This is a genomic window from Belliella buryatensis, assembly GCF_900188245.1.
GTDB lineage: Bacteria > Bacteroidota > Bacteroidia > Cytophagales > Cyclobacteriaceae > Belliella > Belliella buryatensis.
Genome location: NZ_FZOK01000012.1, coordinates 1 through 57,671 on the forward strand (window position 1 = coordinate 1; position 57,671 = coordinate 57,671).

The 57,671-nt window shown below is 39.4% G+C and carries 47 protein-coding genes and 1 tRNA gene; 15 read left to right on the top strand and 33 right to left on the bottom strand.

Annotation, left to right across the window (positions count from 1 at the left end; genetic code table 11):
• The 9 genes from CHB66_RS12555 to CHB66_RS12595 form a co-directional block, all read right to left on the bottom strand.
• The coding region (locus CHB66_RS12555) for an MBG domain-containing protein (RefSeq protein WP_089241482.1) at window positions 1-10,045 on the bottom strand (10,045 nt) is incomplete at its 3' end.
• Between the two features lie 1,252 nt (window positions 10,046-11,297).
• Window positions 11,298-11,708, bottom strand: a complete 411-nt coding sequence (locus tag CHB66_RS12560; protein ID WP_089241484.1) for a hypothetical protein — start codon at window positions 11,706-11,708, stop codon at window positions 11,298-11,300.
• A 152-nt stretch (window positions 11,709-11,860) separates the two neighbouring features.
• Window positions 11,861-12,034 (bottom strand): histone H1, encoded by a 174-nt coding sequence (locus tag CHB66_RS12565; RefSeq protein WP_089241720.1) that lies wholly within the window; start codon window positions 12,032-12,034, stop codon window positions 11,861-11,863.
• Window positions 12,035-12,546: 512 nt separating this feature from the next.
• Window positions 12,547-14,190 (bottom strand): tetratricopeptide repeat protein, encoded by a 1,644-nt coding sequence (locus tag CHB66_RS12570; RefSeq protein WP_089241486.1) that lies wholly within the window; start codon window positions 14,188-14,190, stop codon window positions 12,547-12,549.
• A gap of 195 nt (window positions 14,191-14,385) precedes the next feature.
• Window positions 14,386-14,667, bottom strand: coding sequence for a hypothetical protein (locus CHB66_RS12575; RefSeq protein ID WP_141107401.1), 282 nt, complete (start codon window positions 14,665-14,667; stop codon window positions 14,386-14,388).
• A 98-nt stretch (window positions 14,668-14,765) separates the two neighbouring features.
• Complete coding sequence (locus tag CHB66_RS12580; protein WP_089241490.1) at window positions 14,766-15,269, bottom strand: bactofilin family protein; 504 nt, start codon at window positions 15,267-15,269, stop codon at window positions 14,766-14,768.
• A 21-nt stretch (window positions 15,270-15,290) separates the two neighbouring features.
• A complete protein-coding gene (locus CHB66_RS12585; RefSeq protein ID WP_089241492.1) occupies window positions 15,291-16,331 on the bottom strand; it encodes a ParM/StbA family protein in 1,041 nt (346 codons plus the stop codon).
• Between the two features lie 270 nt (window positions 16,332-16,601).
• On the bottom strand, window positions 16,602-16,775 hold the full coding sequence (locus tag CHB66_RS12590; RefSeq protein WP_089241494.1) for a histone H1: 174 nt from the start codon (window positions 16,773-16,775) through the stop codon (window positions 16,602-16,604).
• A 40-nt stretch (window positions 16,776-16,815) separates the two neighbouring features.
• Complete coding sequence (locus CHB66_RS12595; RefSeq protein WP_089241496.1) at window positions 16,816-17,235, bottom strand: helix-turn-helix transcriptional regulator; 420 nt, start codon at window positions 17,233-17,235, stop codon at window positions 16,816-16,818.
• 507 nt (window positions 17,236-17,742) lie between these two features.
• Between CHB66_RS12595 and CHB66_RS12600 the strand changes: the two genes are divergently transcribed.
• Genes CHB66_RS12600 through CHB66_RS12615 form a run of 4 tightly spaced genes read left to right on the top strand, consistent with a single transcriptional unit; the run spans window position 17,743 to window position 19,417 of the window.
• Entirely contained in the window at window positions 17,743-18,339 is a 597-nt protein-coding gene (locus CHB66_RS12600) for a YdcF family protein (protein WP_170932491.1), read from the top strand.
• Between the two features lie 3 nt (window positions 18,340-18,342).
• The gene (locus CHB66_RS12605) at window positions 18,343-18,522 is read left to right on the top strand and encodes a hypothetical protein (protein WP_089241500.1); all 180 of its coding nucleotides are present in this window, start codon (window positions 18,343-18,345) and stop codon (window positions 18,520-18,522) included.
• A gap of 19 nt (window positions 18,523-18,541) precedes the next feature.
• Window positions 18,542-19,045, top strand: a complete 504-nt coding sequence (locus tag CHB66_RS12610) for a hypothetical protein (RefSeq protein ID WP_089241502.1) — start codon at window positions 18,542-18,544, stop codon at window positions 19,043-19,045.
• A gap of 6 nt (window positions 19,046-19,051) precedes the next feature.
• Window positions 19,052-19,417 (top strand): DUF3703 domain-containing protein, encoded by a 366-nt coding sequence (locus tag CHB66_RS12615; protein WP_089241504.1) that lies wholly within the window; start codon window positions 19,052-19,054, stop codon window positions 19,415-19,417.
• 396 nt (window positions 19,418-19,813) lie between these two features.
• Here CHB66_RS12615 and CHB66_RS12620 read toward each other — a convergent pair whose 3' ends face one another.
• From CHB66_RS12620 to CHB66_RS12645, 6 genes are all read right to left on the bottom strand, one after another.
• Window positions 19,814-23,395, bottom strand: a complete 3,582-nt coding sequence (locus tag CHB66_RS12620) for a M1 family aminopeptidase (RefSeq protein ID WP_089241506.1) — start codon at window positions 23,393-23,395, stop codon at window positions 19,814-19,816.
• An 11-nt stretch (window positions 23,396-23,406) separates the two neighbouring features.
• A complete protein-coding gene (locus tag CHB66_RS12625) occupies window positions 23,407-24,279 on the bottom strand; it encodes an ABC transporter ATP-binding protein (RefSeq protein WP_089241508.1) in 873 nt (290 codons plus the stop codon).
• 122 nt (window positions 24,280-24,401) lie between these two features.
• Entirely contained in the window at window positions 24,402-25,604 is a 1,203-nt protein-coding gene (locus CHB66_RS12630; protein ID WP_089241510.1) for a retropepsin-like aspartic protease, read from the bottom strand.
• A gap of 215 nt (window positions 25,605-25,819) precedes the next feature.
• Window positions 25,820-26,422, bottom strand: a complete 603-nt coding sequence (locus tag CHB66_RS12635) for a hypothetical protein (RefSeq protein WP_089241512.1) — start codon at window positions 26,420-26,422, stop codon at window positions 25,820-25,822.
• The gene (locus CHB66_RS12640; RefSeq protein ID WP_089241514.1) at window positions 26,409-26,900 is read right to left on the bottom strand and encodes an RNA polymerase sigma factor; all 492 of its coding nucleotides are present in this window, start codon (window positions 26,898-26,900) and stop codon (window positions 26,409-26,411) included. Before CHB66_RS12640 ends, CHB66_RS12635 begins: the two co-directional genes overlap by 14 nt.
• A 10-nt stretch (window positions 26,901-26,910) precedes the next feature.
• Window positions 26,911-27,762: a TraB/GumN family protein gene (locus CHB66_RS12645; RefSeq protein WP_089241516.1), complete on the bottom strand. Its 852-nt coding sequence runs from the start codon at window positions 27,760-27,762 to the stop codon at window positions 26,911-26,913.
• A 138-nt stretch (window positions 27,763-27,900) separates the two neighbouring features.
• Between CHB66_RS12645 and CHB66_RS12650 the strand changes: the two genes are divergently transcribed.
• Window positions 27,901-28,290, top strand: a complete 390-nt coding sequence (locus tag CHB66_RS12650) for a helix-turn-helix domain-containing protein (RefSeq protein ID WP_170932492.1) — start codon at window positions 27,901-27,903, stop codon at window positions 28,288-28,290.
• Window positions 28,291-28,409: 119 nt separating this feature from the next.
• The gene (locus CHB66_RS12655; RefSeq protein WP_170932493.1) at window positions 28,410-29,819 is read left to right on the top strand and encodes a CotH kinase family protein; all 1,410 of its coding nucleotides are present in this window, start codon (window positions 28,410-28,412) and stop codon (window positions 29,817-29,819) included.
• A gap of 220 nt (window positions 29,820-30,039) precedes the next feature.
• Here the strand turns inward: CHB66_RS12655 and CHB66_RS12660 are convergent.
• The 8 genes from CHB66_RS12660 to CHB66_RS12695 all read right to left on the bottom strand — a co-directional run bounded on the left by CHB66_RS12660 (window position 30,040) and on the right by CHB66_RS12695 (window position 36,944).
• A tRNA-Ser gene (locus CHB66_RS12660) sits at window positions 30,040-30,126 on the bottom strand.
• A gap of 378 nt (window positions 30,127-30,504) precedes the next feature.
• Entirely contained in the window at window positions 30,505-31,584 is a 1,080-nt protein-coding gene (locus tag CHB66_RS12665) for an asparaginase (protein ID WP_089241522.1), read from the bottom strand.
• Window positions 31,581-32,360, bottom strand: a complete 780-nt coding sequence (locus CHB66_RS12670) for a TatD family hydrolase (RefSeq protein ID WP_089241524.1) — start codon at window positions 32,358-32,360, stop codon at window positions 31,581-31,583. Before CHB66_RS12670 ends, CHB66_RS12665 begins: the two co-directional genes overlap by 4 nt.
• A 147-nt stretch (window positions 32,361-32,507) precedes the next feature.
• On the bottom strand, window positions 32,508-33,620 hold the full coding sequence (locus CHB66_RS12675) for a glycosyltransferase (RefSeq protein ID WP_089241526.1): 1,113 nt from the start codon (window positions 33,618-33,620) through the stop codon (window positions 32,508-32,510).
• On the bottom strand, window positions 33,620-34,246 hold the full coding sequence (locus CHB66_RS12680) for a polysaccharide deacetylase family protein (RefSeq protein ID WP_089241528.1): 627 nt from the start codon (window positions 34,244-34,246) through the stop codon (window positions 33,620-33,622). Before CHB66_RS12680 ends, CHB66_RS12675 begins: the two co-directional genes overlap by 1 nt.
• 2 nt (window positions 34,247-34,248) lie before the next feature.
• Window positions 34,249-35,460, bottom strand: a complete 1,212-nt coding sequence (locus CHB66_RS12685) for a PP2C family protein-serine/threonine phosphatase (protein ID WP_089241530.1) — start codon at window positions 35,458-35,460, stop codon at window positions 34,249-34,251.
• Window positions 35,461-35,469: 9 nt separating this feature from the next.
• Window positions 35,470-35,721, bottom strand: coding sequence for a hypothetical protein (locus tag CHB66_RS12690; protein ID WP_089241532.1), 252 nt, complete (start codon window positions 35,719-35,721; stop codon window positions 35,470-35,472).
• 119 nt (window positions 35,722-35,840) lie between these two features.
• Window positions 35,841-36,944, bottom strand: coding sequence for a glycosyltransferase (locus CHB66_RS12695; protein WP_089241533.1), 1,104 nt, complete (start codon window positions 36,942-36,944; stop codon window positions 35,841-35,843).
• Window positions 36,945-36,965: 21 nt separating this feature from the next.
• On the opposite strand from CHB66_RS12695, the gene ruvC reads away from it, so the two are divergent.
• On the top strand, window positions 36,966-37,544 hold the full coding sequence (ruvC, locus tag CHB66_RS12700) for a crossover junction endodeoxyribonuclease RuvC (protein ID WP_089241535.1): 579 nt from the start codon (window positions 36,966-36,968) through the stop codon (window positions 37,542-37,544).
• Window positions 37,545-37,720: 176 nt separating this feature from the next.
• Here ruvC and CHB66_RS12705 read toward each other — a convergent pair whose 3' ends face one another.
• The 7 genes from CHB66_RS12705 to CHB66_RS12735 all read right to left on the bottom strand — a co-directional run bounded on the left by CHB66_RS12705 (window position 37,721) and on the right by CHB66_RS12735 (window position 45,234).
• Window positions 37,721-38,323 (bottom strand): porin family protein, encoded by a 603-nt coding sequence (locus tag CHB66_RS12705; RefSeq protein WP_089241537.1) that lies wholly within the window; start codon window positions 38,321-38,323, stop codon window positions 37,721-37,723.
• Window positions 38,324-38,428: 105 nt separating this feature from the next.
• Window positions 38,429-39,502 carry an alanine racemase gene (locus tag CHB66_RS12710; protein ID WP_089241539.1) on the bottom strand — a complete coding sequence of 358 codons (1,074 nt, stop codon included), beginning with the start codon at window positions 39,500-39,502 and terminating at the stop codon, window positions 38,429-38,431.
• Window positions 39,503-39,708: 206 nt separating this feature from the next.
• A complete protein-coding gene (locus CHB66_RS12715) occupies window positions 39,709-40,149 on the bottom strand; it encodes a GNAT family N-acetyltransferase (RefSeq protein ID WP_089241722.1) in 441 nt (146 codons plus the stop codon).
• A gap of 10 nt (window positions 40,150-40,159) precedes the next feature.
• The gene (locus CHB66_RS12720; RefSeq protein ID WP_089241541.1) at window positions 40,160-41,584 is read right to left on the bottom strand and encodes a sodium:solute symporter family protein; all 1,425 of its coding nucleotides are present in this window, start codon (window positions 41,582-41,584) and stop codon (window positions 40,160-40,162) included.
• A gap of 208 nt (window positions 41,585-41,792) precedes the next feature.
• On the bottom strand, window positions 41,793-42,542 hold the full coding sequence (locus CHB66_RS12725; protein WP_089241543.1) for a succinate dehydrogenase/fumarate reductase iron-sulfur subunit: 750 nt from the start codon (window positions 42,540-42,542) through the stop codon (window positions 41,793-41,795).
• Window positions 42,543-42,570: 28 nt separating this feature from the next.
• Window positions 42,571-44,505 (bottom strand): fumarate reductase/succinate dehydrogenase flavoprotein subunit, encoded by a 1,935-nt coding sequence (locus tag CHB66_RS12730; protein WP_089241545.1) that lies wholly within the window; start codon window positions 44,503-44,505, stop codon window positions 42,571-42,573.
• A 48-nt stretch (window positions 44,506-44,553) separates the two neighbouring features.
• Window positions 44,554-45,234 carry a succinate dehydrogenase cytochrome b subunit gene (locus CHB66_RS12735; RefSeq protein ID WP_089241547.1) on the bottom strand — a complete coding sequence of 227 codons (681 nt, stop codon included), beginning with the start codon at window positions 45,232-45,234 and terminating at the stop codon, window positions 44,554-44,556.
• A gap of 259 nt (window positions 45,235-45,493) precedes the next feature.
• Here CHB66_RS12735 and CHB66_RS12740 point away from each other — a divergent pair, with 259 nt between their 5' ends.
• The 4 genes from CHB66_RS12740 (at window position 45,494) to fabD (ending at window position 50,314) form a co-directional block, all read left to right on the top strand.
• Complete coding sequence (locus CHB66_RS12740; protein WP_089241549.1) at window positions 45,494-48,271, top strand: T9SS type B sorting domain-containing protein; 2,778 nt, start codon at window positions 45,494-45,496, stop codon at window positions 48,269-48,271.
• Window positions 48,268-48,678, top strand: a complete 411-nt coding sequence (locus CHB66_RS12745) for a thiol-disulfide oxidoreductase DCC family protein (protein WP_089241551.1) — start codon at window positions 48,268-48,270, stop codon at window positions 48,676-48,678. The genes CHB66_RS12740 and CHB66_RS12745 overlap by 4 nt, the downstream gene beginning before the upstream one ends.
• Window positions 48,679-48,724: 46 nt before the next feature.
• Window positions 48,725-49,354, top strand: a complete 630-nt coding sequence (locus tag CHB66_RS12750; protein ID WP_089241725.1) for a carbonic anhydrase — start codon at window positions 48,725-48,727, stop codon at window positions 49,352-49,354.
• Between the two features lie 84 nt (window positions 49,355-49,438).
• Window positions 49,439-50,314 (top strand): ACP S-malonyltransferase, encoded by an 876-nt coding sequence (gene fabD, locus CHB66_RS12755; protein ID WP_089241553.1) that lies wholly within the window; start codon window positions 49,439-49,441, stop codon window positions 50,312-50,314.
• 17 nt (window positions 50,315-50,331) lie between these two features.
• On the opposite strand, the gene folK is transcribed toward fabD, so the two are convergent.
• Window positions 50,332-50,856 (bottom strand): 2-amino-4-hydroxy-6-hydroxymethyldihydropteridine diphosphokinase, encoded by a 525-nt coding sequence (folK, locus tag CHB66_RS12760; protein ID WP_245812729.1) that lies wholly within the window; start codon window positions 50,854-50,856, stop codon window positions 50,332-50,334.
• A 42-nt stretch (window positions 50,857-50,898) separates the two neighbouring features.
• On the opposite strand from folK, the gene sppA reads away from it, so the two are divergent.
• Window positions 50,899-52,659, top strand: a complete 1,761-nt coding sequence (gene sppA, locus CHB66_RS12765; RefSeq protein WP_089241555.1) for a signal peptide peptidase SppA — start codon at window positions 50,899-50,901, stop codon at window positions 52,657-52,659.
• A 264-nt stretch (window positions 52,660-52,923) separates the two neighbouring features.
• On the opposite strand, the gene CHB66_RS12770 is transcribed toward sppA, so the two are convergent.
• Window positions 52,924-53,811: a flavin reductase family protein gene (locus tag CHB66_RS12770; RefSeq protein WP_089241557.1), complete on the bottom strand. Its 888-nt coding sequence runs from the start codon at window positions 53,809-53,811 to the stop codon at window positions 52,924-52,926.
• Between the two features lie 129 nt (window positions 53,812-53,940).
• Window positions 53,941-55,308 (bottom strand): pyridoxal-phosphate dependent enzyme, encoded by a 1,368-nt coding sequence (locus CHB66_RS12775; RefSeq protein WP_089241559.1) that lies wholly within the window; start codon window positions 55,306-55,308, stop codon window positions 53,941-53,943.
• Window positions 55,309-55,575: 267 nt separating this feature from the next.
• On the opposite strand from CHB66_RS12775, the gene CHB66_RS12780 reads away from it, so the two are divergent.
• The 3 genes from CHB66_RS12780 to CHB66_RS12790 all read left to right on the top strand — a co-directional run bounded on the left by CHB66_RS12780 (window position 55,576) and on the right by CHB66_RS12790 (window position 57,565).
• Complete coding sequence (locus CHB66_RS12780) at window positions 55,576-55,899, top strand: hypothetical protein (RefSeq protein WP_089241561.1); 324 nt, start codon at window positions 55,576-55,578, stop codon at window positions 55,897-55,899.
• Window positions 55,900-55,979: 80 nt separating this feature from the next.
• Window positions 55,980-57,023 (top strand): BF3164 family lipoprotein, encoded by a 1,044-nt coding sequence (locus CHB66_RS12785; RefSeq protein WP_089241563.1) that lies wholly within the window; start codon window positions 55,980-55,982, stop codon window positions 57,021-57,023.
• Window positions 57,020-57,565 carry a hypothetical protein gene (locus tag CHB66_RS12790; protein ID WP_089241565.1) on the top strand — a complete coding sequence of 182 codons (546 nt, stop codon included), beginning with the start codon at window positions 57,020-57,022 and terminating at the stop codon, window positions 57,563-57,565. The genes CHB66_RS12785 and CHB66_RS12790 overlap by 4 nt, the downstream gene beginning before the upstream one ends.
• Window positions 57,566-57,671: the final 106 nt, after the last annotated feature.

Sequence of the window (57,671 nt, forward strand, 5' to 3'; positions counted from 1 at the left end):
AAGTCTGGCTCAAGGAACCTAGGGTCAACGTAGCTGTAGCCTTGCCGATTACCAGCGTTCCAGTGGCGCTGCCTTCATAATTGGCATCTACAACCTTCGCAACAACCGCATAGCTACCTGCATTGGTCGGTGCCATTGCTGAACCATCATACGTGAAGCTAACCGTCAGATCCACAGGATCAGTCGTCACCGTCGCAAATTTCGCAGTTCCATCATAAGTCTGGCTCAAAGAACCTAGGGTCAACGTAGCTGTAGCCTTGCCGATCACAAAGTCACCGGCAGACAATCCTGTAAGGGTCTCGTAGTTATCGGTATCGTCCGGCACAAAGTCAGCCGTGACAGCATATGTTCCGGCATTGGTGTGCGCTCCGTTGACTACGTTGGCCACCGTGCCGGGCACTGAGCTTGTCCCAACTGCAACTACGGCAGTTTGTTCCGTTGCGTCGTAGGTAACGGGTGAATTGGTTATCTCCAGGCTTGCCGTCGCCGTAGCCTTGCCGATCACAAGCGTGCCACTGGCACTGCCTTCGTAATTGTCATCTTCAACCGTCCCAACAACCGCATAGCTGCCTGCATTGGTCGGTGCCGTTGCAGAACCGTCATAGGTGAAGCTCACCGTCAGATCCGCAGGATCAGTCGTCGCCGTCGCAGGTTTCGCAGTTCCGTCAAAAGTCTGGTTCAGATCTGCCAAGGTAACCGTCGCCGTAGCCTTAGTTATATCCGCACTCAACGTAGGTTGCGTCAATGTATAGTTGCCCGCATCGTCTCCCGTTAGCGTATAATTCGTGCTGATCTCAATGCCTGTGCCAACCGTCGCCTGAGCAAACGTGAACACCGGATTAGCACTCAACGCTACATCATCTGGACTAACAACTCCCACCAGGCTCGCTGTACCGCTAACCGTAGCTGTCGTTTTGCCATCGTAGACCTTATTATCGCCAGTAAGACCCGTAATTGTCAGCTCTTTTGCCGCGATATCAAAGTCATTTGAGGTTGCGGATGTGAGCCCTGAAGACGTCGCAGAGAGCGTGTAACCCGTCCCTACCTTGTTGAGGCTTAATCCACTGAACGTGGCCAAGCCGGATACCGCATTGACGGTCGCCGTGCCCGATAGCGTCTCGCTTCCGGCATTGTTGGCGATGGACAGAGTCACCGAGGAAGAATTATTAGTCACCCGGTTGCCATTTGCATCCAGAATCTCAACAGTGATTGTGCCAGTCGATTCACCAATTACCGCATTGGAAGGCTGTGCTACGAAGGCAAGGCTTGATGGTGCGCCCACTTCCACTCCGATATCAAAGGTATCTGAACCCAAATCTGCACCGCCGCTGGACCAGGTGGCCGTGAGCGTGTGTATGCCGTCGCCTACTTTGCTGTTGGTGTAGGTGAAGGTTGCACTTGAGGATCCCGATGGAACGGTGAGGGTGTAAACACCTCCAGATTCTGACACGGTTGTGCCGCCAAATACGGCAGTTGCGGACTCATCTGCACTGCTGAGCGTAAATGCAGTGTTCTGACCGACCGCTACGGCTTCGCCCAGTGCATCGACTACCGTCAAGGTGATGTCACCACTGACCGAGCCTGCTGCAACGGTTGCCGGGTCCGGACCCGTTAATACAATCGATGCCGCTTCCCCCTCACCAATAAAAAATTCAGAAAAATCTGTAAATCCAGTGGCTGTAAGACTTCCTAATCCACCGGACTGTGATCTACTGGATCCTTTCGGAGCTTTCCATTTTTTGCTTCCCGGACCAGATCCTCCAGATTCAGAGAATTTACGTACTGACAGGGTATTGAAGGTGAGTCCAGTGAGCTCCGCGTCAGGTAAGATCAGGGTCACGTCATAGGTAATATCACTGAGCGTTGCATCAGGTACCAATGACCAATAACGCGATGCTTGTTTATCGGACTTGAATCCAGATCCAGCAGGACGATTTCCAACTCCTGAACCATCTTGTACTTTCGTGGATGCAAGGATTCCCGTTCCACCGGGGATTGATCCAGCGGAGAAGTCCAAAGTCACCGGAGCATAGGCGCCAGCGGTTCCAATAGGATACGTAAATGAAGGAGCTGACACTGTGGATGGGAATGTTCTGCGGAGGTTACCTACTACAAATCCATTGGTTCTGTCTATTGCATTTACGCCACTGTAATTGAGTTCATTTGATCCACTGACGGTTAGTTCACCTGCTGTAAGTGTGAGACTATTCACTATGCTCAAATTGCTATTAAGTGTCAGTCCACCTGCACTGTTCAGTGATAGTGATCGTAAAATATGTTCACTCGGACCTTCACCGAATTGGATGCTTCCACTGCCTGTAATCTCAAGCTCTGAATCTTCTGATCCATGTAGCCATCCATCGTTGCCATGTTGCACAGTTCCAGCAATCGACAGGGTATTATTTCCGATGGATATTTTACCTCCCTTGATATCCAATAAAGTGGAGACCGACATATTTCCATGCAGGGTTTGGTCTGTCATCTGTCCAACATTGTCCCAGATCAATTGTTCAAAAGCCTGATCTAACCCTTTATCCAAGCGTGAACCATCTATTCCTGTTACACGTACCGCAGATATCGATGGTGTTTCACCAGGCCGCGTCACCCAGTTTGCAACCGGAATACTACCCCCGTCGCGGGCGTGAATGTACGTTCCACCGTTAAACCTGATTGGCTTCGTTTCGTCTTCGTTGACAAAGGTACCTCCGGAGTTTTGAAGTGCACCACAGACTTCTATCCCATCAGGATTCAAATCACCAGCTGTCTGTTTGAGCGTAAGTGTATGACCAATTGGAATTTCCAGTGTACTGTTGACAATCATATTATGCAGACTCACATTCGAGTCCATCACGATGGTGATGCCACCACCCGGGATGCCAATAATTTCTTCGGGACCAAACGTCGTTGGTACAGATCCGGCTGGAACTGTGGTCCAGTTTGTACCTCCATCTATCGATGTCTCCCAATCGACTGCGTTCCAGTTGCCGGTACTAAGACCATTGGTTACTAGTACGTTCGGAAAAGCTCCCGTCGTGCGGGCTCTCCATAGCGTCCCATCCGTTACAACGAATGGTTCTGTCGTAAATCCTGTTAAAGTGGCTGGATTCCTACCATCGGTTACTGTTAAGGTCGCATCAGCTGGATACGTACCACTTTCTGTCCTGGACGACTGAGTAAACTTGATAAAATCAATAGTTAACGTTGACTGTCCACTTGATAATGTTCCTCCTGAAGGGGTCACTAGCGCAGCATTGGAGATTTCATCCTCATATTGCTCAAAGGTCTTATTCGAAGTAAGCAATATTGGAATATCTGCAGTCGCATTGGTAGAATTCCCAAAGGCATCCTGAAGTTGCACAGTGACAGTGGTACGTGGTACACCGTTGATTGGACTCGTTGGACTCACACTGGTGATGACCAGTCGATCAGCGCTGCCAGCGGTTGCCGTAGCTGTGAAGGTTAGCGGAGATCCTGTCAGACCGGTGCTGGTTGCCGTTAAAGTGTTTGTTCCAGCCATAGCGCCCAAGGTCCAGCTCGTTACCGATGCTATACCATTGGCATCGGTCGTCACCACTGTGGTCGGATCTACCGTACCGCCGCCCGATACAACCGCAAAGGTGACCTCCACTCCGGCAACAGGGTTATCGTTGGCATCGCGTACGATCACGCTCGGAGCGGTCGCCAGCGCCGTTCCGACCGTAGCCGATTGGTTGTCGCCCGCGTTGATCGCGATCTGCGTGGCCGATCCTACTACCACATCGAATGCATTTGAGGTTGCGGATGTGAGCCCTGAAGACGTCGCAGAGAGCGTGTAACCCGTCCCTACCTTGTTGAGGCTTAATCCACTGAACGTGGCCAAGCCGGATACTGCATTGACGGTCACCGTGCCCGATAGTGTCCCGTTTCCGGCGTTGTTGGCAATCGACAAAGTAACCGAGGACGAATTGTTGGTCACCCGGTTGCCATTCGCATCCAGAATCTCAACTGTGATTGTGCCAGTCGATTCACCAATTACCGCATTGGAAGGCTGTGCTACGAAGGCAAGGCCTGATGGTGCCTCCGATGTAAATTCAACCGTCGCTGTGCTAGCAATTAGTACGTCAGCAAGTTTTGCGGTTAATGTAGCTGTTCCAACCGTAGTTGCGGACTTTAGCACTTGTGTGTACAGTCCGGACCCACTCGTCGTCAGTGTTCCATCCAACGTACCCGCATCGGTCTCAAGAGTCAAGGTCTTCCCTCCCAGATCGGACGTATTATTTCCGTTCGCATCCTTGAGCTGGATCGTGATGGTTGCGGTCGATAATCCATCGGCTGTAATGCTCGTCGGATTTGCAGTGATTGTCGACATGGAAGCATCAGCTGCGCCTGTCACTTTGAGATAAATAAGTTTTGTGTCCGATAAGGAAGTTACCCCATCAACCATAGATCCAGAATTCCCTCCATCGTCAACAGTAAGCGTCATCGTTACTGCGCCAGTCTGAAGCGCTGAAAATACAAGCCCATCAGTGGCAGCCAGTGTGGTATTGATCTCTGCAAGTGTACCATTAATAATTACCGAAGCTGTCCCATTATTGAAAATACTGGTGACTCCTCCACTTACTCCAGTCTTAATAGCCAATGTACTTCCTGAATCAACGGATATATCCATGCTCATTTCACCTAAGCCAGCATCTAAGTCTTCGACGCTTATTCCTGTAATAGCCAAAGTAGATCCGACTATCACTGCCAAAGGATTGGCTTCTGTCGTGACTGGAACAGTAAGCACGGGGGCATCATTTACGGGCTCTACTATGACATAAAATGTAATTACTGAAATTTCATCATCATTTATGCCGGTCACTTCAATATCAAAGACCCGTATAACTCCCCCGTCAGGATCTTGACTGATGTTTTCATAATGCAGCGAACTTATCAATGCATTTGCTTGAGCTGCTGTGAGGTTATTGCCTGCGCTACTAAATTGAATGCTTATCAATCCACCCTGAGCACTCAGGGCGTAAGAATAAGTAAAACCACCAAGATCGAACGTTCCGGTCGCTGATGTACTGTTTAAATCTATAGAAAATGCTACTTCCGAAGAATTAATAATCAAAAGCTTCTCATTGACGCCATCCCGGATTAGTGCGGGATCAAAACTAAAAGTAAGGTTCTTAAAACTATCGGGATCTGAGAAAAAATCATTCCCCAAATGTAGGGCAATGGGAGCTGCACCTTCCACATACAAACCATCATTATCGATGATGGTTCCTTTTACTTCCAGCTTAGCCACTTCCTGGTTTGAATCATTGACCAAAACCGCATCACCCTCTACATCACTCAAGGTAAATGTAAAGGTTTCCAAGCCTTCACTGATATTATCATTGATCAGCTGAACCCCTACAGTCTTGCTCATCTCGGTGGGTGCAAAAATCAATTGCCCAGAGGTAAACTCAAAATCATCCAGACTTGCATTGTCATCTGAAGCAATACGAGTTATGTAATTGATAGAAAAAGCTTCTTTTGAATCTGTATTTCTGGTAATTGTAAAATTCAAAATTTCTCCTTCTTTTGCAGAAGCTGGCAATACCCTTACCTGAGGCTTGCTATTGGCATCCAAAATGGTTCCTGTAGCTTCTGATTCAAAGCTACTTATTCTGGTCAATTCATCAATGGTAAGATTGGATACATCAAGGTTGCTCAGGACTATTGTAAATTCCTCTGTACCTTCATAAGTATTGTCTGTTAGCGTCTGTATTTGGATTGTTTTGATCAAGTCATCTGTTGCAAAAGTCAAAGTACCCATCTGTCCTTCATAATCTGCAGGAGACTCGGCTGTACCGTCTATAGTAGTAAAATCAATTTGTTGGGAATTTTGGACTTTACCTGTACGAGTGACCGTAAATGTAATACTACCACCCTCGGTGGCTGATCCACCGCTGATGCTATAGATCACTACACCTTCATCGTTTTCTATGGTACCCGTGGCCCGATTCTCTCCGGGTTTTAGGATTGCACCACCAGTAGGGTTAAACAGAGAAACCGTAAAGGTCTCATCATCTTCCAAAATATCATCGTCTGTAGTCTGAACCTGAAAAGTCTTCACTTTTTCACCGGGTAGAAAAGTGAGGGTTCCTTGGGTAAAGGTAAAGTCATCATCTGATGCTGTATCTGAAAACTCAATAGAGGTCACAAAACTCACCGATTGCTCCACTTGAGCATCCCCTACCCTGGTCACTGTAAAAGTAATGGGATTACCCTCAACCGCTCCCGAAGGGGCAATTGAGAAAGCAGCAGCATCATCGTCATCTAAAATAGTCCCGGCAGCAGCACGAACGTCTATTCTAGTTCCTGTGCTTGGGTTACTCAGCTCTACGGTAAAAGTTTCATCCTGCTCAAACACAAAATCATTGATCAGGGTAACTGTAAAGGTTTTTGAAGATTCACCATCAGCAAATTGAATTAATTCACTTTTGGCTTGAAAGTCGCTAAGAGACGCCGTATTAAGGGCATTCAGTAAGGTAGTCGCTGTAACGAATGCTGATCCGACAGCGGAAGACCTTGAAATGGTAAAGTTGATGCTACCATCGGCTTGATTTAGCCCATCCAATGACTCCAGACTTGCTCCGCCTATTATAGAAAAGGCAGGGGAATCTAAAGTTGTATTCATTGCAGTATCTACTCTATCACTACTACTTTTATATGTGGTATTATCACTAAAAAAAGATTCATTGATTACCAGAAGATAGGCTTCATCATCTTGTATTTCAGGAGTACCTTTATTTACCCAGAAATAAAGACCTTCGATGGTATTTCCAACAGACTTCACTGGTCTGGAAATAACGCCATCTATCTGAATCACCAATCCATCATTAGATAGATAATACAAGGTTCCTACTACGTTATTGCCGGAAAACCGACTTGTTCCTTTTTGCACAAAAACAAAATTACTTCCCACTAAAGAGGGACTTCCTGTAGTGAAACTGTTTGTCTCTTCCTGATAAAAACCTGTACTGGAATGCGCTGCAGCGTTAACTAGCTCATAGACTTTTGGGAAGGAGATGGATACAAAAGTCTCTCCGTCCAAGGTGCTGAGCACTTGCAATCTAAAAACATCACTGACGCTGGCGCCACTAGGATCAGTAGCGGTAATCCGGATATCCAATTGATCCGTGGTACTAGGTGCTATTCCCGTAAAAGACAAGTTAGTAGGGTCAAAGACTAACCATCCCGGTAAGGTATTCCCATCAGACAACTTAGCACGGTAAGTTAATGGATCAGCATCAGGATCAGTAAAACTGTTTAAAGGGAAGGAAAAGGAAAAGGGCAGATTGATGGAAATTTCCTTATCTGGCAAAGGTGTATTGAGAACTGGTGGAGAATTCTCGAAGATCAGGTTAATCGATGCTACAGCCTCTTCACTTTCGTCTTCCCCATCAAAAGCCTCTACCAATATCCTTCGGGGAGTCAAATTACCGGTGACTTCATTGAAGTATAAAACCCCTTTCAATATATCCTGATAGACACCTAATGTCGCATCTCCGGAAATTTCTAAAATAATTTCACCAGTTGCAGTAATGGTATTAGAAATCGTCAGTCCATTTGCCGCTGCGGTAGCACTTGCATTCAAGGCAAGACCTTCTTTCTCAGTACCGTCCAAGGGATTGCTCAGTACCAATTTCAGATAGGTGAGGTCATCTTCCTCTACATCGGTAATCTCTGCATTAGGAGCGATCAATACCTCGCCATTGAGGCTTTGAAAAATAACGGTATTGTTGATCCCATTACTCAGGTTATTTAGATTTACTACAGGGGCATCGTTGACAGGGTTGACAGTAATTGTAACAACATCTGAAGCAGTCAATCCTGTATCATCTGTAGTCAAAACTGTAAGAGATACTAATCCATTAAAGTCTTTTAAAGGCTGATAAATAGGTTGTGAATTTGTATTTCCTAAATATGAATTTAGGTCGTCAAATGTTCCTGAAAACAAAACATTCGATGTTCCGGAGCCTGAAACAGTCACTCCATTGTCAGATGTACCCGTGATAATTCCCCGATCAACAAAAAAACGAATAGTAAAAACAGCAGTGGATGATCCATTGGGTAAATCAGGATCTGAGAAGCTAAAACCAGAAAGTTTTAAATTGTTGTCCTCATCAACTGTCGTGGGAACATTAGTAAAAACATTAGCAGGAGGACTTCCTGTTTCAACTGAGTTTAATGCAAGTGTTACCACCTCACCTGATAAAGAAGAACTGGCTGAGGATGTGCCGCCTAAAGTGGTTAATGAAACAAGGGAGCCGTTACTCTCACCGCTTAAACTTCTATCCCAAGCCCTAAAATCAAAAACAGTGTTTGAAGTAGAATTACTATTCCTCAATCGAATATAAATTCTAGTTTGAGGATTATTCGACAATAAAAAAGCATTTGCCGTGCCAATACTAGTATTATTTGGAAATTCCGTCCAATTTAATCCTCCATTTATTGAAAAATGATAACTTCTTATATCATTACTCGCACCCTTTAAGGCAGTAATTGCAATACCCATTTGGTTTGCTAAAGTTTCATCAGGATCAGATATTCTACCCACTGCAAAAAACTCTGAAACTGGGAAACCGGCAGCAAGACCATCTACTGGAGGAGAAGTTGAAGCTCCACCAGCAACAACAATTGAAAAAGTTGATCCCCCAGAAATCACAGGCCGATCATTGACAGGGGTGATATTCACTACAATGTTTCTGGCCTGGCTTGTCCCTCCATCACCATCACTGATGATCAAGCTGAGCGTACGGGCCAGTACGGGATTATCTTCGTCATTGAAAAAAGTCACTGCCCGAATTACAGCTTGTGCCACAGCGGGTGTCACCAAATCACTACTGAAAAACACCCTGAGGTTGTTTCTTGCAAACCCACCCGAAATAGACCCTATGGTGGAAGACGCTGAACCTGTACCTAATTTTAGATTATTGCCTTCTCTCCATATCGCACCCACTGAATTGTTTTCCACAATCGGAAAACTCAAAATATCTCCTTCAGCCAAGCCACTGACCAGAAAAATACCAGAATTGAAATCATCAGAATCTATGTCAATCACCGTAGCATCAGGAACCAAGTCAGAAGCTGGGGCATTTTCCAAAACTGTTTTGCTCTGCATGTTTAAATCCACCACTGGGGGATCATTGACCGGAGTCACTGTAATCTCCAGGTCACGGCTGATGGTCAATGCTTTAACTCCAGCATCCATCTGCCCAAACTCACCCTGATCACTGATGAAGAATGTTAGCGTAGCAGTTCCAAAAAAATCAGGTGTGGGTGCATATAATAGTCCGTTCAGTGCATCATTGATTGCTGTTATAGTACCAGAGAAAGTCATGGAAATATCATCGCTACCATCTCCTGTAGTAAAGGTTAACCCAGTAGTGCCACTTAAGGAAAGTTTGCCATTGGTGATGGATAGAGTTACTAACAAGTTGTTTGCATCCGGATCACCAACTGAAATGATCCTAGAGGCGAAAATCAAATCATTGTCTTCTGCTACACTTGCAGCGGCAGGAATATTCAAGAAAGGCGGATCATTGACTGGTGTGATATGAACATTAAATTCTTCAGGAACACTTTCAGCCCCAATCCCAGGGGGACCGTCTCTAACGGTAATAGAAAGTACCCTGGAAGGAGTGGGATCATTGTCATTGTTGAAAAAAGTCAAAGACTCAAGAATGTTTTGAATATCTGTAGCCAAAACATCCCTAGCTGCTGGGATCGTTATATCATTATCATTTTCATCTTTCACTACCTGATCATCGATCAATGTAATGGTAAATGAAGCGCCATTAACTCCCCCTGATATGAAACCTATCACTGTGGAAGTCCCATTTCCATTACCTCGCATGACCTGAGAGCCATTACGCCAGATTTTCCCCTCATCATGATTGATGACCCCGGATATGCTGATCACATCCTTAGGGTCGAGACCAGCCACTTTAATTTCCCCACCTTTGAAAGAAGCACTCCCTCCTACCGAAGCCGAACCTCCATCCAGTAAATTGGAAACGGCAGCATTTTCCAAGATAGTTTTCGATTTTTTGGAAAGACTTAGAGTAGGTACAGAGAAATTTTTTGAATTAATTAAATCATGATCTATGGATATACTAACTGTAGAAGTTATATCGCCTTCCGATGCAAAAGTAAAATTCGAATTTGTAAAAAGTAATAAACAAGAGAGACTAATGATAATTAACAAGGAGGATGACTGCATATAAAAATAAGCTCTGTCAAACAATTTAATACAACCACCTATATTCATAATATATCGAAATAAACTATTAATGGGAATTTTGTAGGGGAATTGACCGACCATTCTTCAATTCCTTGTTACCAAGGCAATACTATCCGAAATAGAAAAGAGATAGCGATAAGGAAGTAAATCTATAAAATAATAATGAATTCAATCAGCGAGAAATGACCCGGATTATGAATTATAAACATTAATTAAACTATAAACATATTTAAGTAAATAAAAAGTAAATAAAAATTTATAATAAAGATACTGAGGTTTAAATTACAACCTAGTCTTTCGGGCACTTCGGACTTCTTAGGCAAAGCCGTTATGCGTTCATCCCGCCACGGTGGGCAAGTCGTTAAAAACGTTAAGCATAAGTGATTCGTGAATATGACGCAGTCGCTTCTTTGAACGGTGAACGATTAACATCTCCTTTCGGGTTCTTTGTGTCCCAAAAAAAGCGGAACGAAGCACTCAAAATCCCACAAAGCACACAATATAATTCTTAGAGATCTCCAATGACTTTAGGGAAAAGGTTAAAGGAGAAAGGCTAAAGGGTGGAATTCGCGAATATGACGAAGTCGCTTCTTTGAACGATTAACACTTAACATTTAACATTTCTTTCGTGCTCTTTGGGCTTCTTCGAGTTTTTTGTGACCCTAAAAAGCATCTTTTCAAATTACACTCCTCTTCCTAAACAATTAAGCAGTTAAGCGATTAAACAATTTTTGGTTATTTGCTTATTTGCTTATTTGGTTAACTGAATAGAATAGTGAATATTACTGAGTCGATTTAGGGAAAAGGTTAAAGGCAAAAGGCAAAAGGAAGGGAATCGTGAATATGACGGAGTCGCTTCTTTGAACGCTTAACGCTTAACATTTAACATTTAACATTTCTTTCGTGCTCTTCGTGCTTCTTCGGGCTCTTTGTGATTTCCTCCCAGTAGGGATGGTCAAAATAGGAAAAAGGTTAAAGGCAAAAGGACTGGATTCGTGAATATGACGGAGTCGTCACTCTAAACGATTAAGCAGTTAAGCGATTAAACATCCCCTCCTACCCTATCATTCAGATCTTTGCTATACCTACAAAACTCTTCAAAATCTAGGCCTGTTTCAATTTTCAGGTCACGGATCATGGCTTCTGTATCTGCATATCCACAAAGGGAAAGATATTCATTAAGACTGGTATCTTCAGTTGCTTTCTTCACCATTTTCTTAAGGCAATTGATTCTCATCCTTCGAGTGAGTTGATAAAAAGACTGTTGGTATTCTGAAATTAGCATTTGATTGATCAAATTTTGATCAGCACCTGTTTTTTGTTCTAAGAATTCCAAACTAAATTCTGGATAGGTATAAACAAACTCTTCTTCTAATAAATACTTCAACTCTTTGGCTAAGTTTTTCTTTTTAGAGTTTGAAATGAATCTATAAATATTTTTGATGAAATGCATTAGACTTCTACTTTACATTCATTGAAGATTAAAGCTTCTCTGGATAGGGGTTAAATTAAATAACAAATTTTTAAATATATTCGAAAAACCCCAATCAACCTATGTGATTGAATGGGGTTCTATTTGCTTAATTTAAGATTAAAAACAAGGAACTAGGCATTTTTCTTTAACTGAATATCTTTTCGAATTTCCAAAACAAGATTTTTAATTTCCATTAAACCTTTTCGGGCTCTAGTACCTGCTGCGTTATTGTTCTTTTCATAAAACTTCACGAAGTCATCTTCAAGACTTGCAACCATTTCTTTTAGTTTGTTGAATTCAGACATAAATATTTTATTTAAATTAATGATATTACCACCACTTGATGGTATACCAAATATATATGAATAAATCATCTCCAGCAGATAAAAGCACTATCACAATTCTATCACAAACTTCAAACAAGCACATAAAATTTAGCAGTTCACTCATGAATTACTACTGTTGAGAAAAAATATTAAGAAAAGGGATCGCTAAGAGTGCGGAGGAGCAAAGGATGGACGGATGAAGGGTGAAGGGAGAAAGCGGAATTTAAAAAAAAGGACTCCTTAGGCAAAGCCGTTAAGCGTTAATAGTTAAAAACGTTAAGCGAAGAGGATTCGTGAATATGACGGAGTCGATTTAGGGAAAAGGTTAAAGGCAAAAGGCAAAAGGAAGGGAATCGTGAATATGACGGAGTCGCTTCTTTGAACGCTTAACGCTTAACATTTAACATTTAACATTTCTTTCGTGCTCTTTGGGCTTCTTCGAGTTTTTTGTGATTTCCTCCCGGTAGGGATGGTGGAAAAAGAAAAAAGATTCAATAGTCTACAAAAAAATCGTAGAGATTGACGTCAGATTTAGTCAGCTTTAATTTCCCTCTTAATCTTGTACGCCCTATCTCTATTGCTCTAATGCTCTGACCTGTGATGGCAGATATTTCTTTGGTAGTTAATTGTAACTTGAGGAATGCACTCAACCTTCTATCATTATGAGTCAGGTTTGGGTATTCTTCCATTAGTTTTTCAAAGAATCCAACATATACGCCACTAAACCGGAGTTCAAATTCAGACAAAGTATTGACCGTTTGGCCTGTTTTAAGGCTATTCAAGATTTTATCTAAGTCTTCTTTGAGGGCATCATTTTTTGATAGATTTTTGGTAATAGACTTGAGCATTTCATCTTTTTGCAGTGCTTGCATAGAAGCCAAGGTCAATTCTTTCTGGGTACTTTCTACCCTTTGTTTTAATACTTCTGTTTGTTCCAAATTCTGCTCAGCCTCTTGTGCTAGTTTCTCTTTTTCCGACTGAACCTTATCCAAGTTTTTCTTGACCAAAACTGCCCTTGCATAAAATCCAATAGCAACCAACAGTAAGCCAATCATGGATGCTATGAGCAGTTTTTTGTTTTTCTGATAGAGCAGTTGCAATTGATTTTTTTCTACCCTAAACTCTGCCAGCAACTCTTCTTTGAGTAATTTTTCAGCAGTATTTTTAAGATTCAGAGAATCCTCATACATTTTACTTTGACTGAGATATACAAAGGCAGAGTCCTTGTTCCCTATTTGATCATGAAAGCTTGATAAACTTTTGGAAATATGATGAATATGGGAATAACCTTTTACAGATTTTGATTTGAACAATCCTTGATGAAAAGCCTCAATTGCCTGATCGTATGCGCCTAACTCTACATAAGATATGCCTAAGCTATAATCGAGCATGGCATCAAATAATAAATTTGAATCATCTTCTAGCTTACTCTTCGCTTCAAAATAATACGAGATGGCCTCTTCAATGCGATCAGATTTTCTGTAAAGATCTCCTAAATTATTGAAAAGCTGAATAGTAATTGTCTTCAATTCAGATGAATCCTCTAACAAAGCAATCCCTTTTCTTAATTCCTCTTCTGCCTTTTGATAATCAGACAACCCAGCGTATATAACCCCAAGATTGTTGTGCATAGTGACTCTGCTTAGCCGATCTATCTTGTCTTCGGCACCATAGTATTTCAGAAAATACTTTCTTGCCAATTCGATGTATTCTTGTGCTTGAGCATAATCTTCCATCACTAATCGCAAACTCCCGAATTGGAAGTACCCTTTAGCAAAGCCTAAATCATCTTGATTAACTTCCGCAATTTTGATTACTTCTATAGTGTTTTCTATCGCTTCGGAATAGAGCCCTAAGTAAAAGAAAAATTTACCTAAGTTAAGTTCAGTTTCAAGTTTTAACTTTGAATTATTCAATTGATAAGCTAACTCTTTGGCCTGAAAAGCAAAAGACATAGCCTCTCTGTAGTCTGATCCAGTATTTTTCTTTGACTTCTCAATCAGCTCCATGACCTGAGCGCTATCAAGTAAATCTACAGAGTAAGAAGCTGAATCACTCCGGGAACAGACTGCAACATGAAAACTATTTATAAAAACTACTAGAGAAAAAAAGATTCTATACACTACTTTAATCATTTTGGTAGACTTAATGCAATGCTAAAATAGTGTTGAAAAAATTAAAAATCGAATGCTCCCAATTATCAGTTTTAAAAGGTAAATTAAATGAAACTTATGTTTATTTTTTTGTACATAGTCAAACAACACGATTTGCCTTTTAAGACACTATTTGCCAGAGACTTTCAACTTTAGGCAGAAGAGCTGCATTAATTTTTATAGCGCTATTTTGGACCACCTATACACTAATAGATTAAGTATTAATAAAAAGACAATAATCCCCATGACAATTATCAATCTTTCTTCAATAGAAAATAAATCTATTAGCTCTTGGTCAAAAGCATCCAGTGAAAGAATTGGATATTCAATATCAAATATATCCACAAGCTGAATAGATAACTGGTCATCAAAGCAGTACATATCTTGCTCTTGAGAATTTTCTGGAGAACTTGACAGGAAAGAAAAAGAGATTCTGTTGAGAAAATTGATTTGTACCATAAAAAGTATCTTGGCGGAAACATAAAAAATTTCCACCATTAGTAAAATTTGAAATATTAAAAAAGGCAAGCACATTTGAATTGACAGTTTGGTTTAAATTATATCCATCCCCCTCCGAATATAGCATTTTCTGGATTATCGATTACATCTTGAATATTGGAATAAGTACTTGACTTAGTAGAGAATCTATTAATTGAACGATCTACATCAATATCCAATAATTTCAGCCTTCTTTGCTCACGAATGACTTCAATATCTAAATCAGGTAAGGCCTTATCAATTTGAATATTCCCCTCTACTTTAGACTCCTTATCAATAGATATTTTTTTGGTAACCAAACCTCCTTTCAAAACTGCTGTGTCAGCTAAATTGATACCTTTTGATGCGTAGATTTCTCCCTCACAAGTACCGAAGAGCTCGATCCATTCGGCATGGATCGGCCCCTTTACTTCAGCGTCTATACCGATTATTACTTTTCCCGCACAGAGGACGGTACCCTCTATCTTCCCTTCTATCCTTAGGTCCCCTTTTGTCACGATATCTCCAGCAAAATATAAATTCTTGGAAAAAATAGTTACGTCTATCTCTTTACTTAATCCCATAATAATAAATCTCTTAATTGCTTAGCTTTCAACTTTGAATGTACAGATCACAGTAGTGGAGTTACCAATATCCAAACCCATGGCCCTACCTTTATCACCTCCATTAGCCATCAAACTATTGAAACAATACCCCTTGGCAGCAAGATATGCAGCATCTTCAGGAACTTTAACATCTAGTATGTCCGTAAACTCTTCTTGAAAACAATCTAAAAGCTCATCATAAAGTGCTCCTCCACCAGCTAAATACATGGTACTAGATTTAGAAAAATCATTGTCATCAAATGCCTTTCTCAATGCTGGGGACACTACATCCTCGTAATACTGCCTGAGTACCTTACGCTTAAGGTCTGAAAGATCTACCCTTTTTCTGTTTAAAAAAATAAAGGAGTTTCTGAAGGCTGTGTCAATCTGATGCTCATTTTTCAAATCAAGATAATAAGTCTTAGACAATTCTGCTTCTAGCAACTTGACTGCATATCGCAAACCAAAAGTAGAAACTGAGGACCTTTGTACCAATCCACCTTCTGTAGAAAGTATGGCTTCAAAGGTTCCATACCCGAGGCTGACCACAAAGAAATTCCCTCTTGCAGTGCCAAGTTTCCTGAGTGCTAAAGCACAACTTACTGCTTCGGGCATGACATAGGCATTGTCTACTTCCGCTACAACTTTCTTCTTCCCTCCAGAAGAGAAGGTTGCAGTGTCAAATTCTAGAATATGCTCTCCCACGAGCATTTCCCTTGCTTGGTCTTTATACAATTGAAATGTAGAAAAAGGGAAACCAGTAGTCAAAGTGATCGGATTACCAATCTTATGAAAGCCCAGAAGTAAGCCAGACTTTAAAAGTACCTTGTAGTCTAATTCATCTGGTGCTCCATTGATATTTTTGTGTGGCGAAATACCTTCCGATAATGCGAGATTCCCAACTATATACGCTGTATCCTTTTGAACGATTTTAAGCCCATTCACAAGATCTTTCGAGACAAAACGAAGATCTACATTATTACTTTCGTATACACTTGGAATTTGTTCTACTTCCAAAACGTTTTCAACGTTAATATTCATTCTAGCAGGATTTAATCTTTATCAAATAGGAAGATGGTGAACATCACATAATTGTTTTTAAAATGTGGTGTTGATCATTTTATTATTCACAAAATTACTACTTGAATTCAAATTAAGGCCACAATGACTTTTTAAGTAAATAAAATGCAACTAAACTATTCTACTTAAAGATTAAATATTTTCATTAAAAAAATGATTCATTTAATTTAAAAAAATGCGGCCAAACATTAATGTTCAGCCGCAAAAGTACTAGGGGTAAATTACAGCAACTTACTTATTTTTCCTATCTTGTACGTCTTTTCTGATCTCTTGAGCAAAGTTTTTTAATTCAAGCATTCCTTTTCTGATTCGTGTTCCAGCAGCTTTATTTTGCTGTTCATAAAACTTAGTAAAGTCTGCTTCTAATGCATTTACTAGGGCTGATAATTTTTCGAATTCTGTCATTTTAAGTTTTTGTTAATTTGGATTGAAATTTAAAGTACTATTATTTTAATTTATTAATCATAGGAAGCGGAAAATCCACGCCCATTTCTGATTTAAAATCATCGAGCATGGATTGAATAGTTATATATCCAGTGAATTTAGCATACTCCTGAAGACTCAGAGCTCCGCCATATTTATAAAAAAAACTAATCAAATACTCTACTCTGCTCTTTTTAAGCCAAGCATCAAATGATAGATCAAATTCTTCAGAAAAAAGCAAATTGACGTCTTCTTCAGACAATCCCAATTCTATAGAAAGGTTGGCTAAATTGAAATTTTGATTTAGAAACCTTTGCTCTACATGTACGAACCTATGTAATGCCATCAGAATGACTTCCTGTGATCTTTTATTACTGCTTTCCTCAGAAACACCCATTTTTATTAGCAGATACTTTTCATTTAAACTTGCCTTTATAATCATCGAGTAAAAAGATTTTTTTCTTTAGAATAATTTTTCTGGATGATTAAGATTCTAAATTATAAATTAATGAATAACAGTAATTTCAATCAGGACAGGTATTTTAAAAAATGGAATTTAAAGTAAATTAAAAGAAACATATCAAAAGGATTTCCATTCCAATACAGCGTAATTCAAAAACTTCCTTTAATTCCTAATTAAAGATTGTGAGGTCAATTTTAAAAACATTTAAAACAGATCATTTACATAAATTTACATTATTTTTATTTTATTAGTTGTCGGGTTTAAGAAATCTTATCTTTATTCAAAATCAATGCTTTACACGTAGGAGTGAAGAAGAAAAGAATGAAAAGATTTATAAAACCTATCCTTGTTAATCCCAATTTTTTGATCAGTTTGATCATATTCATCCCCCTGCTTTATCTTACCGGGCAAGTCTTTTTGATATCAATGATTTACCTCCTTGCTTGTTTGACATTAGGCCCCCTTACACTTAAAACAATTCATTTTTTGGAAAACAAATATGAAGTACTTGATCCTAATGGTCTTAAAAACCCAGTGCTTGTTTTAGGGGGGGGACATGATACACTAAATAATTTACCATACAATCAACAACTGACAAATGGAGCATTAGGACGAGTAGTAGAGGGATTGCGGTTATTTCGAGCATCAAATTCCAAAACTTTGATTTTTTCTGGCCCAAGTTTGGCTGAACATCACCCCACTCAAGCGGAGATTCAGGCATACATGCTAAGTGAAATTTGTGAGCTCAGCTCAGATGCTATTCTCAAACTCAACACCCCCACAACGACTGAGGAGGAAGCAATCTCCTACGCCCAGGCCTTGGGTAGTATTTCACCAATCCTTGTCACCAAGGCCATACACATGCACAGGGCTGTTTTAACTTTTAATAGCCAAGGAATTCAGGTCATTCCAGCTCCTTGTAATTTCATCGTCAAGAATAGTAAGCAACCTTGGTTCCTATGGCTGGTTCCAGCTTTCAGCCAAGCGCCTTATCTTGGGGAGTTATTAAAAGAATCTTTTGGTCTTTTGTTTTTAATGATCAGAATAAAAGCCAATCCAAAACCAATTTTATCAAAAGTTTAGATAATGGGAAAATTTATCATTTCGGAGACTGAAACTAATTGCAAACAAACTGGAAAAACCATCAAGAAGGGGGAATCGTGCTTTTATCATCCAGGGCTAGGTCATTTTCATCCAGAGAGTGTGGTCTACAGAGATAAGAAGATTTCTGGAGGAAGTAGAATGGGAAACTTTAGGAAGAAATAAGAGATATGCCCTTATTTTTATGAGAAATTGGAAAAAAATTAATAATTCTACCTATTCATTTGTAGTCAATAGCAAAGAAGTTGCGACTCTTGAGGTTGTCTTGAACTCAAAAAACAGTGAAGCTATAATAAATATAGGACAAACTCAATATACTTTTAGTAGGGTTGGATTTTGGAAAAACTCAATTGAAATAACAAATAATATTGGGTTAACGATTGGAAGAGTATATGCTGAAAAATGGCATGCCAATTCATTTATTTTTGAACATAAAGCGATAAAATACAAGCTTCAAGTAAGAAATAATCCACGTGTGGAATGGGCGATTACAGCTGCTGGCAAAGATATACTTGCATATGGATTGAATACCGTCAAAGACAATGGCGCTGTCAGTATCAAAATCACAGGCATAGCAAGTCATGAAGATTATTTATTCGACGCCTTGTTATGGTATTTGCTCATGCCTACCTTATCCGATAGTAATGGTGATCATTTTACTTTTTTGTTATTGCTTACAGCGCAATAGAAAGGTATGAAAATCTATACAAAAATGCCCGATAGGTTAAAACCATTCTTTCTTAAAGAATTAGAAATTGCAAATAGGTACTTCTCAATGAGAGATTTCAAATCCAGTTGGCTTCATTTTGAGCGTGCCCATATCCTTGGCCAACCATACCCCTATCAGCACACCCTGGTTCATTGGAAAATGTTACTTTTTGGTATAAAGATCAAAGACTTTAAAGAAATCATCGGCCAAATACCACGTTTACTCGTCGGAGGAGTCAAATCATTTGTTGGCGAAATCCCGGTTGGAAATACCGGAGGGGCAAATGTGCCTCCTTTAAAGCGAATGGATATTCCACAGGATTTACAGTTGATCATTAACGAATGCAAATGATTGACTTTAAGCCAAGAAAAGTAAGAGCCATTTTGGTTTTGGTTATCATTATTCACCTAACACTAGATGGTCTTTACCGCTCAATGGCTTAATCCCAAAATCTAGATGATTTTGGATTAAAAGATTCATTCACCCAAATTACAGCTGTTATTGGCATTTCATTGCTTATCGTATTGTGTGAGCATGACAAAACAACAACTGATCAAATGGGCTAAATCTTTTTGACATTAGTACCTGTGGTAGCCATGCTCGGTTATGAACTTATTCAGTTGCTAATCCCCCCACTAAGGTTTGATGTTCAAGACCTTATTTTCACCCTAGTGGGGGGTATTTTTGCATGGTTTCTTCAATCCGTAGTCGTAAAGCAATAATTGGTATTGCCTTCGGATCCATAGATCAATTGATGCCGACTTTTTTTACATTATCTCCAGGCACCCTGTCAATCAAATAATTGTACGGATCTATCCCCACAAAATGGGGTTTTTCCTTGGTTCTGAATTTAAATGTATTCCCCTCTTGCGTGACTTTTAGTCGTTCATAGACCAATGGTTCACCCAAAAGGTTTTTATTTTCAGTAAATCCAAAAACCCCAACATCAATAAAATCTGCAATAGGTATGGCTGTTTCCTTCCCTAAAGAGTCTGATCTGAATTTCTTGGACTCAGTGGTAAATTCGACAATGTACTCCTCTCCTTCCTGCGTATAATTCGCATCCAGTACCCGGTTAGAAAATAAAGTAATATTGAGGAATAAATCGTCAATTACATACTGCAAGCTATCAGGAGTATGCGCTCTGAAGACCCTAACCGCATCCATGGAAGTAGGATAAGGTGGCTTCTGATGCTTAAATTCCTCAATAAGCTGCCTAAGCGCAGCATTGACCTGTTCTTCACCGATCATTTCTTTGAGGTAATACATGGCTACAGAACCTTTTTCGTAGTGAATGTATCCTTGCTGTTCGGTCTCAACCAAGGGGCGTTCAGCTACAAATTCACTTCCTCTTCCTCTCAGGTAACCATCCATTTCGTATCTGAGGAATTTTCGCATTTTATCCCTGCCGTATTCCTTTTCCATGACCATCAAGGCTGAATATTGCGTAATGGCTTCCATCAACAATTCGGCACCTCTCATATTGGCAGCGATGACCTGATGGGCCCAATACTGATGGGCAGTCTCGTGGGCAGTCACGTAAAATACCAAGTCGATATCATCCTCTGTAACTTTTCGAAGATCTGTAATAAAACCGATACGCTCACTGTAAGGCATGGTTCCCGGAAATGACTGCGCAAAACCAGCATATCGCGGGAATTCCACAATCCTTAGCTGACTGTGATCATATGGACCAAAATGAGCAGTATAGTAATCCAGAGACTGGGACATGGCGCTGATAAAATTCGGGATATTGTATTCGTGGCCTGGCACATAGTACACTTCTATAGCCACATCCTTCCATCGCTCTCTCTCCACTTGATAGGCAGCAGACAAGAATGAAGTAAAATGCACTGAGGGTGCCTCTTGTTCGTATTGGAAGTATTTTCTTCCATTTTCTTCCCATTCCCGCACTAGTTTTCCCGGGCTAACAGCAATCTGATTGGGTGATGTTCCTATGACTGACTTCACTGTGATCCAATCACTGTCCTTTCCTATGTAATGAAAATTCCGTGCCTCTAGGTTGTTTTCATCCAAAACGGGCATACGTTTCTTCTCTGGAAGACCTCTTTTCCGTCTTTTGTTGCGATCAGATAATTCATTGCTTGCCTGATAGCCAAAGCTAGGGACCATTTCATAGGAGTAAAAAAAGCTGCCATTTTTTAAAATACTGGTATTGGTAACCCTATTCTCAAATCCCTGGGTGCGCTTTTCTCCCGAAACCTTCATGATAAGTTGCTCCCCGGGCTGTAAAGGCCGGGCCAACTCATAAATCCGGTAGCCCAATTGGTCATCATCCAATCGAATACTCGCTCCTTCAATGCTGATTTCAAGTTTATCTTTCGAATCAGTCATCGTAAAATGAAGTTCACTGATCGGCCCATCTGTCCTATTTTCCATCACGCCCACAACCTCAAAAGTCAGATCCCTATCCTCAGGATATAGTTCAATACGATAATCCATGCTAACCCACTTGGGCTGAGGAATATTCTCGTGTACCTTATACGTTTCCTCATAAGCTACCCGAATATCTTCCCATTCCTTGCTTGTTTTGTAGGTGTTCAGGACTTGGGTATTGTAATAAACATGTGCACCTATGGCCAGGAAAGCAGCAATGAATACGAAAAAGACAGCCTTCGAACCTGCAAATCGCTCCTGTGCATCTTTCCACCTGCCTGCTAGGGCAGTAGTCTTCCCTCTCATAAAAAACAAATAGGCTACATACACTAATAACAATGCAAAAGCACCCCAGTAAGCCTGAAACCAAGCAGTAGCCGTGGCCCATGGACCAAAGCCGTTGACATCCGAATATGAACCCCTTGAGACAGCACCGTAACTGACCATCAAGGATTCTATTTTAAGCAGTTCAAGTACATAGTCGGAGGCAATAATAAATACCACAAAAACAAAATAGGCTATGTAACGATTGTTGATCAGGTAATGGAAGAATACAGCCAATACCGTGAGATAAGTAAAAAATAAGAAGTCATTGACCAATAAAGAACGGGCATATACGCCCAATTCAAAGTTGAAATACCCATAAAAACTCTGGGCAATAACACCAATGACAATGGTCGTCATCAGAATCAGCTGGATACTGATCAATAAAGCAAGTATCTTAGATGAGAGAAACAAACCTGTCGCAGCCGGTGTGGCATCCTTGATCTCATCCAAATGGGCATCTCTATCCCTCCAAACCAATACCCCGGAATAGAAGATAATGATACCGATAAGGAACAAATAAAATGCTCCTGAAATGCTGTCAATCACATCATAGGTCAGTGGATAATTACTACTGCCATACCTGCCCGTAAAAAAGGTAAGCCCAGTAATGAGATTGATTATACCAATAATCAGGATAATCAGAAATGTTTGATTCTTGACAATGGCTTTCAACTCAAACAATACTAGTCTTCCAAATACAGCGAAAGAAAATTTATTCCCGCTATCGATGGTCACAGCAGGTCTTTCAAATACAGCCGAGGTTTCTGACAAAGCTTTGGTTGCCTTTTTTTCTTTCTTGACCTTTTCATTCTTTTGCTGAAAGGAAAAGCGCGTATATAATAACAACAAGAATGCAGCAGCTACACCTACCCACACCAGCCTATTGATCAACAAGTCTCCTTTCAGGAACACAGCCGTGGTATTCAATTCCTCTACCGTAGCATATTTATTGGCCAGTCCAACCGGATAAAAGCCAAACGGATCCAGTAAATTGGCTAACCATTCCTTTTCTATATCTGCTATGAAATTACCAGCAATGGCATAAAGCACCAGTAAACCCATGGCTCCGATATAGGAGACCATATTGTTTCGGAAAGTTACCGCAAGCGCAAAAGTCAGTACACCAATGATAAAGGTATTGGGAATCCCGAAACTGAGAAATCCCTGAATATGCCCCTCCCAATAAATAGGCCCAAACCTATTAGGATCAGCCCAGGGCATATGCGGTCCGATCAAAGCCCCTACTGAAATCCCCAACAAAGGAACCAAGGCAATCAAATAAGCTCCTAAAAACTTACCAAAGAAATAGGATGAACGCTTGATGGGATAAGAAAAAAGGATTCCTGAAAATCCAGATTCAAAATCTCTATTGGCGGTAGCATTCATAAAGGCGGTAGTCATCAACAAAGCGATCAAGGACATCACCCCATAATATTGCTGTATGACCGACGGCGCATTTTTCTTTACACTGGTACTTGCGCCTCCAATCTGAATGTCATCACTGCTTACCGCACCAAATACCAATAGCCCGATTATCAGGAAAAAAATCCACAACATGGGGCTCTTGATCCAGGTTTTTAGTTCTTTTTTTAAGAATACAAACATGATATAGGGGTTTAGACCAGTTGATTGATTTTAGCAAAGAATACATCTTCCAAGTTTGCCTCCGCTTTGACAAAGTCATTGGCAGGCTCTTCTTCTGCAAACACATGAATCAATGGTTTTCCTCCCACCAATTTATCTGAGATTACCGCATAGTTTTCTCTGTATTCGGGAAGCATGCCTTTTTCAATGCTTTTTTCATACACCTTTCCTTCAATCAACTCCAAGGCTTGATCCACCCCACCATGATAGAGGACCTCTCCTTTATTCATGATTGCCATTTGTGTGCAAAGTTCCCGAACATCCTGTACAATGTGTGTGGAAAGTATCAAAATGGCTTCCTCTCCTATTTCACTCAGGAGGTTGTAAAATCTATTGCGCTCTCCGGGATCCAAGCCTGCAGTAGGCTCATCCACAATAATCAATTTGGGATTCCCTATCAAACACTGGGCAATCCCAAAACGCTGCCGCATACCTCCTGAGAATGATTTCACAGCTTTTTTTCTGTGTTCAAAAAGATTCACCTTTTGAAGGAGGTAGTTTACCAACTCTTTTCTTTCGCCGGAATTTTTCACCCCTTTCAATAGTGCCAAATGGTCCAATAACTCCACTGCTGAGCTTCTTGGGTACACCCCAAATTCCTGGGGAAGATAGCCCAATACTTGCCGAACTTTATCTTTCTCGTTTAAAACATCAATATCACCTAAGCGAACATTCCCGCTGTCTGCATCTTGCAGGGTGGCTAGTGTGCGCATGAGAGAAGATTTCCCAGCACCATTAGGCCCTAGGAGTCCAAACATTCCTTTGCCTATGGTGAGGCTAACATCCTTCAGGGCATGTACCCCGTTGCCGTATTGTTTGTTGAGGTTGTTGATTTCTAATTGCATAAGATTTTGGTTATGGTGTTACTATAAAATTAAAATGAGAATATGCCAGAATATCGTATTGAAGCGACACCCTATTGCAATAATTTAATATCTGTCTACTTTAGATGAGATTTTGAGCACCATTAATTTCGCTCTAACGTTGTTTCTACTTTTTCACCCTGTTTATTGACGGTGGTGATGATCAATCGCTCTTTATCTTGAAATATTGGGTTTGAATTGATAAAATCACAGAGGTCTATAGACGCAAAACTCACCCCATCCACAGCGAGTATTTGGTCTCCAATTGAAATTTTTTCAGAAAGCTCAGTACTCCAGACCGATCCAATATACAAGCCCTTATTTTCAGGAAAATAGGATATGGGAAATTTGTATAAATGCTCTGAACTTAATTTAGCCGACTTAAATGGGTCGAAGTAAAATTTTTTATTCTTGTAATCTATTGTAATCAGGCCCAAGTCTAAAATCTTGCTTCCTATACTTGAGTTGTTACCTTGGGTTGTCTCTACCAATATATTATTGAATTTAAAACCATTCAAATCTAATTCTGGAAGTAATAGCCTGTGATGAAGCTCCTCTTTTGCCATGCCAAATAATCCCATCGTATTGATTGCTTTGGAGCTGGCTTTAGGTTCAAAAATATCATAGCGCTGGAATACTTCATAATTAGGTAAAGCTAAATCATACAGGGAATTGACACCTAAGTCTAGCAGCACTTGATGTTTAATTCCTTTCTTTTTATTTTTAAGAATTAAGGATATATATGGGCTACTCTGAGCATCCAAAACTAAATCCGAAGCTTTCTTTGGGTTAATATTCAACGATTTTTCACTACTTGAAAGGATAAGTGTGCTTGTTAAACCGTTAAGTTGAATTACGGAATTTCTAAGAAGATTACTCCCAATAAATCCATCTACTCCAAGGCAGGTGAAAATATCGTTTGGTTCAATAACCAATGCGGGAATATCATTGAATTCAATTGGCCCAATAGCGATGTTATTTAGCCTAACCAAAGCTAATGAATCGGCCTGTTGATTGATATCGGTGATAGTTATCTTTGAAATAGATGATGGATTAAGCTTTTTGGATAGTCTTTCACTAATAGCCGTAGGGGCTCCAGTGTCAAGGATAAACCTATAAGGTTCATTATCTAAAGTCACAGGTAATATGATCTTTCCGTTGATATTTTCAAAAGTGATTTCAGTAAGATAATCTTCAATAATGGCATTTCCCTTATTGAATGAAAAGCTATCCTGGCCCATGCTTGAATTAACCCCTAGGATAACAAACAAGGTAAAAAGAGCCAGTTTAATTTTAATTTTCTTCATGATGTATTTTTTTTATACAGGATTAATTATCTATTAATTGATTGTCTTTATGTTCAAGGATATGACCAAACTCTATTTTTATTATTTTCTGTAAATGAAATGCATCATTAACTAGGGAAAACGCTATTTCCCATGAAAACCAATCTTGATTTTGATTACCTGAGGTAATCATACTGTTCGATAATGAACGGCTTGTGTCCACTTTTGGCTTGCAATTAACTGATCTCCATATCCTTGAGTATTTTCTCCGTCTGCTCAATAAAATCCCCAAATGCCTTCTTATGCATCCATTTCATAAGGAAGTAAATCAGCGGCATGGTCAACAAAGCCAAACCCATTCCTTTGAGTAAAAAAGGCACATTCATAATCAGTTCATCAGCACTAACCCCATCTCCACTCCCGCCAACCAGTAGACCTGCCAAATAAGCCAAAGGCAAGAAAATCATTGACCTGATTTCAATCATTCGCAGTGTTTTGCGTGTCAGTGTTAGTTGGTCCTGTAAGGTTTGTAAGATAGGCTGATCCCAATTTTTCAGCAATTGATTAAATGCTCTTATGCGCTGATATATTTGCCAATGAAAGTATTGAGATTCCAGAATTAATACACCCAATGATATTTGTATGCTGATCGCAGGAAAAAGAAACATCAAATAAATCCCAACCACAGAAATCACCAGCCCAAACACCAGATTAGCCAGTAAGTTTTTCCGTAAAATCTTTATTGGGTTTTTACTTTCATTCACTTTTTTTAAAGTCAAGGTCTCTCGGTGGATACCCTTATCCTCCTTCATGTCTCTCCAAAGGTCATCTATCTCCATGATTGCTTGCTTTTAAATGAGTGGTTATTTTTTCTTTGATCCTGTGCAGCTTTACTCCCAAATTGTTTATAGAAACGCCTAAAAAGGCTGCTATCTCTGCATTGGAAAATCCATCCAAATGCATGGTAATGATGGTTTTGCTTACATCATCCAAACCTGCGATACAGGCATAGAGTAGGTCTGCTTTTCTTTGTTCAGGCTTTTCAATAGTAGGAAGGTTTTCCGCTGCCTCAATATTGACTTGTTGGATTTTCTCCTGCTTTCTTTTGGAAGTAAGGATAGTGTACAGTGATAACTTATACAGCCAAGTGTTGAAAGAGGACTCTTGCCGGAATTTATCTTTGCTTTTCCAGGCCTGAAGGATGATCTCTTGCTTGAGATCATCCTTATCGGCAGAGTCAGGGACATAAAGGCCCAGTAGGTGAAAGATTGTTCCCTGATGCGTATTGATGAGTTGTAGAAATTTTTTTTCATCCATAAGGTTTGCTTTACAAAGCAACCGCCTCTACCGAATATCCTTTTTGCTGTAACAAAGCGATCACTCCTAGTTTACCCGGCAAATGTCCAGCACCCACTGCCACAAACGAAGTACCTTTCTTAAATAATTCCTCTAAGGTTGGTACCCATGCCCTATTTCGGTTGTCTAGAATCTCTGCTTGATATTGATTCATCAAATCACTTGTTTTCATAAAGCCATATAAACGCTCAAGATCTCCCGATACATAAATCTCCATCATTTGGTCTAACTCTTTCTTTCCTGCATCATCTTTCAATGATCGGATGATTTCTTGAATTTGAAAATCTACGGGAATATTATCAAAGATTCCCACCTGAAAGGCAGCTGTCTCTAAATCAATCACAGGCATTTCTTTTTCAGTTGCAAAACCTGCCAAATGAGTTTCCAGACTAAAAGGCTCCTCACAGTCCAAGAAACCCATCGTCACCATAGAAGTCAATGTAAATGGCTTCAATACGCCCATTTGAGCTAATCCTGCCCCAAACTTGCTGGAGAGATACGTGTCCAATAATTTAAAATCCTCTTCCGGTAGATCAGTATAGATATTTTCAAATCCTGGATTTACAGCTAATTGCTGCATCTCTTGCATAATTTCCGGGTTAGCAGGATTCAACTCCATTACCAAATACTTGCTTTGGGACAGTGCTTCTTGGAAACTGGGCTTTTCCACAATACTTTGATCACATAAGATGTGCATGGTGCCAAATAGGTAGGAAGGTGACTCTAGACCATTCCCACTCACCTTCCATAATAAGGTGCTTTCTTGTGCTTGGACATTGAAAATAAAGAAAATGCTTGCGATAATGAATACGTACTTTTTCATAGAGGTTTTTTATTGTTTTTATTCATTAGTGTAGATGATAGACAAATTATTACATGATCTCTAAAAAAAAATATTGATGTCATACAGATGTCACCCAAATGTCATATTTTTAAAATTCAGGTATTAATAAATTTGCAAATGAATTTGGGGGAACAAATCAAAAAAGTCAGAACTGTACAAAATTTAACACAAAGTCAGCTGGCTGAAAAAACAGGAGTTTCGCTTAGAACTATCCAACGGATAGAAAAAGATGAAGTACAACCTAGCAGTTACTCACTTCAACAGTTAGAAAAAGCGCTATCCATTGATCTAAAAAAAGAAGATACTATTCAAGAGATGCCTTCCCAAAAAGTTTATAACATATCACTAAACATTAATACCACCGAGATGAGAGAACTGATCAAAGATTTAAAAAAGCTTATAGGAAAACATTGGAAGATATTGTTGGCTATTATATTACTGCTGTTGTTTTTGAAAAATTACACAGAAATCAAATCTGGATTACTGGATGGATGGTCTAAACAATAATATTACGACTTATTACATACGAAACTTATTATAACATACATAACAAAGGTTTTATGAAATCTTACCGGCCCCCCTCCCCTTTCTTTCAATTAATACATCTTAGCATATTTATCCTAATTTTGATAGGATGTCAAGAAAAGCTTGACCTTACAGCTATCCCCAAAGGAGATGATGGACAGGTATTTGCCATAGATACCAAAGATAGCGAGATCCCATACCTCGTTATTGATACGCAAGGTGCTTCTATTCCTTATGAACCAGGCGTGCCTGCTCAATTGAAAATCTATGAAAACAAAAAATTGGTGCAAACCCAACGCATAGATATAGAATTTAGAGGTAAAACTTCCTTTAGATTATCAGATAAGAAAGGTTTTAACTTTGAAACGATAGATGCTTCAGGCGAAGGAGTGGACGTTTCCTTTTTTGGCATGCCAGCAGAGGAAGATTGGCGACTTATCGGTCAAGTGGTAAACAAAAGTAATGGCTACATTTGGGATCAAAGTATGCTTTACAATTATATAGGCTACGAACTTTCAAGAAGTATAGGAAAATATGCCAGCAGGGGTGTGTTTGTAGAATTAGAAGTCAATGGAGAATACCAAGGTGTTTATTATTTCTGTGAAAAATTAAAAAGGGATAGCCAGAGAATTGATATCAAGTCATTGAATGCTACATCTACAAATTTAACAGGAGGCTATATTTTGACAATAGACAAGGTGTCCATAGGGGATGCAGGTATTGGCAAACCTTTATCTTATTTTTACAACAATTGGGATGATGATGCTAGGTATACCGAGCAAAATAGCTTCAGGAGTCAATACGATATATTCAAAAACAAAATCACCTTCCCTCCGTTCCACCCCCCCTACCACCAAAACCAACACTTAGAAACTTACTTTTTATATGAATACCCAAAAGACAGAAACATCACCGAAGCGCAAAAGAGCTATATAGCGCAATACATGTATGATTTTGAGACAGCCTTGATCACTGATGATTTTGATAAAGGCGAAAGGACTTATGCTGATTTTATTAACATTGAAACCTTTGTCGATTATTTCATTATCAACGAGCTATGCCGAAACGTAGATGCCTATAGGTTGAGTACATACTTGGTAAAAGACCGAAATGAAAAACTTTCGATGGGTCCGGTATGGGATATGAATATAGGCTTTGACGAAACTGATAGAATTCCCATCAATGATTGGGTGATTAATTATAACAGTTATGTCGCACAAGATGCTTGGATGATGCCATTTTGGTGGAATCGATTATTGGAAGATCCTGAATTCAGAAAAGTCCTTAAAATACGTTGGATGAATTTCAGATCAGGTGTCTTAAGTAACTCAAGATTAACTCAGCTTGTTGAAAATGCCTCTCAATATCTACAAAGTAACGGTGCTGTAGCGCGCAATTATGAAAAGTGGAACATCCCCGGCGCAAGACCATATGATCAAGCGATTGAAGAGTTGAAGTCATATTTGATGGAAAGAGCCAATTGGATGGATTCTGAAATTGGGAATTTTTGAAACACTTTACTTTTTAAAATATGTGTAACATGATTATACGCAATTACACCAGAAACTAAATAAAACGAAATGATCAAGCGGATATACATAATGTTCAATAATCCAGCTGCCACTTTTAATTAAATTTACCATCAGCACAGTTATTCCTTCCTTGAAATCTTCCCTTCCTTAATAAAAAATCCTAACCCGCTATTTTACAGTAAGTTAGGACTTTATTTTGCAGAGAGGAAGGGATTCGAACCCTCGATACCCTCACGGGTATACACGCTTTCCAGGCGTGCTCCTTCAACCACTCGGACACCTCTCTAGTTGAATCGGAGTGCAAAGAAAATTATAAAATAACCCCTAAGCAAACATTGGCCTATTTTTTCTTCGCTTAAGATTGGATCCGACTGGAGGTTAGGGGATTAGGGATTAGTTATTGGGGGATTAGGGATTAGTCATTGGTTATTGGTTATTAGGAGATTGGAAGAGTAATTGAGTAACTGGGTAATTGATTAATTGTGTAAAATTCTAATCGATTACACGATTACACAATTCATCAGGAAATTGGGGATTAGGGTTTAGTTATTGTGAGATTAGGAGATTGGGACATTTATCAGATTTTGGGTATTTCAAATTTTTAGTAACCCGTATTTCTCCTTTATAACTGATAAATATTACCTTATTTCTTGATTAGCTTAACTTAAACCTGAGCGGTCAAGGACATCTCTCCTGCTATGGGTTGGATAAGCTTTCTTCGGATTTCGGAGTCGCTATTTTCATTTGCGAGGAGAAACATCAATTTGGTGATGGCAGCCTCCGTGGTGATATCACCTCCACTAAGTACACCGATGCGCTTCAGATCTTTACTTGTTTCATATCTGCCTTGGATCACTCTTCCACCATTGCATTGGGACACATTGAGGATAATCAGTCCTTTTTTGACGGCTTTTTCCAAAGACTCAATAAACCATCGCTCACTTGGGCTATTTCCAGAACCATAAGTTTCCAAGACTACCCCTCTCAATCCCTTGGTCGCAAAGCAACTGTCCATGATATTTTGGGTAATACCTGGAAAAAGCTTAAGCACCATGACATTGTTGTCCAATTCATTGAAATACTTGAGTTTTTTACCCTCTTCAAAAGGCTTGATCGCAGCATAATTATAATCAATCACAATCCCCGATTCAGCCAAGGGAGGATAATTCTCCGATTCGAAGGCATCAAAATGCACACTTTGAACTTTCTTGGATCTATTTCCCCTCAGAAGCATATGATTGAAAAAAATACAGACTTCGGGCACTATAGGCTTCCCATTGGCTTTGGCTGTCGCGATCTCTAAGGATGTCATCAAGTTCTCCCTAGCATCAGAGCGCATAGCAGAGATGGGCAACTGGGCTCCTGTAAAGATCACAGGCTTACTTAAGCCTTGAAGCATATAGCTCATCATAGAAGCGGAGTAAGCCATGGTATCTGTCCCATGCAGCACGACAAAACCATCGTAGCTATCATAATTCTCATAAATGATATAAGCCATATCCACCCAATGGTGCATGTTGACATTGGAGGAATCTATAGGTTCTGGAAAGGAAATGACTGTAATCGCCGCATTCATACTAGTCAGAGTAGGGATTTTCTCTAAAATCTGACCAAAATTAAAGGGAACAAGGGAGCCACTTTCGTCATATGCCATCCCTAAGGTTCCCCCAGTATAAATAATCAATACGGAGGATGTAATTTCGCTTTTTGCAGCGGTATTCAATCTTACAATTTTATAATTCATGGCTGAAAACGATGAAAGATATTTTGGGTATTTGCTTCGGTAATTCTACAAACCTCCTCTAGGTTAGATTTGCAAAGGTCTGCTACTCGCTGGGCGATGATGGGGATGTATTCTGGGGAATTTCTCTTTCCCCGATGGGGTATTGGTGCAAGATAGGGGCCGTCAGTTTCTAAGACAAGATGTGCTAAGCCTACCTCAGGAAGTACTTTATCAAGTCCACCATTTTTGTAAGTAGACACACCTCCAATTCCAAGAAGAAAACCTAGGTCAATGATTGTTTGCGCCTGCTCAGTTGTACCTGTAAAACAATGGAATATCCCTCTCAACCGCTCATCTTTCATTTCTTGTATGATGGCGATTGTTTCGTCCATAGACTCTCTACAGTGGAGAATTATTGGCCATCCCTTGTCTTTTGCCCATTGTATTTGAATCCTGAGGGCTTCCTTTTGTTGCTCAAAGAAGGTTTTGTCCCAATATAGGTCCAAGCCTGTTTCTCCTATCCCAGCAAACTCTCGCTTATTGATCCAGTCTTCCATGATGTAAAGGTCTTTTTCAAAATCCTTTTTGACATCACAAGGGTGTAGTCCCATCATGGGGTGGCATCGATCAGGGTGATTCAACTCTACTTCCAGCATGGCATCGATGGTCTCCACATCCACATTGGGCATGTAGATCTTACTTACACCTGATTCAAAGGTTCTTCGAATCACCTCCTCTCGGTCTGATTCATATTTACTAGAATATATGTGTGCGTGAGTATCTGAGAATTGAGGCATTGAGGATTATAGATTTTAGCCCCGGGAAATCGGGGAGTTTTTATATCGGATTGAGCGGGTGATTTGAAAGCACCTGCTATTCAAGAACAATAACTTTATAACTTTTAAACATTCCAACTTTCTAACTCTTTAAGACTCCTTCACACTTCAATACTTTCTTCCTTTCCAGTTTGTTTTGGATGGCCAAAAATAATAAAGTATGGTCGTCCAAGCTGTAAATAAATAATATATTTCAAAAAAGAACAAAGCAAAGAGGCTCACCTCTTGTGAAATTTTCCTTTTGAATAGGTAAATAAAATAAGACTGAATGGACCATTTGGTCAACCAAAATAACCAGCCCAAAAATGTATAATTGACAATTAGTAAGATTACCAAAGGAAGAAAAAGTGCCTGTAATGCTAAAAGAGCTTTGATGGTCAGAGGCAGCTTCATCGCGCCATACATCCAGCGTTTTCGTTGCTCCAGTAGGCTAAAGAGATTGGGTTGGGCTTGGGTGACAATAAGGTTTTGATAGCTTACCTGATGAATACCTTTGAAGCCCTTTTTCTGAATTGACTGTGCGATTTCAAAATCCTCCGTTAGAGAGAATTTGAGCCCAGAAAACCCTCCTACGGCATCGTAGGCTTTTTTGGCAACCAACATATTGTTGCCCATGGTCGTCACTGACAATCCTAGATCAGACAAGACCTTGACCATTCCTAGCGTAAAGAGCCAATCGTAATCTTGCATCTTTGCATAAAAGTCTAGAGGTCGTACCGTAGTCACCCCTGTCACAAAGCCCACCTGATCGCTAGACTGTGCTGCTCTAATCATTTCTTTGGCCCATGAAGCGGGCACACTACAATCTGCATCGGTAAATAACAGGTAATCCCCTGTAGTAAAATTTCCCATCTGTGCTAAAGCATTAGCTTTGCCATTAATTTGTCGAGTTCTTTCTGCTATTGTTGGCACAATATTGATCAAGGAAGCATAAGGCTTGTTTGCTACCCATTCTTGAATGATTTCAGCGGTGTCATCAGTACTCTGATCATTTCCGAGGATAATTTGTAGTTTTTCTTTAGGGTAATCCAACTGCTCAAGCTCTTGCAAGCATTGAGAAATAATGGCAGCTTCATTTCTTGCGGGGATGAGGATGCTGATTTGGGGAAGTTCTTGGACTTCCTTTTTATGGTAGGTTCTGAAATTGGTTCGTAAAAAAACAACCAAAAATAAATTTTGGCAAAGTAAAAGCATCACACCAATAAGTTCTATTGCGACCATTATAATATAGCTGTTTCAAAACCTGCATCTTGAAGATATGACAAATAATCATCTAGCATAATTTTCAAGATCGGAAATGATTTCTGTTGGTCGTGAAACACAATTACCGATCCATTCTGTGTGTATTTGATGGATTTTTTCAGACATTTTTCTGGTGATTGCCGCTGATCATAGTCCCCTGTCAAGACATCCCACATGATCAATTCCATGGAGGCATCAATTTGCTTGAATTGACTTTTCTTAATCCTCCCATAAGGAGGGCGAAAAAGTCTAACCTCTATATCCAAAGTCTCTTTGATAATATCTTGGCAAGCCTTTATTTCTTCAAGATAAAGTCCATCTGCTGTTTTGAAACCATTGACATGATGAAAAGTATGATTGCCAATACCATGGCCTTGCGCCAGTACAGCCTTGGCCAATTCGGGATGTTTACGGACATTGTCTCCCACCATAAAGAACGTGGCTTTCATCCTCCTCTTTTCCAAAAGCTCTAAAACAAAATCTGTCACTCCAGGTACGGGCCCATCGTCAAATGTCAAATAGATTTTATTGACTTTCCTATCTCGATTCCAAGTGACTTCATTGAAAATCTCAGGAAAGAAAGAGGGAATGTGGTGGATGATCATGCTTATTGAAATCTAAGGCTCATTAAAGTGATGTCATCAGATCGCTCTTCCCCATTGGAAAATCTATCTAATTCCTCAAAAAAGGTTTTGTGAAAAATTTCAGGATCTACGCAAAGTTGAGTTTTGATATATTTTTCAAAACGCTCATCTCCATACTCTTCTCCTGCATCATTGAAACTCTCCGTCAAGCCATCTGTATAGAGGTGGATACTAAAACCTTTCAAGTGCGCACGATGCCCGACTTCCATGAAGGGCAATTCTTCAAAAGCCCCAAGAATGGTGGTGCCAGCTCCTAGCTTTTCGCTACGCATCTCTCCTTCCCAGCACAAAATAGGCGCATTATGACCTGCATTGATATAGGTAAGCTCTCTGCTTTTGTAATTGTAATACCCTAAAAAGAACGTGATGAACTTCTCCCCATTGGTGTTTTCAAAAATGGTGTAGTTCAGTTGCTCAACGATCATCTTCAAATCTGAGGTGCTTCTAAGCAAAGTTCTTAATGCCGCTTGAAAATTAGACATCAACAAAGCTGCCGGCATACCTTTTCCCGATACATCAGCTATACAAAAGAAAACTTCATCTTCTGATTTTCTAATAAGGTCATAATAATCTCCCCCTACCGTAGAGTGAGGAATATAGGTCACTTTTGCTTTAAGCTTTCCTCCTTGGGGTAGGTTGGCGGGAAAAAGCATTCTCTGCACATTGGAGGCGATTTCTACCTCCCGCTTCAAGCGCTCCTGCTCTAATTGCCTTCTTGCAAAGCGCTTATTCTCCAAAGCTACCACCAAGATATTGGTCAACGCTTGTGTGAAATCAAGGTCTAATTCTAGGGCATCATCTTTCTTTTTGAGAAAAAGAATAGCGAGCATTTTATCCTTATGATAGACCGGTAGATATGTCTCCAATTCGGCAAAGGAATACCCTTCCTCCACGAGGATATTCAAGGCTCCGCTTTCCTTATCATCTTTTACACTATCCAAAGGGATTTTATCGGGAACCCTAGCCTTGATTCCATGTGCTATACTTTGGGCATACCCTTCCTGATCTGCTACATAGAGGATCATAGACCTGATATTCAAATGCACCAAACAGGTGAACTTGAATATATTTAAGAGAACAGAAGAAGTTTTATTTTCATTGATGGCTTGTGTGATCTCCAGCAAAGCCTTCAATTCCAATTCTTTTCTTTGATATTTGAGCGTTTCTGAAGTCAAGGGGTTTTATTATAGTGCATGGTGGTTCATTAATCCTTTTTTGCTAGCTAGGAAGTAGAGTTCTTTACCGGACTCTATTAAATCTATCTTGTTGAAGATCTCCAAATCTGGTTCTTTGAGACATTTGATATATTCCTTTTCAAAAAGGGATTGCAAGGTACTTAGAAGTATTTCATCCTCCCAACCCAGCACCTCCTTCAGGTAAGTATAATGCTGTACAAAGTACAGTTCGTCAATCAAATCAAATTCCCTGTCTGTCATATTGATGTATATAATTGCTAAATTATGGCTTTTTGATGATTCAATAAGGTTAATTTAGAAAATTTAAGATAAAGTATAAAGCTAGTTTAAATGCTAAGTGAATATTGAAATTATTGTCATCACCTACCTTTCCACTTATATTTTCCTTTTAATGCTTTGACTACCGTATAGATAACATAAAAAGGATGAATCAAACTTGTCTTTAAATAAATCTGTATTGGCAGCTCATATTTGAAACTCTTCAATACCTTGCCCAATGCAATCCATTCTGAAAATATTTTCAAAGACCAGAGTATACCCAAAGCTATCAGCCCATTGGTAAAATCAATAAAGGTCAGAAAAAAACTACTCAGCCAGAACAGTTGAAATATGGCTGGTATAAAAGAAGAAAAAGCGTGATTTGTATCATGATACTTCCATTTGGATGCCCAGCGAACCCTTTGTTCAAATAAAGACTTCCAATCTGTTTGGGGTTTAGTTAGGACCAAACAATCCAAACCATTTCGATAACTCACAGCTGATGATCCATATTTGGCAGTAATCTTTTTGAGTAGAAACTCATCATCTCCTGAGGCTACTTCTCTATTTCCAGCATAACCGTTTACGGCGATAAAAGCATTTTTTCTGTAGGCTAAGTTTGCTCCACTACACATCAAAGGTTGTCCTCTTCTAATGGAAAAATTGGAGACTAATAAGATACTTGCCCAATCAATTTGTTGAAACTTATAAAAAAAAGAATCCCCACCCTTGGTCATCACAGGACCTGAGATGAGTTGTATTTCACTATTTTGAAAGTCATGGAGCATCTCTTGTAACCAAAATCTAGGCAAAACACAATCTGAATCTGTAGTCAGTATGATCTCACCAAGAGCGATTTGGATACCCGATTCTAAAGCGGCCTTCTTCCCTTTCCCTTTTGATTCTATTATCAAGTGATCAAATCTGCTTGTTGACTTTTCGACCAAAGCTGATAGTCTTTCTACGGAGTAATCTTCGCTGTGGTCATTGATCCAAACTACCTGCAAATGCTCTACATCTAATTGCTCGATAGACGTAAAAATTCTAAGTAAATTATCTGCTTCATTTCTAAAAGGAATCAACAGGCTAAGTGATTGATGGGAAGAATTTGTACTAGGATTAACCAGCTCGCTCTTCCATTCTGTCGCGAGTAATAGCAAGGAAACAGCATAAACTATCCCAACAAAAAGAGCCAATGTTATCATGAATTGAATTAAATTGCAGCGATGGGTAAAGAAGAGAAAAAAGCACCAAAGGAAAAAATAATTTTAGGAATTGACCCGGGTACCAATGTAATGGGCTATGGTTTGATCCTGATTGAAGGCAAAAAGTACAGCTTGTTACAATTTGGCGTCATCCATCTCAAGAAGTATAGCACACATGAATTGAAGCTGAAAAAGATTTTTGAAAGGGTCACTGGAATCATTGATGAATTCAATCCCGATTCAGTAGCCCTTGAAGCGCCTTTCTATGGAGAAAACATTCAATCCATGCTCAAATTAGGCAGGGCGCAAGGCGTGGCCATGGCAGCGGCATTGGCAAGAGAAATCCCGATCACGGAATATTCTCCAAAGAAGGTAAAGCAGTCCGTCACGGGTAATGGAAATGCTTCCAAGGAACAAGTGGCTGAGATGCTCAAAACCCTATTAAACATCAAAGAATTACCAAAACTCCTAGATGGAACTGATGCATTGGCAGTGGCACTCTGTCATCATTTCCACGACGGTAGGATTCAGTCTAGGGGAAGGACGGCTGGTTGGAAATCATTTTTAGAAGAAAACCCAGACCGAGTGAAAGGATTATAATATACCTCTTAAAAATTTTACAATTACTTTGGTGAAAATTTAAAAAAGCTTATATATGTTATTGGCATTAACCAGTAGCAATCGACAAAACCTATGAATTAAACTTTATAATAGAGAAGCATAATATCAAATAAAAAAACCGCTCTTAGAGCGGTTTTTTACTGGTTTAATATATTTTAGAAACTGTAACCAAGAGACAACTTGAAACCTCTATTATATATAGCGGCATCTGAATCTTTGAATACTGGAGAAGTTCCGTAATCATAGCTACCTTGGATATTCAATCCTTTGGGTAAGTTATAACCTACGCCCACGACAAAACCTAGATCAGTTTTGGTGATGGCATCAGTTTCATAACTGAATGAAGATCCGAAGAAATCACCCTCGAACTTAGATCCAGTCAAGAATGAAGCTTGTGGACCTCCAAATATATTCAATCCATCAGTAACATAGAGTCTTAGCAATAAAGGTACATCCACATAATTTAAAATCGCTCTACTGTTAGCGAAATCATCATTTTGCGTACCCTTGATTGAATAATACACTCCAGGCTCTAGTGCAATTCTCGAACCTAAGAAAATATTGGTATAGAGACCACCGTGAAATCCTACTCGATTGTCGTAATCATTATTGGAAGCATCAGACCCTCCGAAATTGAAAAAATTAGCACCACCCCTGATACCGAATCCTCCAATTGCATCATTTCTATCATAATTCTGTGCATTGATTTCTAAAGCGAAGAATGCAAATACTGCAAATAATAAAATGGATTTTTTCATAGTAATAAATAATAGTTGGTTTATACTTTCTATTACTCTAAGACCATGCCAAAAAAAAGCAAGAAGGTTGAAAAATCGAACTTAAACTACTCCAATAATTTTACTTTAGTAACTTATCTTTTTATCCACATAACTGGAGTTCATGATACTCAAGGCTCCCATGTATTTCAATCCAAACTTGACTGTATCACCTACTTTATACTTTTTTGGATTAAGGCCAAGATTGAGAATGATCATATCTGAGCTGGCACCCAAAATTTCTAATTCCCCATCCTCTACAATAAGATACTTTGGATCCACATCTAACAAACCAATATCTAAGATTGCTCGGTAGGATGTTTTACCATAAAGACTTTCATCTATCTCCACTACTTCGCCTTGGGGATTGGCTGCTAGGGAGCCAGATGGCAATAGGGGCTTTTCTTGCATCTCAATGATCTCAGCAAAAAGTTCAAAAACGTCTCCATTCATCCCTTCTATCACCTTCTCCTCAAAAAGATCAACACCAAAATAAAGCGTCTCGCCCACTCTGAAGTGGTTTACGCCTTTTGGTAATTGCTTGTGCAGCAGAAGCGGAATAGTCACCGAAGTTCCAGCTGATACCCAAGGAATCTTTTTATTGAATTTCAATTCTATGATTTGCTTATAAAGGGAAAGTTGAATCAACTTATCAGCAGAGGGCATCACACCATTAAGACAGTTGAGATTAGTCCCTAAGCCAACGATTTCAATATTTGGTAGCTCAAAAATTTTCGCATAGAAATCAATCAAGTGATCACCCATAACACCCTCTCTAAGATCCCCAGTTTCTACCATGATGATGATCTTATGCTTTTTGTTTTGCTTGACCGCTTCCTCACTGATCCATTTGATAGTGGTGAGCTCACTGTTAAGACTGACATCAGCGTATTTGACCATTTTTGGTATATTCCTTCTAGATGCTGGCTTGATATATACCGTCTGTATATCTGAATTGATTTCTTTGACCTTGGCCAAGTTGCTGATTCTTGAGTCATGAATTTCTCTGACACCTAAGTCGACCAATTCTTTCAAATAAGTTCGATTACCACAGAAAAGCTTGGATACAACTCCCCAAGAAATATTTTCCTCCTCGAAGATATTCTTGAGGTAATCGAAATTTTCTTTAAGTTTTCCTTTATGTAAATTTAAAAATGCCATGATTTAAAGATGGTTTTAATGGATATTTGGAGTTTTTCAGATAATTGAATGAAAAGCTGAATTAGCTTATTCCCGATATATATGGATATTAGCCCTATGCAGTCAGGTTAGATTTGGTACAGAAAACGAGATTTTGATGGATATTAACCTCTAATAAACTTGCATCATTGGATTTGAGTCTTTTAGCTCTGCACCTTTAATTAGTCTTACTTTTTCAACCTCATCTCAAGGTATTTATTTGTAAATCCTAGTTTTTCATAAAGCTTTCTAGCTGGATTATCTGGTTCTACGTGAAGTGCAATGTCACCATTGGCCATATCAATTGCTGTTTTCATTAACTTCTGACCGACTCCTTTACCCCTTTGAGAAGCGTCTACAGCAATATACACCAAAATATTCTCTGGAATATAACCTGACATGCCTGTTTTATTCATCACCACTGCGCCCACTATTTGATTATTTTCTCTAGCCATCACAGAGAAACCTCCTTTATCGACAGCCTGATCGAGTGCATAATCAAGACATTTCATGATGTCATCTATGGGATCTCCATATTGCTCTAGGTGCGTAAAAAGAAAATCTGCTATCTCTTTTTTCTGAAGGTAAGTTGCATGATCGAGTGCTGATAGGGTTTCAATTTTAAGCATATTTATAATTTTATTTTGAATGAATCGATTTTCTACCGTAGTATACAAGCAAATACATTGCTAAAGACGTAAAAACACCGAAAAAATTTGGATCTAATCCAAAAGGTAGGCCAACATCAAGGATTCCAAGGCCAGCAGTTACAGCTCCTCCCGACAGCATGGCAGTCAAGGCGGCGTAAGGATCTTTCTTCGAAGAGAACAAGCCAAACAAAACTGGAATCAAAAGACCTGACACCATAAAAGCATAAGAATATAGCATCAAGTCTAGTACATTGGTCATTTGCAAAGCCACAAATAGTGCAATGGCTCCCAAAATCAATGTGAATAGTTGCGAATAGCGAATTTGAATTTTCTCTGATTTTCGATTGAGCCAACCCCCAAATATATCCGTACTTAAATTCCCCGAGGCTGCCATCAAGCAAGAATCAGCTGTAGACAATACCGCTGAGAAATATGCTGACATCATCAAACCTAGAATCCCCGATGGAAGAATAGTTCTCAGCAAAACAGGAAGCCCCATCTCCGGATCTAAATTCTCTACATCGAAAATCAAAAGGCCTTGTTCAAATGCCACACGAGAAAGTAATCCCAAAGACACTCCCATAAAAGCCATGATCGGCCACTCGAAAAGACCAGCGATAAACCATGCTTTTTTAGCTGAAGCTGTATCTCTGCTAGCAAAAATCCTTTGGTATAAGGTCATACCAATAAACCAAATTGGCAAAATGGTAATTCCCCAGTTGGCAAAATCCTGCCAAGTCAAATTGGTTAAGGTAAAAAATTCAGGTGGCAATGTCTGTCGGATTACTTCCCAACCACCCACATGATAATAAGCCACAGGTAGCCCAATAAAGATGAATCCAAGCATTAGGATGATCCATTGCACCGTATCCGTGTAGATCACAGCTTTGAGCCCTCCCAGTACAGTGTAGACTACAGCAATCACACCCATGATCCAAAGTGCTTGGGTGATGCTTAATACCTCGAATGTCCCTGCTGCTAATTTCGCTCCTGCAAGGAGCTGGGAAGATGTAAAACCTAAGTAGCCTATCAAACAGATCGCTGCCGCTACAAGACCTGCTTTTTTGTCAAATAGAAAATTGATAATCTGAGGAAATGTATAAAACCCTCCAAATGCCTGATCCTGCTTAACTCTTGGAATTAAAAAAACAGCAGCTAACCAAGCACCCAACAATCCAGTAAAGAGCATCCAACTTCCTGAGAGCCCCATCACAAAACCTAAGCCACCTAAGCCAACAGAGAAACCTCCTCCTACATCAGTAGCCACCACCGACAGCCCGATATGCCAGCTGCCAATATTGCGTCCACCGACATAATAATCATCTTGATTTTTATTCTGATGCATGAAGTAGTAGCCTACTCCCAACATGACCAACATGTACCCGACAAAAATGCCCAGGTCGATGTAATGCATGAGCTCCCTTTCTTATTTAATTAGCTAAAATTCAAATTAGATATAATCTTAAAGATACGCAATCTCAATGGGGGCTAAAAGGATATGGGAATCTAATTGAAAAATTACCAAAATATTAAAAATTAGACTTACAATAATCCCATGGAATAATTTAAAAACAAAAGAGCCGGACTTGCCGGCTCTTTTTGTATACTTTTCTTGATTCTTTCTACAAACTATCACTGCTGACTACTGCTGAGAAATATTCTCTGTTCATTCTCGCAATATTGGTAATACTAATACCCTTTGGACATTCTGCCTCACAAGCACCTGTATTGGTACATGCTCCGAATCCTTCTGCATCCATTTGTGCCACCATTTTCTCTGCACGGATTTTTCTTTCTACTTGTCCCTGAGGCAATAATGCCAATTGTGAAACCTTAGCAGAAGTAAATAGCATTGCAGAAGCATTTTTACAAGCAGCTACACAAGCACCACATCCGATACACTGAGCAGCATCCATTGCTAAGTCAGCAATTGATTTTGGAATTGGAATTTCATTTGCATCAGGTACACCACCTGTGTTCACTGATACATAACCACCAGCTTGAATGATTCTATCGAATGCAGATCTATCTACTACCAAATCCTTCATCACTGGGAAAGGTTTTGCTCTCCAAGGCTCAATCGTGATCACATCACCATCATTGAAAGATCTCATGTGCAACTGACAAGTGGTCGTCTGCTGCGGACCGTGAGGCTTACCGTCGATGTACAATGAACACATACCACATATCCCTTCTCTACAATCATGATCAAAGTGAACAGGATCTTCTCCCTTTTCGGATAAGTTCTCGTTCAATACGTCCAACATCTCAAGGAATGACATGTCTTTAGAAATGTCAGAAATTTTATATTCTTTAAAACCACCTTTGTCGGCGTTGTTTTTCTGTCTCCAGATTTTTAAGGTTAAATTCATAGCTCAGATGAGTTTAATACTTTTTCAATTATTTGTAACTTCTTTGGGTCAACTTCACATTTTCAAACACTAGAGGCTCTTTGTGTAATTCCTCTTCCTGTCCTTCACCCAAATATTTCCAGGCTGCTACATATGCAAAATTTTCATCATCTCTGAGAGCTTCACCTTCAGGAGTTTGGTATTCTTCTCTGAAGTGCCCTCCACAGGATTCATTTCTGTGAAGTGCATCATCTACCATCAACTCTCCTAGTTCCAAGAAGTCAGATACTCTATTTGCTTTTTCCAATGAAAGATTCAACTCTTCATTAGAACCTAACACATTCACATTGGTCCAGAATTCTTTTTTCAATTCTTTGATCATCGCCTTCGCTTTAGTCAAGCCTTCTTCTGTTCTGGCCATACCGCAGTAATCCCACATGATCTTACCAAGCTTCTTATGGAAATAATCTACAGTCTTCTCGCCCTTTATGCTCAATAGCTTTTGAAGTCTATCACTTACTTCTTGTTCTGCATTCTTAAACTCAGGGTGATCGGTTGGAATCCTTTCAGCAGAATGAGATGCTAAGTAATCACCAATAGTATATGGAATAACAAAATAACCATCTGCAAGACCTTGCATCAATGCTGAGGCTCCAAGTCTATTGGCGCCGTGATCAGAGAAGTTGGCTTCTCCAAGTGCATACAGACCAGGGATAGTGGTCATCAAATTATAGTCCACCCAAAGTCCACCCATAGTGTAGTGAACTGCAGGATAGATCATCATCGGTACCTCGTATGGGTTATCACCAGTGATTTGCATGTACATGTCAAACAAGTTACCATACTTAGCCTCGATCACATTTCTACCATCTCTTCTGATGGCATCTCTAAAGTCTAAGAATACAGCTTCTCCTGTCTCGTTTACCCCTCTACCTTCGTCACATACATATTTGGCATTTCTAGAAGCCACGTCACGCGGTACGAGATTACCAAATGAAGGATACTTTCTCTCCAAATAGTAATCTCTATCTTCTTCCTTGATATCATTTGCGGTGATCTGACCTTTTCTCAATTTCTCTGCAGTCTCCACTGTCGCAGGTACCCATACTCTACCATCATTTCTCAATGACTCAGACATCAATGTCAATTTAGACTGATGATCACCTGAAACAGGAATACAAGTTGGGTGAATCTGAGTGAATGATGGGTTAGAGAAGAAAGCACCTTTCTTGTGCGCTCTCCATGCAGCAGTCACATTGGATCCCATCGCATTGGTAGAAAGGAAAAATACATTTCCATATCCACCGGTGCAAAGTAATACCGCATGCGCACTGTGTGATTCAATAGCTCCTGTGATTAGATTTCTGGTAACAATCCCTCTGGCCTTACCATCGATCATCACCACATCCATCATCTCAGTTCTTGGATAAAGCTTTACTTTACCGTTGGCTACCTGTCTACTCAAAGCAGAATAGGCACCCAAAAGCAATTGCTGACCTGTCTGTCCTTTGGCATAGAAAGTTCTAGAAACCTGTGCTCCACCAAATGAACGGTTGGCCAAAAGACCGCCATATTCACGTGCGAAAGGAACACCTTGAGCTACACACTGGTCAATAATATTTACCGAAACTTCAGCTAGTCGGTACACATTGCCTTCTCTAGCTCTATAGTCACCACCCTTGATAGTATCATAAAACAATCGGTAAACAGAATCGCCGTCATTTTGATAGTTTTTGGCGGCGTTGATACCTCCTTGAGCAGCGATTGAGTGCGCCCTTCTTGGGCTATCTTGGAAACAAAATGCTTTCACATTGTACCCAAGTTCTGCAAGTGATGCAGCAGCAGAGGCTCCGGCAAGGCCTGTCCCTACTACGATCACATCATATTTTCTTTTGTTGGCAGGGTTGACCAACTTGACATTGAATTTATGTTTGGTCCATTTCTCAGCCAATGGGCCTTCTGGTATTTTGGAATCAAGTATCATCGATCTTTTGATTTTAATTTCTCATTTAATTAACTACTAAACTGGCTACTAGTTTTGAAAAAACATCACCAAGGGTATCAATGCAAATAAAGCGGGTATCAAAATCGAAAAACCCAAACCAACTTTCTTGATCAATGGAGAATATTTCACGTGATTCAAACCCAAGGTCTGAAATGCACTCGCAAAACCATGTGATAAGTGGAAGGCTAAGAAGCCCATACTCAAAACATAAAATGCCACATAAAGTATGTTGCCATAGGCATTTGCAACGATGGCATACACATCCTTGAATTCCACTCCTTCATAAGAAGTCATAGGAACTGAACCAAACTTAATTTCATAATAGAATCCCTTTAGATGGACGATTAAGAAAATCAAAATGATGGTACCCAAAATCCCCATGTTTCTAGATGCCCATACACTGTTGGTAGACGCCTTAGAAACAGCATAAGCAACCGGTCTGGATTGCTTGTTTCTTCTAGATAGGATGACAGAGTAGATGACGTGAAGGAGGATAAAGGCAAAGTTTCCGATAGAAACTACTCTGATAAAAGGATTGCTAGCCATGGTGGCTGCATACTTATTGAATGATTCCCCACCATCAGGGAACAATAACTGAAGATTACCTGCTAAATGTACTACCAAGAATAAAATTAGAAATAATCCAGTGAGAGCCATCAATAATTTTTGGCCCAATGTGCTACTTAAGGTCTTAGATACCCAGCTCATATTTTTTGATTAGATGTAGAATGTTTACAGATTATACTTTGGGCTCAAATTTACACGTGGAAAGTTTAGCAAACAATCAAAGCGCAATCGTTTGAACTTATTTTAAAACGTTCTAAATAGAGCCTCAAAATAGGCCTCTTTTGGGTGAATTAATTTGATTTAGTAACCAAGTGTCTAATTTTATTGTTTCATATTAGGTAATAAATTCTCCATCCTTTAGTTATTTTCGTATATCTTGTCAACTATAAGAAAGGCATCCATGAAAATTCAATATTTACTTTTATCCTTCTTGGCGCTAGTTCTCTGTATCTCCCAAGAAGCTTCGGCAACACACATCCGTGCCGGGGAGATCATCGCCGAGAGAGTATCTACCCAAACACTCACCTATAGAATCACTGTGGTCGGTTACACTGATACCCGTTCCAACGTTGTATTCGGACCAGGGAGCATCAATTTTGGTGATGGCAGGGAAGTTCAATTGAACACCGAAAGTGATTTTGTTGTGACAGAAGCATTGGGTAACCAAATAGAAAAAAATACTTTTGTCATTACCCATACCTATCAAGGTCCTGGCGAATACATTATTCGTTTCAAGGAATTTAATAGAAATGATAATACTTTAAACATGGATAATTCCGTAGATACGCCTTTCTATGTAGAAACCATGATTAGAATTGATCCATTTTTTGGGGTAAATAATTCCCCCGTATTGACCATTCCGCCTGTAGATAATGGTGGTGTCAATATCAGATATATCCACAACCCAGGCGCATATGACCCTGATGGAGATAGCTTGGCCTATTCCATGGATATTCCTAAGCAAGATTTTCAAAGAGCTGTTAATAATTACAGAAGCCCTGCTTCATCAGAATTTAGCTTCAATAGAGAAGATGGAGGCACCCCGCCATTTTTAACCTTGGATCCAAGAACGGGTGACTTAATATGGGATGCGCCAGGATTAGCAGGTCAATATAATGTAGCCTTTAGAATTGAAGAATACAGGAAAATAGATGGGCAGTTTAGATTGATAGGCTATGTGGTGCGTGATATGCAAATCATCATTGAAAACACCAACAACCAAAGACCTGAATTGATCCTGCCCGATGACCTTTGTGTGGTAGCGGGGACTAATATCGAAGAGATCATCCAAGGCTCAGATCCTGATGGAGATCCTATCAAAATTGAGGTTTTCGGTGACCCGATAGAAATATCATCCTCGCCAGCATCTTATTCACCTGTATCCGTGTTTCAACCTAGTCCAGGCATAGTCAATTTCAATTGGCAAACAGTATGTAGTCATGTAAGAGAAAGAGAGTATCAAGTAAGAATTAGAATTACAGATCAACCTAGATCAGGTCCTGCATTGGTAGATATCCGAACATGGAACATCAAAGTAATAGGACCTCCGCCGGTCATTGATGATATCGTGCAAGAGCAAGGTCGGTCTGTAGACATCAGGTGGGATCCATATACTTGTGGTAGCACTGCTGAGACTATGCAAGTATGGAGAAGGCTGAATAGTGACCCATACGAGCCAGATTCTTGTGAGACAGGAATCAGGGCTGGATATGAACTGGTAGGAACTACTAATATGGGTACTTTTAATTTCTTAGACACAAATGGTGGAGAAGGCCTTGCTCCAGGCAATACCTATTGTTACAGACTCGTGGCAGCCTTCCCAGCGCCGAGATTGGGAGAGAGTATTGTTTCTGAGGAGTTTTGTGTGACAGTGGATGTGGATGTACCCTTGATTACCAATGTAAGTATTGAAAATACGGATATAGAAAATGGTGAGATTTTCATCAAGTGGACTCCTCCTTATGATATTGATTCCGAGCAATTCCCTGGACCATTCACTTATGAATTAATAAGAAATGTAGGCTTTACAGGAAATCAAAGCAGGCAATCCGTCATTACAACTTCTGACACCTTATTCACAGATACAGGTTTGAATACGGAAAACTTGGTCTACAACTATAAAGTAATCCTACGTGAAAATAACACAGTAATCGATAGCTCAAGTACGGCTTCAAGCGTGAGACTAGAACCAGTTATCATCAATGAAGCCATAGAGTTGAACTGGTCATTTACAGTTCCGTGGAACAATGCCACTTCGGAATTCAAACACGAAGTGTATAGGAATAGAACTGATGCTAATGCTCAAGATGCAGATACCTTTTCACTGATAGCAGAAGTAGATGTGATTTCTGATGGATTCACTTATTTTGATGATGGCAGTCACAATGGTGTTCCTTTGAGAAAAGAAATCGAATACTGCTATTACGTTGTTACTAAAGGCTCTTACAATGTAGACTTATTGACTTATCCATTGGAAAATAAATCTCAAATCATCTGCGCAAGGCCAGACGACGACCGCTTGCCTTGCCCTCCTGTTTTGACATTTGAAGGGCCTGAATGTAGTGAGTTTTTGGCTGACAAGCCATGTGGATTCAACTCTTTTGAGCATAACCTAAGCTGGGAAGGTGACTTTACTGGTGAATGCGATGATGAATTAAGTGCCTACAGACTTTATTTCAGTGCCGAGGGTGAGGATGGCGAATTTACCTTACTACAAACATACCCCGCTATCAGTAATACCGCTAGAATAATCAACTTACCGACATACAAAGGCTGCTATTACTTGACAGCTGTAGACCGCTCAGGGAACGAAAGTGATCCGAGTAATATCGTCTGTGTAGATAATTGCCCTTATTATGAACTACCAAATGCCTTTACTCCTAACGGGGATGGAGCTAATGATACATTCATGGCCTTTGATAATCCATTTGCAAAATGTCCAAGATTTGTGGAAGGAGTGGAAATCTTCATTGTCAACAGATGGGGAGTAGAAGTCTTTAGCTACAATTCGTTTACGGCCAATGAATCTGACATTTACATCAGATGGGATGGAAGAGACAAAAATGGAAAAGAGCTACCTGCAGGGACATACTTCTACAATGCAGTTGTTCGTTTCGATGCCTTCGATCCTGCCCTCAGAGAGCAGAAAATGAAAGGAACCGTACAAATTATCCGATGAGCATTCAAGACAAATACAAACTAGTTTTATTTGATGGAGTCTGCAATCTTTGTAACAATGCTGTGGATTTCATTATCAGAAAAGACAAAAAGAATAGATTTAAAGTAGGTGCATTACAAGACAAGCAAGTCAAAGAAATTCTAGAAGATTATACCATCAACTCTGAATATTTGGATTCCTTGGTCTTGATAGATGGTGACAAAGTATATTATAAAAGTACCGCAGCTTTACTTATTTCAAAAAATCTCAGTGGCTTTTGGCCAATGCTCTATGGATTTATTATCTTTCCAAAAATACTTCGAGACCCCATTTATGATTGGATAGCAAGGAATCGATACAAGTGGTTTGGGAAAAAAGAAACCTGCAGATTACCCACAGAAGAAGAAAAAAGTAAGTTTATTCAATAACCTCTTGACAAATCCAGCAAAAAATGGGGTTATTTATTATGAAAAGATGAGAGTTCACACCAAAATAACCCAGTCAGACCTTACCCCTGAAGAAGCTTTAGCCTATTTAAAAGAGGGAAATGAGAGGTTTATCAATAACCTTAGAACCAATAGAAATTTGCTCCAACAGGTCAATGACACTTCTGAAGGACAGTTTCCATTTGCCATCATTCTAAGCTGTATAGATTCTCGAACTTCTGTAGAATTGATTTTTGACCAAGGACTTGGAGATGTTTTTAGCGCAAGAGTGGCAGGTAATGTGGTCAACGAAGATATCCTTGGCAGCATGGAATATGCAGTCAAATATGCTGGATCAAAGTTGATTTTGGTACTAGGTCATACCAAATGTGGCGCTATCACGAGTGCCTGCAGCCAAATCAGGGATGGGAATATTACACATTTGCTTCATAAAATTAAACCTGCTATCAACCAAGAGACCGTAACTCCTTTAGATCAAAGAACAGGGTCAAATGTATCTTTTGTAGAGAATGTCACCACGTTGAATGTTAAATATGCCATGCAAGAAATCATGGAGCGCAGTGACATTATTTTACAACTTGTCAATGAAGGGAAAATCAAGCTCGTTGGAGGTATATACAACGTAGAAAGTGGGGAGGTCACTTTCTATGAAGCATAAGTTTAGATAAATCAGAGAGAAGGGATTCAGAGAATGGCTTCTCTTTTTTTGATATATTTGTCCATAATTTCAAATTAGAAAAGAATGAAAGCATATGTTTTTCCGGGACAAGGCGCCCAATTTTCAGGAATGGGAAAAGACTTGTATGAAAGCAATCCAATTGCAAAAGAGTTGTTTGAAAAAGCCAATGAAATCTTAGGCTTTAGTATCACAGATATCATGTTTGAGGGTTCGGACGAGGACTTGAAGCAAACAAAGGTCACACAACCTGCTATATTTTTGCACTCCGTCATCTTAGCTAAAACGAGTGAAAACTTCAAGCCAGATATGGTTGCTGGTCACTCTTTAGGGGAATTTTCGGCCCTAGTTGCCAATGGCACGCTTGCTTTTGAGGACGGATTAAGATTAGTCTATCAGAGAGCACTTGCTATGCAAGAGGCTTGTGAAATCAATCCATCTGGAATGGCTGCAATCCTTGGGTTAGAAGATGCAAAAGTGGAAGAAATCTGTGCTTCCATAGATGGTGAGATAGTCGTTGCTGCCAATTACAATTGCCCAGGTCAGTTAGTAATCTCGGGCTCAAATAAAGGGATAGAAATTGCTTGTGATAAAATGAAAGAGGCGGGCGCCAAAAGAGCTCTTCCCCTTCCAGTTGGAGGAGCATTTCACTCTCCACTGATGGAGCCTGCAAGAGAGAAACTACAAGCTGCCATTGAAAATACGACTTTCAACGAACCTTCTTGCCCTGTATATCAAAATGTCAGTACAACTGGTATCAGCGATGTTGCTGAAATCAAAAAGAACCTAATTGCTCAATTGACCGCTCCGGTGAAATGGACACAGTCTGTGCAACAAATGGTCGCTGATGGTGCTACAGAGTTCATAGAGTGCGGTCCAGGAAAAGTCCTTCAAGGTCTTGTCAAAAAAATCCACAAGGAAGCTGAAGTATCCAGCATCTAAAAGTAAAAAGCCCGGTCTCAGGTCGGGCTTTTTTGATAAATATCCACACTTGATTCATCTTGACATCGTGTTAATAATTCACGATTACTTAGTTTTAAAATAGGATGTATTTGATCTGGAAGTATTTCAGCTAATGGTATCAACACAAACTTTCGCTCTGGTAAATAAGAGTGCGGTACTTTTAAATGTTCTTCAGAAATAACCAAATCATTATAGTACAAAACATCAATGTCCATGGTCCTATTTCCCCATTTCTCTCCCCTAACTCTCCCTAATTCATTTTCGATATTTTGGATAGTCTCTAATAATTGATTTGGCGATAAGCTTGTATCCAAAACCAAAACTTGATTGAGGTAGGCGCCTTCAGAATTCCCTCCCCAAGCGGCTGTTTCATAAATGGAGGAGCTTTTATTTAAAGAACCTACCCTATCGATAAGCTTATTGGTAGTCTCTGCTATCAATTGCACTCGATCTCCCATATTGCCCCCTATGATCAATACAACAGTATTCTTTTGAATTAATCCCATGGTCTGTTTATCCATAAATAAAATTACAGTATTTTAGGAGCTTAATTAGAATTAATCATGAAATTTCTAGGAAACGTTTTAGCTGTTATTGTCGGATTATTGGTGTTCTCTGTACTCAGCTTTTTTATTTTAGCAGGCATTATCGCCATTGCTTCATCTTCTGATAGTGATGTCAAAATCAAAGAAAATACTGTTTTGGTATTGAATCTCAATGGGCGCACTATTGTAGAAAGAACCAATGATGATGATATCGATTTATCGTCTTTCGGTCCATTTGGCTCTGCTCCTACCATCGGTTTGATGAATTTGAAAACAGCCATCAACACCGCCAAAGACAATGAAAATGTCAAAGGTATCTACTTACGTAGCGGAATGCTCTTCGCTGGTCAGTCCATGTTGGAAGAGCTTAGAAATGAATTACAAGCATTTCGAAATACTGGCAAATTCATCATTGCTTATGATGAAATCTATACAGAAAGTGCCTATTTCCTCAATTCTGTAGCCGATGAAGTCTATCTCAATCCGCAAGGTGGAATTGAGTACAATGGCTTTTCTAGTGAAATCATCTTTTTCAAAGGCTTATTCGAAAAACTGGAAATTGAGCCAGTCGTATTCCGTGTAGGTGAATTCAAAAGTGCGGTGGAGCCATTTCTTTTGGACAAAATGAGTGAAGAAAACAGGTTACAAACAGCCTCGTTTCTCAATGATTTGAATGATTTTGCCATTTCTAAAGTGGCAGAGAGTAGAGGAATTGCTTATGATAGCTTGAAGGTTATCAATTCCAAAATGTTGGTGCGAAAAAACAAGGATGCCTTGGAATATGGTTTGGTAGATGGACTTTGGTACGAAGATCAAGTTAGGAATTTGATCAAAGAAAAACTAGGCTTAGAAGAGGATGATAAGTTCAATACGATCAATGTGACCACCATCAATAAAAATGCAAAAGCCAAAAACAGGTTGTCCAAAAATAAAATCGCAGTCATCATCGCAGAAGGGGAAATCGTAAGTGGCAAGGCTGATGGCGTAATCGCTTCCGAATCACTCGTGCAAGAAATCAACAAAGCTAAAAATGACAAAGATGTCAAAGCCATTGTTCTGAGAGTAAATTCCCCTGGAGGTTCTGCCTTGGCGTCGGAGGTGATTTGGAGGGCTCTGGGTGAGGCTAAGAAAGAAAAGCCACTGATTGCTTCCATGAGTGAACTTGCAGCATCTGGAGGATACTATATCTCCGCTCCAGCAGATACCATCATTGCTCAGCCAAACACCATCACTGGTTCTATTGGAATATTTGGACTATGGTTCAATGCCGAAGGCTTATTGAAAAATAAAATGGGAATCACTACTGATGTGGTTAAAACTGGAGAGCTTTCAGATTTTCTTAGTGTGACGAGAAAGCTTACAGATATAGAAAAATCCATCTATCAGGAAACCATCGAAGATGGCTATGACACCTTCATCTCAAGAGTAGCAGAAGGCAGAGGTATGAGCAAGGAAGAAGTATTGCAAGTGGCAGGAGGACGTGTTTGGTCAGGCATCCAAGCCAAAGAAAATGGATTAGTGGATTTGTTAGGTAGCCTAGAAGATGCCATAGCTATCGCTGCTCAGAAGGCAGAAGTAGCCGATGACTATAAAGTGGTGTACTACCCACAACAAAAACCATGGTTTGAAACCTTGCTAGCTAGCTTGGGTAATGACGTACAGTCCCGATATATGAAAAATAAATTCGGAGATCTTTATCCAGTTATTCATCAATTGGAGGGATTGAAAAAGTATGAAGGAGCATTGTATAGGACGCCTTTTGATATTGTTATCAAGTAATGGGATTATCCGCGAAGAGGTATGTTTTAGAGTATAGTAGCTGATCTTTGAGGATAATTGTCGACGGTCGACGGACCATAGACAACAGAAATCCACGGTGACAATTATTCTAGCCTTGTTTTTATTTATATCAAGTATTAAAAAGAATGATATTTATAAAAATTACAAAGCCTGCTTGAAGTTTCAAGCAGGCTTCTGTTTTTTAGACACATATTGAATTGCTTTCGCAATTACTATGTTGACCATTTAACGGCGAATAGACATCTAATCTTGTAAAAGTACTTTCCATGCATCCATCACTAAGCCTTCTTCGAGTAGGGATTTGGCGTGCTCATGGAGGAAATAAACCATGCTTTCTGGATCATTTTGATACCTGATTTTCATCTCTACAATCTCTGGTCTATCGCCATATTCTAGTATTTCAAACTTTGATGGTAGTGCCTCTACATTACCAAGTCTTCCAAGATTGTTTCCAGTGAGCACTAGACTATTTTTGATCTGATCTGGGATTTGATCTACACCAATTCCCTTGGTCCGAAGTGGTTTGGGGATTTCAAACAAAGCGGACCCATTGGCTCGACAATACCAATCTCCTCCCATCCGAGCGACTGCATCCAATTTGAATGGGTCGATTTTTCCATCAGCATCCAAAATAGCATCATCCACCCTAGCTAAAATCACCTCACAAATAATCAAATTCCCCGCTCCTCCCTGGTCACCAAGAGAAATGATGTCTTTAACTAAACACTCGAAGGCTACTGGCGCCTCTTTTACCCTTGGAGGTTGGATTTTTTCGGAGGGCTCTTCTGTCAATCCTGCTTTGGTAAATTCATTGATCCCTTTGTCGTACTCTGTGCTGGACAAGGACATCTGCTCCACCATGGCAAAATCCACGATGTTGATCACCACTTCTTTGACTTCTTGAACATTCTCTAGGGTATGCTTAGTCGTATTGTCTCTAACTCTCCTAGAAGGCGAGAAAACCAAGATCGGAGGATTGGAACTGAACACATTGAAAAAACTAAATGGGCTGAGGTTCACTTGTCCCTCAGCATCAATGGTACTGGCAAAAGCAATCGGTCTCGGCGCCACTGCTCCTTGCAAGTAGGCTTGAAAAGCAGCAGCGGATATGTTTTTTGGGTCTATGATCATGGTCTTATTACACTTTTAAAGAATTGCTCCTCAAAAACAAATTTATCAAATCAGATGAACTTGATACAAGTGAATCATAAAGTATCTAACAAAAAGTAAAAGGAAACGGGTCAAATGACCCGTTTCCTTTTACTTCGTAATCGCTTCCAAGATATCATGCTTGGTAATGATATGGATTTGATGCTTTTCATCTCGAACCAAGACTGCCTTCTCTTTGTCTACCATAGAAGAAAGCACATCTAGCGTACTGTCCAAAGCAACAAACTTCATGGAGTCTTCCATCACTTCCGATACAGGTGCATCTTTCAAGTCAGGATTATCTATGATCTTACTCAAGAGCTTGTTGTCCGTCAGGCAACCTACCACATGATCTCCATCCATAACAGGGATTTGAGATACGCTGGTCTTATTCATCAGTGCAATGGCAGCTTTGACTGTATCAGTTTGCTGTGTGACCAAAAGCTGATAGTCACCATTGCGCGCGGTGATGATATCTCTCGCAGTACCAAAAGTCTTGTCTTCCAAGAAGCCATGATTGCGCATCCAGTCATCATTGTAAATCTTCCCTAAGTAGCGCGTACCATGATCAGGCAGGATGATGACCATGCGGTCGCCCTCCTTGAGGTTTTCCTTGGCATATTCCAAAGCACCATGCACTGCCGAGCCACATGACCAGCCTACAAATAAGCCTTCCTCGCGGGAAAGCCTCCTCGTCATCACTGCCGCATCCTTGTCTGTTACTTTCACGAAGTGATCGATCATGTCAAAATCCACATTCTTTGGCAGGATATCCTCTCCTATGCCTTCTGTCAGGTATGGATAAACTTCATTTTCATCAAAAATGCCTGTTTCCTTATACTTCTTGAAGACCGAACCATAGGTATCAATTCCTACTGTGATGATTGCTGGGTTTTGCTCCTTGAGGTATTTGGCTGTCCCACACATGGAACCACCAGTACCTACACCTGCTGCGTAGTGGGTGATTTTGCCTGCTGTATCTTTCCAAATCTCCGGACCAGTAGTCTCATAATGCGCAAGTGCGTTGGAGAGGTTATCATACTGATTTGGATAAAAAGAATTGGGGATATCTTTATTCAATTTTCTTGCAACAGAATAATAAGACCTTGGATCTTCTGGAGAAACATTCGTGGGGCAGACGATCACCTCTGCGCCTACCGCTTTGAGGATATCGATTTTCTCTTTGGACTGCTTATCAGCCATGGTGAAAATACATTTGTATCCTTTAGCAATCGCAGCCAATGCTAGGCCCATTCCTGTATTTCCACTTGTCCCTTCGATGATTGTGCCTCCTGGCTTGAGGATACCTGCGGCTTCAGCATCCTCCACCATTTTGATAGCCATCCTATCTTTCATGGAATTGCCTGGATTGAAGTATTCTACTTTTACCAAAATCTCACCTTTAATACCCTGATTAACTTTATTCAGACGAATCAAAGGTGTATTTCCTATCGTTTCAATTATCGAATTATAAATCATAAGATGGCTATTGCTAATTTGACGGCAAGTTACAAATAATTTTAAAGGGGATCGGTTGGGAAAATTATTTTTCAAAAGATTATTTGGGAAATTAAACCTTATTTTCCATTGGTAAAAAATCATCTTTAGAAATTGAACAGGTATACAAAAAAATATTATTTACTTATTAAAAGATTTTTTTACATAATTTATATCAATTACTTTGTTTGTTTAGTTTTTTTTTAGAATTGAAAACTAATATAATTTCAATAACTAAATATTTTAACCATGAAAAAACAAAGTTTATTCAATCGTGCTGTGAAAATCGCAGCTGTAAGCATGCTTACTTTTGGTCTGTTTTTCAATATTGGAATTGATCTCGAATCTGGAAAATATGGGATTCCTGCATTGAAATCAATTACTTTTGGGAATGTTGTATTTGCGCAAGATGGAGTAGATGCACCCGAACTTGATGGTGGACTCAAACCTGCACATGGATGCAATTACACAGGTAACATTAATGATTACTGTTTTTACTTGGTGTACATCATTTATAATTGTAGAGAAAAATCAGTTATAGATCAAACTCCAACAGATTGCGGGTATAATTAATTTAAAAAAATTTAAGGTGACAAATTATCACCTTAAATTTTTGTGTTTAACAATAATTTTTAAAAAAATTAAAATAAATCATGAAATATAAACATATCTATATACATATACCCTTGATTATCTTTGGATGCAGAAATCCAGAGACTCCACAAACAATTTCAATTAACGAAAACACAAAAATATCTAAAGAATTACCATTTGTTGAAGATAAAAAGTTTAATCAACTTTTCGAATATGTCGGTGGTACACCTTATGAATTTTTTGAAGTTGACACCGGAATGTACATTTTTGATATAAAAGCGAAAGAAAATAAAATCATTCATTTTTTTAGTTTTAATGAAAAGGAAATAATTAAAAGTATGATTAACAAAGGAAATGGTTTATATGAATCTTTTTCGCCTAAAATCACAAACATTAAAAATGAAATCATGACAATTCATGATTTTTCAATGAAGAAAATCATAGAGTTAAAATTAAATTCAGATGAATCAGTTCGCGAAATAAAATTACCTAATTACTTTAATGAAGTAAAAATCATAAATAAATCTTCTTTAATCGGAAATGGCTCTTTAAATTCTAATAAAAAATTTCAAATAATCAATTTATCAAATGGTGAAATCAGGGAAGAATTTGGAGACTACTTGAATATCCCAGAAAATCTAAATACCGAAACACTTAAACGATTCTTTCAATTCACTTCAACAACAAACCCCGATGGATCAAAAGTTGCATCGGGGTACAGATGGCATGATCAAATTGAAATTTTCAACTTGGAAAGTAAAAAAAGTTTTGCAATCAAATTGCCAACTCTTATAAATAATCTCTTTGCACTACAAATAGATGCTTCTGGCAGATATTCCCTTGAGAGAGGTGGTGAAATCCAACATTGCTTTATGAACATTTCCTCTACTGAAAAATATATCTATGGATTGTTCTCAGGAAAAAAAGATTTTGAAGAAAATGCTTTTTTTGGAAGACATGTATATGTTTATGACTGGGAAGGTAATCCTATCAAACAAATCAATCTTGATAGAGATGTGATGACCATTTCTGTTTCACCCGATGATAAAAGACTTTATGCTTTTGATATAGATACAAGTGAGGTTTTATTTATCGATTTATGAAAACTAGTTTGAAAATCACCCCTTTCATCATTATAGTTTTAGCATTCTCGTTTTGTAATACTAAAAACAATACAGAAAATGTAGTAAGGAATGGGGAGAGTTTGGCAAATACTGTCCTTACTCTTCCTGATTCCTTAACGCTCTACAAATCAGAGTTCAGCGAAGTTCCAAGAACTGTCGCAATCAATTCAACTTCCGTTGTTGTGTTCATCAATGTGTCTTGTGTAACTTGCATAGATGAGCTTGATTATTGGCTGGAAAATTCAGCAAAACTTCAAGAAAAAAACATTCCAATGATCTTTATTTTAAGAGCGAGTGATGATTTTTATTTCTTTAAATTCCTCATAGAAAATGAAAATAAAGAACTTCCAGAAGGAAGTTTTTACTTAGATATCAAGGATGAGTTTAGGGTCTTGAATGAAAAATTATTGACCCATGAAGTGAATACCTTCTTGATTGATCAAGGGTTAAAAGTTATCAAATCAGGTAATCCCATTAAAAGTTCCTCCTTCGCTAAAGACCTTTTTGAATGGGAATTTTAAAGCCTACATTCGAATGAAAAAGCGCATTGGTACATTCTAATTTTATATTTAGCTTCTTTATTCTTTATAGACACTAGATCAAACATGTGTATATTTTTTCGTATTT

Coding starts and splice junctions, on each gene's coding strand:
- CHB66_RS12560 (WP_089241484.1), bottom strand. CDS start 11,708: ATGCATTTCATCAAAAATATTTATAGATTCATTTCAAACTCTAAAAAG.
- CHB66_RS12565 (WP_089241720.1), bottom strand. CDS start 12,034: ATGTCTGAATTCAACAAACTAAAAGAAATGGTTGCAAGTCTTGAAGAT.
- CHB66_RS12570 (WP_089241486.1), bottom strand. CDS start 14,190: ATGATTAAAGTAGTGTATAGAATCTTTTTTTCTCTAGTAGTTTTTATA.
- CHB66_RS12575 (WP_141107401.1), bottom strand. CDS start 14,667: ATGGTACAAATCAATTTTCTCAACAGAATCTCTTTTTCTTTCCTGTCA.
- CHB66_RS12580 (WP_089241490.1), bottom strand. CDS start 15,269: ATGGGATTAAGTAAAGAGATAGACGTAACTATTTTTTCCAAGAATTTA.
- CHB66_RS12585 (WP_089241492.1), bottom strand. CDS start 16,331: ATGAATATTAACGTTGAAAACGTTTTGGAAGTAGAACAAATTCCAAGT.
- CHB66_RS12590 (WP_089241494.1), bottom strand. CDS start 16,775: ATGACAGAATTCGAAAAATTATCAGCCCTAGTAAATGCATTAGAAGCA.
- CHB66_RS12595 (WP_089241496.1), bottom strand. CDS start 17,235: ATGATTATAAAGGCAAGTTTAAATGAAAAGTATCTGCTAATAAAAATG.
- CHB66_RS12605 (WP_089241500.1), top strand. CDS start 18,343: ATGGGAAAATTTATCATTTCGGAGACTGAAACTAATTGCAAACAAACT.
- CHB66_RS12610 (WP_089241502.1), top strand. CDS start 18,542: ATGAGAAATTGGAAAAAAATTAATAATTCTACCTATTCATTTGTAGTC.
- CHB66_RS12615 (WP_089241504.1), top strand. CDS start 19,052: ATGAAAATCTATACAAAAATGCCCGATAGGTTAAAACCATTCTTTCTT.
- CHB66_RS12620 (WP_089241506.1), bottom strand. CDS start 23,395: ATGTTTGTATTCTTAAAAAAAGAACTAAAAACCTGGATCAAGAGCCCC.
- CHB66_RS12625 (WP_089241508.1), bottom strand. CDS start 24,279: ATGCAATTAGAAATCAACAACCTCAACAAACAATACGGCAACGGGGTA.
- CHB66_RS12630 (WP_089241510.1), bottom strand. CDS start 25,604: ATGAAGAAAATTAAAATTAAACTGGCTCTTTTTACCTTGTTTGTTATC.
- CHB66_RS12635 (WP_089241512.1), bottom strand. CDS start 26,422: ATGGAGATAGATGACCTTTGGAGAGACATGAAGGAGGATAAGGGTATC.
- CHB66_RS12640 (WP_089241514.1), bottom strand. CDS start 26,900: ATGGATGAAAAAAAATTTCTACAACTCATCAATACGCATCAGGGAACA.
- CHB66_RS12645 (WP_089241516.1), bottom strand. CDS start 27,762: ATGAAAAAGTACGTATTCATTATCGCAAGCATTTTCTTTATTTTCAAT.
- CHB66_RS12650 (WP_170932492.1), top strand. CDS start 27,901: ATGAATTTGGGGGAACAAATCAAAAAAGTCAGAACTGTACAAAATTTA.
- CHB66_RS12665 (WP_089241522.1), bottom strand. CDS start 31,584: ATGAATTATAAAATTGTAAGATTGAATACCGCTGCAAAAAGCGAAATT.
- CHB66_RS12670 (WP_089241524.1), bottom strand. CDS start 32,360: ATGCCTCAATTCTCAGATACTCACGCACACATATATTCTAGTAAATAT.
- CHB66_RS12675 (WP_089241526.1), bottom strand. CDS start 33,620: ATGGTCGCAATAGAACTTATTGGTGTGATGCTTTTACTTTGCCAAAAT.
- CHB66_RS12680 (WP_089241528.1), bottom strand. CDS start 34,246: ATGATCATCCACCACATTCCCTCTTTCTTTCCTGAGATTTTCAATGAA.
- CHB66_RS12690 (WP_089241532.1), bottom strand. CDS start 35,721: ATGACAGACAGGGAATTTGATTTGATTGACGAACTGTACTTTGTACAG.
- CHB66_RS12695 (WP_089241533.1), bottom strand. CDS start 36,944: ATGATAACATTGGCTCTTTTTGTTGGGATAGTTTATGCTGTTTCCTTG.
- ruvC (WP_089241535.1), top strand. CDS start 36,966: ATGGGTAAAGAAGAGAAAAAAGCACCAAAGGAAAAAATAATTTTAGGA.
- CHB66_RS12705 (WP_089241537.1), bottom strand. CDS start 38,323: ATGAAAAAATCCATTTTATTATTTGCAGTATTTGCATTCTTCGCTTTA.
- CHB66_RS12710 (WP_089241539.1), bottom strand. CDS start 39,502: ATGGCATTTTTAAATTTACATAAAGGAAAACTTAAAGAAAATTTCGAT.
- CHB66_RS12715 (WP_089241722.1), bottom strand. CDS start 40,149: ATGCTTAAAATTGAAACCCTATCAGCACTCGATCATGCAACTTACCTT.
- CHB66_RS12720 (WP_089241541.1), bottom strand. CDS start 41,584: ATGCATTACATCGACCTGGGCATTTTTGTCGGGTACATGTTGGTCATG.
- CHB66_RS12725 (WP_089241543.1), bottom strand. CDS start 42,542: ATGAATTTAACCTTAAAAATCTGGAGACAGAAAAACAACGCCGACAAA.
- CHB66_RS12730 (WP_089241545.1), bottom strand. CDS start 44,505: ATGATACTTGATTCCAAAATACCAGAAGGCCCATTGGCTGAGAAATGG.
- CHB66_RS12735 (WP_089241547.1), bottom strand. CDS start 45,234: ATGAGCTGGGTATCTAAGACCTTAAGTAGCACATTGGGCCAAAAATTA.
- CHB66_RS12740 (WP_089241549.1), top strand. CDS start 45,494: ATGAAAATTCAATATTTACTTTTATCCTTCTTGGCGCTAGTTCTCTGT.
- CHB66_RS12745 (WP_089241551.1), top strand. CDS start 48,268: ATGAGCATTCAAGACAAATACAAACTAGTTTTATTTGATGGAGTCTGC.
- CHB66_RS12750 (WP_089241725.1), top strand. CDS start 48,725: ATGAGAGTTCACACCAAAATAACCCAGTCAGACCTTACCCCTGAAGAA.
- fabD (WP_089241553.1), top strand. CDS start 49,439: ATGAAAGCATATGTTTTTCCGGGACAAGGCGCCCAATTTTCAGGAATG.
- folK (WP_245812729.1), bottom strand. CDS start 50,856: ATGGATAAACAGACCATGGGATTAATTCAAAAGAATACTGTTGTATTG.
- sppA (WP_089241555.1), top strand. CDS start 50,899: ATGAAATTTCTAGGAAACGTTTTAGCTGTTATTGTCGGATTATTGGTG.
- CHB66_RS12770 (WP_089241557.1), bottom strand. CDS start 53,811: ATGATCATAGACCCAAAAAACATATCCGCTGCTGCTTTTCAAGCCTAC.
- CHB66_RS12775 (WP_089241559.1), bottom strand. CDS start 55,308: ATGATTTATAATTCGATAATTGAAACGATAGGAAATACACCTTTGATT.
- CHB66_RS12780 (WP_089241561.1), top strand. CDS start 55,576: ATGAAAAAACAAAGTTTATTCAATCGTGCTGTGAAAATCGCAGCTGTA.
- CHB66_RS12785 (WP_089241563.1), top strand. CDS start 55,980: ATGAAATATAAACATATCTATATACATATACCCTTGATTATCTTTGGA.
- CHB66_RS12790 (WP_089241565.1), top strand. CDS start 57,020: ATGAAAACTAGTTTGAAAATCACCCCTTTCATCATTATAGTTTTAGCA.